Source organism: Marinicella litoralis (assembly GCF_002591915.1).
GTDB lineage: Bacteria > Pseudomonadota > Gammaproteobacteria > Xanthomonadales > Marinicellaceae > Marinicella > Marinicella litoralis.
The window spans coordinates 336,819-394,489 of record NZ_NIHB01000001.1; the positions used below are offsets into that span (position 1 = coordinate 336,819).

56 protein-coding genes (2 of these 56 cut by a window edge) are annotated in these 57,671 nt (G+C 43.8%); 25 read left to right on the forward strand and 31 right to left on the reverse strand.

Annotated features, from left to right (window positions below; translation table 11 throughout):
* The 5 genes in view from CCS90_RS01485 to CCS90_RS01505 are tightly spaced (at most 12 nt apart) and all read left to right on the forward strand, a layout consistent with a single transcriptional unit that may run on beyond the window.
* On the forward strand, positions 1 to 865 hold the 3' portion of the coding sequence (locus CCS90_RS01485) for a hypothetical protein (RefSeq protein ID WP_099017736.1). The gene continues 461 nt to the left of window position 1, outside the view; only the last 865 of its 1,326 coding nucleotides appear in the window; its start codon lies beyond the left edge, outside the window; it ends in the stop codon at positions 863 to 865.
* A gap of 12 nt (positions 866 to 877) precedes the next feature.
* On the forward strand, positions 878 to 1,840 hold the full coding sequence (locus CCS90_RS01490; protein ID WP_099017737.1) for a FecCD family ABC transporter permease: 963 nt from the start codon (positions 878 to 880) through the stop codon (positions 1,838 to 1,840).
* A complete protein-coding gene (locus tag CCS90_RS01495) occupies positions 1,840 to 2,550 on the forward strand; it encodes an ABC transporter ATP-binding protein (protein WP_099017738.1) in 711 nt (236 codons plus the stop codon). Before CCS90_RS01490 ends, CCS90_RS01495 begins: the two co-directional genes overlap by 1 nt.
* Entirely contained in the window at positions 2,528 to 4,297 is a 1,770-nt protein-coding gene (locus CCS90_RS01500) for a GspE/PulE family protein (RefSeq protein ID WP_099017739.1), read from the forward strand. Before CCS90_RS01495 ends, CCS90_RS01500 begins: the two co-directional genes overlap by 23 nt.
* On the forward strand, positions 4,298 to 5,029 hold the full coding sequence (locus CCS90_RS01505) for a glutamine amidotransferase (protein WP_099017740.1): 732 nt from the start codon (positions 4,298 to 4,300) through the stop codon (positions 5,027 to 5,029).
* A 4-nt stretch (positions 5,030 to 5,033) separates the two neighbouring features.
* On the opposite strand, the gene CCS90_RS01510 is transcribed toward CCS90_RS01505, so the two are convergent.
* Positions 5,034 to 5,750, reverse strand: coding sequence for a YebC/PmpR family DNA-binding transcriptional regulator (locus tag CCS90_RS01510; protein ID WP_099017741.1), 717 nt, complete (start codon positions 5,748 to 5,750; stop codon positions 5,034 to 5,036).
* A gap of 145 nt (positions 5,751 to 5,895) precedes the next feature.
* On the opposite strand from CCS90_RS01510, the gene CCS90_RS01515 reads away from it, so the two are divergent.
* Positions 5,896 to 6,417, forward strand: coding sequence for a DUF4124 domain-containing protein (locus CCS90_RS01515; protein ID WP_099017742.1), 522 nt, complete (start codon positions 5,896 to 5,898; stop codon positions 6,415 to 6,417).
* 24 nt (positions 6,418 to 6,441) lie between these two features.
* On the opposite strand, the gene CCS90_RS01520 is transcribed toward CCS90_RS01515, so the two are convergent.
* Genes CCS90_RS01520 through CCS90_RS01545 form a run of 6 tightly spaced genes read right to left on the reverse strand, consistent with a single transcriptional unit; the run spans position 6,442 to position 13,320 of the window.
* The gene (locus tag CCS90_RS01520; RefSeq protein ID WP_162846732.1) at positions 6,442 to 8,103 is read right to left on the reverse strand and encodes a BatD family protein; all 1,662 of its coding nucleotides are present in this window, start codon (positions 8,101 to 8,103) and stop codon (positions 6,442 to 6,444) included.
* Between the two features lie 4 nt (positions 8,104 to 8,107).
* The gene (locus CCS90_RS01525) at positions 8,108 to 9,898 is read right to left on the reverse strand and encodes a vWA domain-containing protein (protein WP_180236480.1); all 1,791 of its coding nucleotides are present in this window, start codon (positions 9,896 to 9,898) and stop codon (positions 8,108 to 8,110) included.
* Positions 9,898 to 10,866, reverse strand: coding sequence for a vWA domain-containing protein (locus CCS90_RS01530; RefSeq protein ID WP_099017745.1), 969 nt, complete (start codon positions 10,864 to 10,866; stop codon positions 9,898 to 9,900). The genes CCS90_RS01525 and CCS90_RS01530 overlap by 1 nt, the downstream gene beginning before the upstream one ends.
* The gene (locus CCS90_RS01535) at positions 10,859 to 11,374 is read right to left on the reverse strand and encodes a DUF4381 domain-containing protein (protein WP_099017746.1); all 516 of its coding nucleotides are present in this window, start codon (positions 11,372 to 11,374) and stop codon (positions 10,859 to 10,861) included. Before CCS90_RS01535 ends, CCS90_RS01530 begins: the two co-directional genes overlap by 8 nt.
* On the reverse strand, positions 11,374 to 12,330 hold the full coding sequence (locus tag CCS90_RS01540; protein WP_099017747.1) for a DUF58 domain-containing protein: 957 nt from the start codon (positions 12,328 to 12,330) through the stop codon (positions 11,374 to 11,376). The genes CCS90_RS01535 and CCS90_RS01540 overlap by 1 nt, the downstream gene beginning before the upstream one ends.
* A 6-nt stretch (positions 12,331 to 12,336) precedes the next feature.
* Positions 12,337 to 13,320 (reverse strand): AAA family ATPase, encoded by a 984-nt coding sequence (locus tag CCS90_RS01545; RefSeq protein WP_099017748.1) that lies wholly within the window; start codon positions 13,318 to 13,320, stop codon positions 12,337 to 12,339.
* 392 nt (positions 13,321 to 13,712) lie between these two features.
* Between CCS90_RS01545 and sufT the strand changes: the two genes are divergently transcribed.
* Together sufT and CCS90_RS01555 are read left to right on the forward strand one after the other, a co-directional pair.
* Positions 13,713 to 14,261: a putative Fe-S cluster assembly protein SufT gene (gene sufT, locus CCS90_RS01550; RefSeq protein ID WP_099017749.1), complete on the forward strand. Its 549-nt coding sequence runs from the start codon at positions 13,713 to 13,715 to the stop codon at positions 14,259 to 14,261.
* A gap of 12 nt (positions 14,262 to 14,273) precedes the next feature.
* On the forward strand, positions 14,274 to 15,083 hold the full coding sequence (locus tag CCS90_RS01555; protein WP_099017750.1) for a polysaccharide deacetylase family protein: 810 nt from the start codon (positions 14,274 to 14,276) through the stop codon (positions 15,081 to 15,083).
* Positions 15,084 to 15,211: 128 nt separating this feature from the next.
* Here CCS90_RS01555 and gorA read toward each other — a convergent pair whose 3' ends face one another.
* From gorA to CCS90_RS01590, 7 genes are all read right to left on the reverse strand, one after another.
* Positions 15,212 to 16,540, reverse strand: coding sequence for a glutathione-disulfide reductase (gene gorA, locus CCS90_RS01560; RefSeq protein WP_099017751.1), 1,329 nt, complete (start codon positions 16,538 to 16,540; stop codon positions 15,212 to 15,214).
* A gap of 59 nt (positions 16,541 to 16,599) precedes the next feature.
* A complete protein-coding gene (locus CCS90_RS01565; RefSeq protein WP_099017752.1) occupies positions 16,600 to 17,100 on the reverse strand; it encodes a hypothetical protein in 501 nt (166 codons plus the stop codon).
* Between the two features lie 521 nt (positions 17,101 to 17,621).
* The gene (locus CCS90_RS01570) at positions 17,622 to 19,076 is read right to left on the reverse strand and encodes an aldehyde dehydrogenase (protein WP_099017753.1); all 1,455 of its coding nucleotides are present in this window, start codon (positions 19,074 to 19,076) and stop codon (positions 17,622 to 17,624) included.
* Positions 19,067 to 19,855 carry an SDR family oxidoreductase gene (locus tag CCS90_RS01575; protein ID WP_099017754.1) on the reverse strand — a complete coding sequence of 263 codons (789 nt, stop codon included), beginning with the start codon at positions 19,853 to 19,855 and terminating at the stop codon, positions 19,067 to 19,069. The genes CCS90_RS01570 and CCS90_RS01575 overlap by 10 nt, the downstream gene beginning before the upstream one ends.
* A 1-nt stretch (position 19,856) precedes the next feature.
* Complete coding sequence (locus tag CCS90_RS01580) at positions 19,857 to 20,057, reverse strand: hypothetical protein (RefSeq protein WP_099017755.1); 201 nt, start codon at positions 20,055 to 20,057, stop codon at positions 19,857 to 19,859.
* Between the two features lie 139 nt (positions 20,058 to 20,196).
* Complete coding sequence (locus tag CCS90_RS01585; protein ID WP_099017756.1) at positions 20,197 to 20,583, reverse strand: DUF4389 domain-containing protein; 387 nt, start codon at positions 20,581 to 20,583, stop codon at positions 20,197 to 20,199.
* A gap of 106 nt (positions 20,584 to 20,689) precedes the next feature.
* Entirely contained in the window at positions 20,690 to 21,595 is a 906-nt protein-coding gene (locus tag CCS90_RS01590; RefSeq protein WP_099017757.1) for a DMT family transporter, read from the reverse strand.
* A gap of 183 nt (positions 21,596 to 21,778) precedes the next feature.
* Between CCS90_RS01590 and CCS90_RS01595 the strand changes: the two genes are divergently transcribed.
* The 7 genes from CCS90_RS01595 to CCS90_RS01625 all read left to right on the forward strand — a co-directional run bounded on the left by CCS90_RS01595 (position 21,779) and on the right by CCS90_RS01625 (position 31,750).
* Positions 21,779 to 23,017 carry a hypothetical protein gene (locus CCS90_RS01595; RefSeq protein WP_099017758.1) on the forward strand — a complete coding sequence of 413 codons (1,239 nt, stop codon included), beginning with the start codon at positions 21,779 to 21,781 and terminating at the stop codon, positions 23,015 to 23,017.
* A 135-nt stretch (positions 23,018 to 23,152) separates the two neighbouring features.
* Complete coding sequence (locus CCS90_RS01600; RefSeq protein WP_099017759.1) at positions 23,153 to 24,958, forward strand: M2 family metallopeptidase; 1,806 nt, start codon at positions 23,153 to 23,155, stop codon at positions 24,956 to 24,958.
* A 150-nt stretch (positions 24,959 to 25,108) separates the two neighbouring features.
* Positions 25,109 to 25,312: a dodecin family protein gene (locus CCS90_RS01605; protein ID WP_099017760.1), complete on the forward strand. Its 204-nt coding sequence runs from the start codon at positions 25,109 to 25,111 to the stop codon at positions 25,310 to 25,312.
* Between the two features lie 145 nt (positions 25,313 to 25,457).
* On the forward strand, positions 25,458 to 26,021 hold the full coding sequence (locus CCS90_RS01610) for a DUF1287 domain-containing protein (RefSeq protein WP_099017761.1): 564 nt from the start codon (positions 25,458 to 25,460) through the stop codon (positions 26,019 to 26,021).
* A 254-nt stretch (positions 26,022 to 26,275) separates the two neighbouring features.
* The gene (locus CCS90_RS01615; RefSeq protein ID WP_099017762.1) at positions 26,276 to 29,215 is read left to right on the forward strand and encodes a TonB-dependent receptor domain-containing protein; all 2,940 of its coding nucleotides are present in this window, start codon (positions 26,276 to 26,278) and stop codon (positions 29,213 to 29,215) included.
* 104 nt (positions 29,216 to 29,319) lie between these two features.
* The gene (locus CCS90_RS01620; protein WP_099017763.1) at positions 29,320 to 30,108 is read left to right on the forward strand and encodes a hypothetical protein; all 789 of its coding nucleotides are present in this window, start codon (positions 29,320 to 29,322) and stop codon (positions 30,106 to 30,108) included.
* Positions 30,109 to 30,112: 4 nt separating this feature from the next.
* Positions 30,113 to 31,750 carry a tryptophan halogenase family protein gene (locus CCS90_RS01625; protein WP_099017764.1) on the forward strand — a complete coding sequence of 546 codons (1,638 nt, stop codon included), beginning with the start codon at positions 30,113 to 30,115 and terminating at the stop codon, positions 31,748 to 31,750.
* A gap of 33 nt (positions 31,751 to 31,783) precedes the next feature.
* Here the strand turns inward: CCS90_RS01625 and CCS90_RS01630 are convergent, their stop codons facing one another.
* The 5 genes from CCS90_RS01630 to CCS90_RS01650 form a co-directional block, all read right to left on the reverse strand.
* Entirely contained in the window at positions 31,784 to 33,346 is a 1,563-nt protein-coding gene (locus CCS90_RS01630; protein ID WP_099017765.1) for a M56 family metallopeptidase, read from the reverse strand.
* The gene (locus CCS90_RS01635; protein WP_099017766.1) at positions 33,346 to 33,738 is read right to left on the reverse strand and encodes a BlaI/MecI/CopY family transcriptional regulator; all 393 of its coding nucleotides are present in this window, start codon (positions 33,736 to 33,738) and stop codon (positions 33,346 to 33,348) included. The genes CCS90_RS01630 and CCS90_RS01635 overlap by 1 nt, the downstream gene beginning before the upstream one ends.
* A 103-nt stretch (positions 33,739 to 33,841) precedes the next feature.
* Complete coding sequence (locus CCS90_RS01640; protein ID WP_099017767.1) at positions 33,842 to 34,981, reverse strand: trans-sulfuration enzyme family protein; 1,140 nt, start codon at positions 34,979 to 34,981, stop codon at positions 33,842 to 33,844.
* Between the two features lie 207 nt (positions 34,982 to 35,188).
* Complete coding sequence (locus CCS90_RS01645) at positions 35,189 to 35,530, reverse strand: putative signal transducing protein (protein ID WP_099017768.1); 342 nt, start codon at positions 35,528 to 35,530, stop codon at positions 35,189 to 35,191.
* 59 nt (positions 35,531 to 35,589) lie between these two features.
* A complete protein-coding gene (locus tag CCS90_RS01650) occupies positions 35,590 to 36,420 on the reverse strand; it encodes a LytR/AlgR family response regulator transcription factor (RefSeq protein WP_099018706.1) in 831 nt (276 codons plus the stop codon).
* Between the two features lie 104 nt (positions 36,421 to 36,524).
* Here CCS90_RS01650 and CCS90_RS01655 point away from each other — a divergent pair, with 104 nt between their 5' ends.
* Positions 36,525 to 37,703, forward strand: a complete 1,179-nt coding sequence (locus tag CCS90_RS01655) for an acyltransferase family protein (protein WP_162846731.1) — start codon at positions 36,525 to 36,527, stop codon at positions 37,701 to 37,703.
* A 2-nt stretch (positions 37,704 to 37,705) separates the two neighbouring features.
* On the opposite strand, the gene CCS90_RS01660 is transcribed toward CCS90_RS01655, so the two are convergent.
* Positions 37,706 to 38,506, reverse strand: coding sequence for a lipopolysaccharide kinase InaA family protein (locus tag CCS90_RS01660; protein ID WP_099017770.1), 801 nt, complete (start codon positions 38,504 to 38,506; stop codon positions 37,706 to 37,708).
* A gap of 166 nt (positions 38,507 to 38,672) precedes the next feature.
* Here CCS90_RS01660 and CCS90_RS01665 point away from each other — a divergent pair, with 166 nt between their 5' ends.
* The 4 genes from CCS90_RS01665 (at position 38,673) to CCS90_RS01680 (ending at position 41,412) form a co-directional block, all read left to right on the forward strand.
* Entirely contained in the window at positions 38,673 to 39,182 is a 510-nt protein-coding gene (locus CCS90_RS01665; protein ID WP_099017771.1) for a helix-turn-helix domain-containing protein, read from the forward strand.
* A gap of 98 nt (positions 39,183 to 39,280) precedes the next feature.
* A complete protein-coding gene (locus tag CCS90_RS01670; protein WP_099017772.1) occupies positions 39,281 to 39,523 on the forward strand; it encodes a DUF6868 family protein in 243 nt (80 codons plus the stop codon).
* A complete protein-coding gene (locus CCS90_RS01675; protein ID WP_099017773.1) occupies positions 39,520 to 40,416 on the forward strand; it encodes an FkbM family methyltransferase in 897 nt (298 codons plus the stop codon). Before CCS90_RS01670 ends, CCS90_RS01675 begins: the two co-directional genes overlap by 4 nt.
* An 81-nt stretch (positions 40,417 to 40,497) precedes the next feature.
* On the forward strand, positions 40,498 to 41,412 hold the full coding sequence (locus CCS90_RS01680) for an aldo/keto reductase (protein WP_099017774.1): 915 nt from the start codon (positions 40,498 to 40,500) through the stop codon (positions 41,410 to 41,412).
* On the opposite strand, the gene bioC is transcribed toward CCS90_RS01680, so the two are convergent.
* The 3 genes from bioC to CCS90_RS01695 all read right to left on the reverse strand — a co-directional run bounded on the left by bioC (position 41,405) and on the right by CCS90_RS01695 (position 43,696).
* Positions 41,405 to 42,217 (reverse strand): malonyl-ACP O-methyltransferase BioC, encoded by an 813-nt coding sequence (bioC, locus tag CCS90_RS01685; RefSeq protein ID WP_099017775.1) that lies wholly within the window; start codon positions 42,215 to 42,217, stop codon positions 41,405 to 41,407. The genes CCS90_RS01680 and bioC overlap by 8 nt on opposite strands.
* The gene (gene bioH, locus CCS90_RS01690; protein ID WP_133566428.1) at positions 42,214 to 42,978 is read right to left on the reverse strand and encodes a pimeloyl-ACP methyl ester esterase BioH; all 765 of its coding nucleotides are present in this window, start codon (positions 42,976 to 42,978) and stop codon (positions 42,214 to 42,216) included. Before bioH ends, bioC begins: the two co-directional genes overlap by 4 nt.
* A 151-nt stretch (positions 42,979 to 43,129) precedes the next feature.
* Positions 43,130 to 43,696: an ECF-type sigma factor gene (locus tag CCS90_RS01695; RefSeq protein WP_099017777.1), complete on the reverse strand. Its 567-nt coding sequence runs from the start codon at positions 43,694 to 43,696 to the stop codon at positions 43,130 to 43,132.
* A 51-nt stretch (positions 43,697 to 43,747) separates the two neighbouring features.
* On the opposite strand from CCS90_RS01695, the gene CCS90_RS01700 reads away from it, so the two are divergent.
* Positions 43,748 to 46,639 carry a serine/threonine-protein kinase gene (locus CCS90_RS01700; protein WP_099017778.1) on the forward strand — a complete coding sequence of 964 codons (2,892 nt, stop codon included), beginning with the start codon at positions 43,748 to 43,750 and terminating at the stop codon, positions 46,637 to 46,639.
* An 84-nt stretch (positions 46,640 to 46,723) separates the two neighbouring features.
* Here CCS90_RS01700 and CCS90_RS01705 read toward each other — a convergent pair whose 3' ends face one another.
* From CCS90_RS01705 to CCS90_RS01720, 4 genes are all read right to left on the reverse strand, one after another.
* The gene (locus tag CCS90_RS01705; RefSeq protein ID WP_099017779.1) at positions 46,724 to 47,953 is read right to left on the reverse strand and encodes a dipeptidase; all 1,230 of its coding nucleotides are present in this window, start codon (positions 47,951 to 47,953) and stop codon (positions 46,724 to 46,726) included.
* A gap of 25 nt (positions 47,954 to 47,978) precedes the next feature.
* Positions 47,979 to 48,434: a hypothetical protein gene (locus CCS90_RS01710; RefSeq protein WP_099017780.1), complete on the reverse strand. Its 456-nt coding sequence runs from the start codon at positions 48,432 to 48,434 to the stop codon at positions 47,979 to 47,981.
* 54 nt (positions 48,435 to 48,488) lie between these two features.
* Positions 48,489 to 48,791, reverse strand: coding sequence for a hypothetical protein (locus CCS90_RS01715; protein WP_099017781.1), 303 nt, complete (start codon positions 48,789 to 48,791; stop codon positions 48,489 to 48,491).
* A gap of 70 nt (positions 48,792 to 48,861) precedes the next feature.
* The gene (locus tag CCS90_RS01720; RefSeq protein WP_099017782.1) at positions 48,862 to 49,623 is read right to left on the reverse strand and encodes a dimethylarginine dimethylaminohydrolase family protein; all 762 of its coding nucleotides are present in this window, start codon (positions 49,621 to 49,623) and stop codon (positions 48,862 to 48,864) included.
* 94 nt (positions 49,624 to 49,717) lie between these two features.
* Here CCS90_RS01720 and CCS90_RS01725 point away from each other — a divergent pair, with 94 nt between their 5' ends.
* The 4 genes from CCS90_RS01725 (at position 49,718) to CCS90_RS01740 (ending at position 51,554) form a co-directional block, all read left to right on the forward strand.
* Entirely contained in the window at positions 49,718 to 50,071 is a 354-nt protein-coding gene (locus tag CCS90_RS01725) for a VOC family protein (RefSeq protein WP_099017783.1), read from the forward strand.
* 1 nt (position 50,072) lies between these two features.
* Positions 50,073 to 50,663, forward strand: a complete 591-nt coding sequence (locus tag CCS90_RS01730; RefSeq protein WP_099017784.1) for a GNAT family N-acetyltransferase — start codon at positions 50,073 to 50,075, stop codon at positions 50,661 to 50,663.
* Positions 50,660 to 51,136: a GNAT family N-acetyltransferase gene (locus CCS90_RS01735; RefSeq protein ID WP_246026984.1), complete on the forward strand. Its 477-nt coding sequence runs from the start codon at positions 50,660 to 50,662 to the stop codon at positions 51,134 to 51,136. Before CCS90_RS01730 ends, CCS90_RS01735 begins: the two co-directional genes overlap by 4 nt.
* Positions 51,137 to 51,293: 157 nt before the next feature.
* Positions 51,294 to 51,554 (forward strand): GlsB/YeaQ/YmgE family stress response membrane protein, encoded by a 261-nt coding sequence (locus tag CCS90_RS01740; protein ID WP_099017785.1) that lies wholly within the window; start codon positions 51,294 to 51,296, stop codon positions 51,552 to 51,554.
* 102 nt (positions 51,555 to 51,656) lie between these two features.
* On the opposite strand, the gene CCS90_RS01745 is transcribed toward CCS90_RS01740, so the two are convergent.
* The 4 genes from CCS90_RS01745 to CCS90_RS01760 all read right to left on the reverse strand — a co-directional run.
* Positions 51,657 to 53,387, reverse strand: a complete 1,731-nt coding sequence (locus CCS90_RS01745) for a sensor domain-containing protein (protein ID WP_162846730.1) — start codon at positions 53,385 to 53,387, stop codon at positions 51,657 to 51,659.
* 1 nt (position 53,388) lies between these two features.
* Positions 53,389 to 54,756, reverse strand: a complete 1,368-nt coding sequence (locus CCS90_RS01750; protein WP_246026983.1) for an FAD-dependent oxidoreductase — start codon at positions 54,754 to 54,756, stop codon at positions 53,389 to 53,391.
* Positions 54,753 to 56,042, reverse strand: coding sequence for a kynureninase (gene kynU, locus CCS90_RS01755; RefSeq protein ID WP_211336958.1), 1,290 nt, complete (start codon positions 56,040 to 56,042; stop codon positions 54,753 to 54,755). Before kynU ends, CCS90_RS01750 begins: the two co-directional genes overlap by 4 nt.
* 109 nt (positions 56,043 to 56,151) lie before the next feature.
* Positions 56,152 to 57,671: the end of an oligosaccharide repeat unit polymerase gene (locus CCS90_RS01760; RefSeq protein ID WP_099017787.1), read on the reverse strand. It continues 2,518 nt past the right edge of the window; 1,520 of the gene's 4,038 nt are visible here — the last part of the coding sequence; its start codon lies off the right edge, out of view — the gene reads right to left on this strand; it ends in the stop codon at positions 56,152 to 56,154.

Here is a 57,671-nt window from a genome sequence, read left to right on the forward strand (position 1 = left end):
GTGGGATCAAATTTTACCCACCTCACCACAATTCAATATGGAATTGAGCTATTCAATGGTTGATTCATATCACATGGATTTTAATTTAAACATCGACAACGTGGACAATTGGTTCATCGCTTGGTCAGGCACTTTGACCCGTCCCAGTGATGTACCCAGGATAACCTTCAACGACACCATTGTTGATAAATTATATTATTACCACGTGGATCAAGGGTTTAATAAAAAACGCAATGATTACTGCGCAACTCAGCACAACAACTCATTTTCAGCCTATCGTTTGAAAGGGGCTGAAGAAATTCAAGCTTACCTCAGGGTTTATGCTGGCAAGGAAATGACACAATTTTTCAGTAACCAGTACCAACGGTCTTTGGCAGAAAACATTGAGGTAAATACCATCTTCAAACTGAAAGAGCCTAAATACCTGTATGAATTTTTTTCACTGCCACAAAAAGAAGCATGGGCCACCATGGATATAGAAGCCGCCATTGGTGAAAATGAGTACCAAGCTGTTGAGTTGGCAGAAATAGACTTTTTGGAACTTGATATGGAAACCCTCAGGGCAGAAATGGAAGCCAAAGAGCAAGAAGCCATACGAGTTGAGAAAGCATCCAATCAGCCCAAAGAATTATTAAAAACCATCACCCACAACATAGGTGGTACCAAAAGTGAATATTTAATTGAAAACTGGACCCATGCAGTGGGACAAAATATAAAAGTAAGAACCAAACGTGGCCGGCCTATTTTTGGTAAATTACTTTCGGCCAATGGCACGCAATTAACCATATCCACCCGGTATATGCGTGGCAATGCCACCATCACAGTGGCAAAGAAAGACGTTGTTTCTATGACCGCCAACCGATAAGGGTTTCGGGACATGGGCGTTTTTCATAACGCAAGTAAGTTATGGCTGGTTTCAGTTTTGTTGATGCTGGGCTTGATTATTACTGCCCTGTTGGTGGGTTCGGTGACTACGCCCATCAATGCATTGTGGGATGCCAATTCACCTTATTATGAAGTCATTTGGCAGTTGCGGTTTCCTCGCATCATCAATGCTTTGATGGTGGGTGCCTGTTTGTCATTGGCTGGTTTGTTGATTCAAAATTTAGTAAAAAATCCATTGGCAGACCCTTACTTATTGGGTGTTTCAGGTGGTGCTGCAGCGGTTCAGTTGTTGGTGATAGTGACGGGTTTAAGTTTGGCCCCGTTGATGCTTTTCCTGTTTGGTTTTGTGGGCAGTTTGTTGGCTGCTTTGTTGTTATTAAAGCTCAGTTACCATGGCGAACTGAGGCCGAATAAAATCACATTGAATGGTGTTGTATTGGCTTTTGGGTTTGCTGCTTTCATCAGTTTTGTGTTGGCCACTGCCAGTGGACAACAGGTTAAATCGATGATGTTCTGGTTAATGGGTGACCTGTCTTTTGCACAATTTAATTGGTTGATGCCCATATTGTTGTTGATAATGATGTTGCTTTTAATGAAAAAAGCAAGGGCTTTGGATTTGTTGGCCAGGGGTGATTTGTTTGCCCAAAAATCAGGGGTGAACACCAAACAGTTGAACTTACAAAGTTTTGTGATGACAGCCTTGTTAACATCTATGGCAGTGGCTCAAGCCGGAACCATTGGATTTGTAGGCTTGATCATTCCGCACATGGTTCGCCTATTGGTTGGCTATCAACACAAACACTTGATTCCCATGAGCATGGTCGTTGGTGCTGGGTTTTTGTTGCTGGCTGACACTTTGGCCAGGACGGTGATGAACCCGATACAATTACCAGTGGGAATATTCACCGCAATGATTGGGGTGCCTGTTTTTCTTTGGTTGAACAGGAAGTTGTGATGATAAGTTTGAAAAAAGCATCCATATTTCAAGAAAGTGCTGTTTTAATTCGTAATCTTGACGTCGAATTTAACCCAGGTGAATTTTGGGGCATCATAGGTAAAAATGGGGTTGGTAAATCGACCTTGTTGAATGTGTTGGCTGGTATGTCGAATCATTATGAAGGTGAAATTCAGATAGATGGTCAACCCTTAAATCAAATCAACCACCGTGTCAGGGCGCAGAAAATAAGTTATTTGTTGCAAGAGCAAGAACCCTGCTTGGCGTTCTTGGTGGAAGAGGCCATCGGCATGGGAAGGTTTCCCTGGTTGACGACTAAGTCGGAAGACATTGACATCACTGGCGAAGTAATGAATCAATGTCAAATCAATCATTTGCAAGGACGTTCCATTTTAAAACTGTCAGGCGGTGAGCGAAGAAAGGTTGAGATTGGCACTTGTTTGGCGCAACAATCTGGTCACTTGCTACTGGATGAACCTTTGAATCACTTGGATGTGGTGTATCAAAAACACATCATGCAAGTTTTTAAACAATACAGCCAAAGAAATGCAGTGATTATGGTTTGTCATGACATCGAAGCCGTGAAAAAGTACTGCAGCCATGTTTTGATGCTGTTGGGTAATGATTGTTATCTCAGCGGTACATCAGCTACAATATTAACAGAGACCAACCTGAATAAACTATTTGATGACAGCAGCCAACTTAATTAAAAATAACTTCATGGCCACCATCGCCAAGCAATGGCTGGCGGCGAAACTCATCACCCAAAAAGATTTTGCCACCCTGTTGGAAAAATCCACCGTCATGTCGGCATCAGTACATCCCTATATTGCCATTGTGGATAACAAGTTAGCCAACATCAAAACAGGCAAACCCATCACCTTGGAATTTTTAACCCAGTGGGTGGCCAAAGCTCACAAAATTGATTATTTGAAAATTGACCCGACCAAAATTGATGTCAATCAAGTCACTCAAGTCATTTCTCAGGCCTATGCCCGACAGCATCAAATTCTACCTGTACATGTCGATGCCAATGAAATAGTGATTGCGGTGGCTGACCCCAAAAACACATCTTGGATCAATGACATCCAAAAAATTCACCGCCAAGCGATCAAAAGAGTCCATGCCAACCCCATAGATATTCAACGTTTGTTGTTTGAATTTTATGGCGTCAATCGACAGGTACAAAGTGCCAAAAAGATGCACAAAGGTGTTGCTCATGATCCGATTCTGAACTTAGAGCAATTGGTTAAACTTGGCAGTAATAAAGACATCAATGCCGATGACCAACATGTGATTGGCTTGGTTGATTGGTTATTACAATACGCCTTTGACCAAAGAGCCAGTGATATACACTTGGAGCCTAAAAGAGATAACGGCTTAGTCAGGTTTCGGATTGATGGTAAATTACTTAAAGTTTACGATTTACCACCGACTGTTATGGCAGCGGTAACCAGTCGGATCAAAATCCTTTCAAGAATAGATGTGGCTGAAAAACGCAGACCCCAAGATGGTCGGATCAAAACCTTATCACAGGGCAATCGAGAAATTGAATTAAGGGTTTCTACCATGCCCACCACCTTTGGTGAAAAATGTGTAATGCGGATATTTGATCCCGATGCGGTTACCGTGGATTATCGTGACTTGGGCTTCAATGAACGAGAAGCCGACATATGGCAACAACTAATTGACCGACCCAATGGCATTATTTTGGTGACTGGTCCAACCGGCTCAGGTAAGACCACCACTTTGTATTCAACCTTAAAAAAATTGGCCACACCTGAGGTCAATGTTTCAACGGTGGAAGATCCGATTGAAATGGTGGACCCTATTTTGAATCAAATGCAGGTTAACCCAAAAATCAATTTACATTTTGCTGATGGCGTCAGAACCTTGATGCGTCAAGATCCAGACATCATCATGATTGGTGAGATTCGCGATTTAGAAACGGCCCAAATGGCTGTACAGGCCTCATTGACCGGACATTTGGTGTTGTCCACCTTACACACCAATGATGCGCCATCAAGCATCAATCGACTGCTGGATTTGGGGGTACCTGATTATCTGTTGCGCAGTACTTTGGCTGGTGTTTTGGCACAAAGGTTGATTCGTTTGTTGTGCCAGCACTGTAAAACCGCAGAAAAAGTTGATGCGGAAAAATGGGTTTCAATGGTCCATCCCTTCGACATACAGCCACCGAAAGAGTTGTTCAAAGCGACCGGTTGTGATGAATGTAGAAACACCGGTTACCATGGACGTTCTGGGGTGTTTGAAATGATGCCAATTGATCAAGGCATCAGAAAATTAATTAAAAACAATGTGCCGTCTGAAAAAGTCAGCGCCGCTGCATATCAACAAGGAATGCTGCCTTTAAGGATCGCGATTGCACAGTTACTCAAGGACGGAAAAACGTCATTAGAAGAAGCCATCAGATTGGCGCCACCTGATTTACACTGAATGCTGTTTTTGATTATACAAACAGGAGACCCTGTCCCCAAGGCGAAAGCGGTTGGCAGTTTTGCTGATTGGTTCATGGCTGGGATGGGCTTGGCAACCAATCAAGTTCAAGTCGTCGATGTGCATAAAGGCGAGGAACTGCCGGCATTTGACAGCGAGGATTGGACTGCTGTGTTGGTGACAGGGTCGGCATCCATGGTCACCGAACAACTGGATTGGATGAAACAAACACAGCGTTGGTTGACTGAAGCTTTTGCAGCTGAGCTACCTACATTAGGGGTTTGTTTTGGGCATCAATTGATCGCGGATTTATTAGGCGGGCAAGTGGATTACAACCCACTTGGTCGGCACATGGGTTTAAGTGCGCTGACCTTGAATGATGCAGGGCGTCAGGATAAATTGTTAGGCAAATTGTCACCCAACAATGTTTTCAATACCTTTGTCTCTCACCAACAAAACGTGTTGCAATTACCTCAATGTGTCACCTTATTGGGCTCATGTGAGAACGACAGTAATCATGTTTTCAGGTACAAAGACCATGTTTGGGGTGTGCAGTTTCACCCTGAATGGGATCAAAGCATTATGAGGACCTACATTGAAGCCCGTGAAAAAGCGTTGCTTGAAGAAGGTTTCGATCCGGCTTCGATGGCCGCACAACTGACAGATTGTGACGAAGCCGAATCTTTGCTAAAACATTTCGCTGCATTTTCTCAGCAAAGAAAAAGCGCTTAAAAAATCACAGTTCTGCGTTGTGATATACGTTCTGAACGTCATCTAATTCATCCAACATATCAATAAATTTATTGAAGTTGGGTATGTCTTCTTCAGCAATAGGTGCTGTTGATTGCGGGATAAATTGAATTTCATCAACATCAAAATCTATATCAGGAAAGGCATCTTGCAGTGCTTGTTTGGCTTTGAAATATTCTATTTGTGGTGCAAACACAGTTAATTTACCGTCCTCAGATTCAATGTCTGTCACATCCACATCGGCGTCCATCAAAACTTCTAAGGCCGCATCTTCATCATCTCCTGCGAACACCAAAATAGCGGCATGGTCAAACATGTGTAATACCGTTCCTTGGGTGCCAATTTTGCAGTCGGTCTTGGTAAAACACAAACGCACATCACCAAATGTTCGGTTGGGGTTGTCAGTTAAGCAGTCAACAATAACCATACAGCCACCGGGTCCATAGCCTTCATACCTTGCGACGGCAAAATCTTCACCACCAGCGCCTTGCGATTTATCTAACGCATTTTTAATCACATGTGCTGGGACCTGTGATTTTTTGGCACGATCAAGCAAACTCCGCAAAGCCAAATTGGCATCCGGATCAGCGCCACCTGATTTGGCACAAACGTAAATTTCTCGACTGAATTTACTGTAAACACGTGCATTGGCATCCGAAGTTTTGGCCATCGACTCTTTGCGGTTTTGGTAGGCTCTTCCCATGATGATTCTCTGTTGATATGTAAAGTCGGCTATTTTACCGCGAACGGCGGTGATTGCAAAATCGATGGAGAAACTATTCCAAATCAGTTTAAAATAAGTTGAATGAGAAACTGTATATTAAATCCAATGGTTGTTATGTTGTGCTGTGAAAACAACTGAATTAAAAAACTTGATGATGGTGTGTTTTTTGTTGTGCTTGGCAGATGCGATGGCAACCGTATATAAATGTGTTGATGAAAATCAAACCATTCATTATCAAAACACCCAGTGCGATGCGCACCTAGATGCTACGGTGATGAACGTGACTGATGTGCCAGAAATTGTAGATTACAGTGCTCGGCAGAACAATCAATCCAATCAGCACGCTTCTTCATATAAGCATCGAGTCAACCAATCATCAGAGCAAAATGATCCAATGGTATGGCGTAAACAACTGTGTAACCGCCTGTGGTCACAATATAAAAAGGCACAAAAAGAAGTGGTTAGAAAGTGTAAAAAAGCCAGGGATATCTATTGTGATCAGGATGCCGATCAGATTGAACAGACCAATCTAAACCGAGACATCAGAAAGACGGCCCGCAGTTATCCCAGTCGAGGCAACCCACAACTTTATTTGCCTCAATTATTTCAGCTCAAAAATGAACTAAAAAACAACGGCTGTTGGTAACATCCGTATAGAGCAGATAACCGGTCAACCATATAACTCAGGCAATCCAGTGGCAACACCTATGGGTTGTTGTGCTGGTTTGAACTGATTTTTTTTGATTAATTGGACCCAGTCTATCTTGGTTACTTGGTTGCTACCGGCGTAAAGTTGTTTTTGTAAGTCGGTGATGGCTTGTTTCATGTCGCCATCGGCCAGTTGTTGTCTGATCTGGCCTAAGTTGGTGGTTTTTTGTTGGTACTGTTGGTTCCACCAAGCAATCAATTGAGCTTGAATATCGGCAGCGCTGGCTTGGTTTAAATGTTTTATAGAGAGGGTGTTTGTTGGTTTTTTGGCCTCGATAGTTTGCTGGGGTTTGTGCCTTAATTTAGACCAGAAAAAAACACTTGTGAGTAACCACAAGAAAGCGAATGTCAGGGTTAATATTTTCCATAAGCTTTGGTCAGCATTGCTGTTAATGTGATTAATGGCAGGAATTGCTTGGGTATCAGGAATATCAATCGGATTGAAGTTGATGGCTTTAGGTGCTTGGGTGGTGCTGGCATCAGCGGCTTCAATCGGTAATGTGGTGGCCGGTATTCTGGCTGTTTTGGCTGTTTGGCTGTTGGTATCAAACCACTCTAAAGTAAACTCAGGGATTTCCAATGAGCCTTGTTCGGTTGGAATGACCGCATATTTGATGACTTTTGAAGCAATCAATTGTTGTCCATCGGTGCGAGTTAAAGTGTCGGTTTTGTCCTGATAAATCTTGGCGCCTTTGATGTCATCGATAAGCAAATCGGGTAACTGGGTTTCTGACAAGCCTGTCACTGTTAAGTTGATGGTGCGGGTGATGGGTTCACCCACTTGATATGGTTTGTCCTGTGACCAGCTTTGTTGTAGTGCCACTTGTTTGGCCGGTATCCAGGGTTTTGCTACAAACTCTTGTGGAATTTGTTTGATTTCGAGTTCCAACATCTCTGACACTTGGCGGACCGGTCGCCCACGTTGAAACAGACCAAATGACTGGCGGCTGTTGTCAGTCACTTCACCATCAAATACCAAAGGATTCAAGGTGATAGTGCCACTGTTTTCGACAAATATGGCGTATTTTCTCTCTAAAACTTGATAGGTTTTGTTGTTTCTTTGGGTGGTGTAATTAGCGCCTTTGTTGATTTGTTGCACAATGACCCCATCGGCACTGGGTTCCGAAAGTGAACCTGTTTTGAGGCTAATGGCGTACAACAGTCGCACGGTGAGCAGAATTTCTTCTTGCACATAAGCACTGGTTTTGTCGGCTTCAATTTCGATAAATATATCGCCTTTGGCTTGGGCATTGGGGTCAGGTTTTTTGACCTCAATTTTAATGGTGTTGGTTCGTTCTCCATCGATTTCAAGTGGTGGTATAAGGTGTGAGCCCAGGCTTTTAGGCACCAACAAAACTTGCCAAGTCGTTTGTGTTGAAACACTGCCATTGATGATTTGAGTTGAAGAAGATTTGCCAGTTTGGCCCACATGAAACACCGCATCCAATAATGTGAAATCAGGCTGGCTGTTGGTGTTTTGATCAGAAGTGATGGTCAGGGTCAAAGACTCTCCAAAAAGCACGAGTTGACGATCGACAGTGGCTTTGAGTTCAGCATGTGCGACAGACATGCCAATCACCATAAGTAGTATGGCTATACAAGGTTTGCGCAGGGAATTTAACATGGTATTACCAATCCTCCGTGGTTTGTTGGTCATAACTTTCACCGTCTTGGTTGCGTTTGTGGTATTGATACAGAAACTTTCTGCGCATCAATCCGCCTGGGTCGTCCTTGATTCTTCTCAGCCATTGTTCCATGGCTTGTTTTTCTTCGGCGTCCAACGCTTTTTCCTCGGGCGTCAGTTCAATTTCTTCTTGGTCTTGTGGGTTTTCTTGCTGTTCAGCTTGTTGTTGCTCTTCACTTTGTTGTTCTTCATTTTCTTGTTGATCCGCCGCTTGAGCTTGTTGGTCTTTTTGTGCTTGTTGTTCTTGTTCTTGCTTTTCTTGCTCTGAGCTTTCCTGATTTTCTTGGCTTTGCTGCTCTTGTTGGTCTTGCTCGTTTTGTTCTGAGTCCTGGTTTTCTTGGTTTTCTTGGTTTTCTTGGTCTTGTTGTTGCTGCTGTTGATTCATGGCTTCTTCAACAATTTTTTTATTGTACAAGGTGTCCTCGTCATCAGGGTCATAGGTCAGGGCTTGCTCATAACTTTTGATGGCTGCTTCAAATTGACCAGATTGAGCCAAGGCATTGCCACGATTGTAGTAGTCAGCCAAGCTTTGACCTGATTCTGGATAAAGCTGGGTTGCGGTTTTGTAGTCCTCTTTTTTATAAGCTGCAGCGGCTTTGATTTGCTGATTTTTTGCTTGATTAAAGGCCTCAGATGGAGCTGATTCGAGTTGTTTAAAGGCTTGTTGATCCTGGTTTAACCACAAATCATTCCATGACAGGGCGTGGCTGGGTTGGGTATTGAGCATAAAACCCAAACACAACACCATTAAAATACCACGTCGATACAGCAAGGCCAGCATGGGTATGAGCAATATGGCCAACAAAGGGCCGTCATCAATAAAACTTTCGCCACCCAATTCATCTTTCATGTCATCGTCGTTGTTGTTTGGATTGGCTTCATACAATTGATCTTTTTCTGGGCTGTTGGACAATACACTGAAACGACCGTTACCTATCTTTGCGGCCTGTTGTAAGCTGGCAAAATCAACTTGCGGAATCACAATTTGGCCGCGCAAGTCTTTTAAGAAGCCTTGGCTGGTGGGTATGGGAGCGCCTTCAGCGGTGCCAACAGCTAAAACATGGATGGCAATGCCTTGGCTACTGACTCCTTCTAAACGGTCTTGTGTTTTGTACATATCAATGCTGTCGGTAACCATCAGAATTTGTCCCCTGTTGATGCCGGCTTGGCTCAGTAACTCAGTGGCTTTGTCCAATGCGGCCACTGTATTGGTGCCGCTCACAGGCATGATGCTTGGATCCAAAACATCCAGTAAGGACACGATGGTTTCGGTGTCATCGGTGAGGGGTGTAACCACAAAAGCATCGCCAGAATAGACCACCAAGGCCGTCTGTCCATCTTTTCTTGCCGCCAATAAATCTTGTATTTTAAATTTGGCCCTTTGTAACCGAGTGGGTTTCAAATCGTCAGACAACATGCTTTTTGAAACGTCCAGCGCTATGACCAATGCCGATTGATTTTTCACCATTGGGACTGGCAATTGTCTGACAGCGGGCCCAGCCAGGGCCAAAACAGTGATGAAAGTAATGGGCCAATACAACCAAGTCCATTGGGTTGATTTGCCTGCGGATTTGATTTGCATGGCTTGTAAAAGTTCAGGGTCACAACTTTGTTGCCAGCCATCTTGTCTGCTGGTGTTGTTTAACCATTTATACAACAACCAAGCGGCCGGAATCATTAGCCACAGCATGTGAGGTCTGAGAAAATGAAAAGCATTCCAAGTGATTTCAGACATCATTGCAAGCGCCTCAACCAAAGGGTTAAAAACAAGGCGATCAATGCTGCCAACAAAGGCCAAAAATACAATTCATCGGTGGGGCGGTAGAACTGTTCTTCGGCTGCCAACGGTTCCAATTCATCCAGAATGGCATAAATTTGTTCCAATTCACGCGTGTCTCGAGCCCGAAAATATTTACCTTCGGTGATTGCTGCAATGCGCCGCAATGAGGCTTCATCTAGGTCAGAGGATGGATTGATGCGTCGTTGTCCGCCAAAAAAACTATTAACCACCAATTCATCGGCGCCGACCCCAATGGTATAAATTTTTAATTTTTCAGCCCGAGCCAATTCTGCGGCCTTAAGTGGTTCAATGGCCCCTGCGGTGTTTTGTCCATCAGTCAAGACAATCAAAACACGATTGCCATCTTCTGTTTCGCGGGCTTTTTTAACAGCCAATCCGATGGAGTCACCGATGGCAGTTGATTTACCCGCCAAACCAATAGCTGCTTCAAACAACAAAGTGTTGACAGTTTTACGATCAAAAGTCAAAGGGGCTTGTAAATAGGCGTTTTCACCAAATAAAATCAGCCCAATGCGATCACCCACTCGACGATCAATAAACTCGCCTGCGACCTTTTTGACTGCAGTTAATCGGTCAACAGCTTGGCCATTTATTTGCATGTCCTTTTGTTCCATACTGCCCGAAATGTCTATGGCCAGCATCAAGTCGCGCCCTTCAATGGGCAAAGCCACTGGGTCGCCGATCCATTGTGGTCGACTCACTGCCAGCAGCAATAACAGCCAAGGCAACCAGTTTAACCAAGATGCCCGTTGCTGGTGTTCGCCCTTCTTTTGCCCAAACAAATCGTTCAAGAAAGGGGCTTCAATGGTGGTGATGCTGGCTTGTTTGACCCGGGGCAGTCGTTTGATTAACCATGGCAAAGGCAACAACACAAAAACCCACGGCCAGTAAAGGCTATACATTGGCCACCTCTTGGGTTTGCGGTTTAGCCGGTTTCATTACATGTTGTTTGATGAATTGGCGGGTGGTTTTCAATAATTCGGTGGCATCATAATCAAAGTTGTGCTGATAAACCCCGGTAGTTAATGCTTGTTCAAAGGGCAGAAAAGGCTGTTCTTGTTGTAATTGGTTGAGGTGATCAGTCCATTGTTGCCCTGCCAGGGTGGTGGCTTTTTTTTGTTGCAATTGGAATTTAACAAAACGTCTGAGAAAGACAGAAATCTCAGCCAATAAGTTTTGCTTGTTATTGCTTTGTTTGAATTGGAGTTCTATTTCAGCCAGTTGGTGCTCAATCTGTTGCCAACGACGTTTCTTTTGGACGTACCGATACCATTTGACGGCTAACCATGTCAGCAACAACAGTGACAACACCAACAGCAACCACCAACCAGGCGCCAACGGCCAAAACCCTGGTTCAGCTGGTAATTTAATATCGCGCAATGGCAATGCTGGTATTTCGTTCGCTTGCATCAACTGACTGCTCCCAACCAATGGTTGAATGCCAGGTTTGGGTTACCTAAGCCATTTTTCAAAACATTGACCCAAGCATCATTGGTTTGTATCGGAATCAGTGGAACCCCTGCTTTGATGACATTGTCTTTTAATGATTGGATGTGGCTTTGTTGCTTGGCCAGTAACCTTTGTTGGGTCTTGTTTTGTTTGGTGTCTAGCACCCTGGAACGTTGGCTGGTTTGTACCCCATACAGTGCCGGCATGGGCAGTTGGTTTTCAAAAGGGTCACTGATTTTTATGCCCAGTACGTCATTGTGCTTTCGCAGTTGGAGTAAGTGACGTTTGGCCTCGTCACCCAAGGTGTAAAAGTCACTGATTAAAACAACCATACTGCCAGGCCTGATGATGGTCCTGAGTTGTTTTAATGCCTGGTCTAAAGGATGGCTTTCAGTTTCACTTGGGTGACGTTCAAAGGCCTTGATGAGGTGTGAAATCATGCCCATCATCCCGCGTTTACCGGCGGTGGCTTTGACAATGTGGACGCCATTGACGCCGTAAGTCAGTACACCGATGCGATCACCATTTTGTACTGCAGACCAACCCAGTAGGGCGGCCACTTTACTGGCCAATACTGATTTAAACTGAGTTCGGGTGCCAAAATGTAAGCTGCTGTTGGTATCAACAATCAAATAAATGGGTCGCTCACGTTCTTCTTGAAATAATTTGGTGTGGGCGTCTCCAGTTCTGGCGGTCACACGCCAGTCCATGTTTCGGATGTCATCACCTGCTTGATAAATTCTGGATTCTTGGTAATCCATACCCCGGCCACGAAAGCGTGAATCATGGAGGCCAGATATCGCAGAAGAGGCTTTTTTGATGCTGGTCAGGTTCAACTGACGGGCATGATGACGGGTTTCTACCATGGTTTTGGCAGAAACTTGGGTGTTTGGGTTTGGCGCGTCTTGGCTTACCATCAATCGTTATGGCAAAGGGACCGTGCTCAATAACTGGTCAATCACTTGATCCACCGTTAAGCCTTCCGCCTCCGCTTCAAAGGACAAAATGATGCGGTGTCGCAAAACATCATGAATCACTTCATGGATGTCTTCAGGCAGCAAATGATCCCTGCCTGACAAAAAAGCATGGGCTCTGGCACAACGATCCAATGCAATGGTGGCTCGAGGTGAACCACCGAATTCAATTTGACTGGATAAAGTGGGGTCGTATTTGGCAGGGTCACGTGTCGCCAATATCAATTCGACCATGTATTTCTCAAGATTTTCAGCCACGAATAAATTAAGTATGTGTTTTTGTGCGGCGAAAATTTGTTGCTGAGTTAACAGCACTTTTTGGGTGGTTTTATGATTGAAATCAGCCAGGTCTCTTTTTTGAGCCAGTTTCAAAATATCCAGTTCGGTGTCAGCTTCTGGATAGCCAATGGTGACATGCATTAAAAATCGATCTAATTGAGCTTCAGGTAAAGGGTATGTACCCTCTTGTTCAATCGGATTTTGGGTCGCCATCACCAAAAACAACTGAGGCAGGTCATAGGTGGTTTTACCCACGGTAATTTGTTGTTCGCCCATGGCTTCAAGCAAGGCAGATTGTACTTTGGCTGGAGCCCTGTTGACTTCGTCGGCTAACACCAAATTATGAAACAACGGTCCTTTTTGAAATTCAAAGGTGGCCGATTGTGCATGATAAACATCGGTTCCGGTTAAGTCGGCTGGCAATAAATCAGGGGTGAATTGAATCCGATGAAAATCACCTTCAATACATTCAGACAGCACTTTAATGGCTGTGGTTTTGGCCAAACCAGGCGCACCTTCTACCAACAAATGACCGTGAGATAGTAAGGACATCAATAAGCGGTCAACCAATTTTTGTTGACCTAAAATTTGAGTTCCAATGGCTTCTCGTATGTTTTGAAAAGCTTGTGTTAATTCAATTGTGTTTTGTTCCATAAATAACCTGTCTCGTTTACACATCTACCGTTCTGGCGACATATTTAATTCCAAACTTGAAAAAATCAAGGTTTGACCCGTGAATGGATATCAGCAAGAGAGTGATTATACAAGATACCCAAGGCTTTGAATGTGTCAAAAGTAAGCATCGCTTAAAAGAGTTCAACGACACAGACTCTGGTCTTTGAATAAACAGGAGATTAAATGTTGAGTCATAAATTCATGTCAGGGAATCTCAAGCACAGTTAAACCGGCCCAGTACAGTTGAAATCACTCAGTTGCACGCAGTTTTCTGTGCTGTAGAAAGAAGCACCCAATTACTGGTTCATCATGTTAAAATCTGCTGCTCTTATTATATAGACAGCTTAGCGCATAAAAAGGTCGCATAACCCATGTACAGTTTAACCAGTGAACCATTCAAATTAGATCGAGATGTTGAGGCCATAGCCGTACCCACCGGCGAAACCATCGAATTGCCAGCGGGTGTTGTTGGTTATATCACCCAAGCTTTGGGTGGAAGTTTCACCATTTTTGTGGATGGCAGCATGTTCATGATTCTGGGTCACAACGCCGATGCACTGGGAAAAGAACCATTGCCCGCCCCCACCTTACCTGAAAACGCCACGCAACAAGATGTCGAAGAAGCCGTATGGGCTCAGTTAAAAACGGTCTATGATCCAGAAATTCCTGTGAGTATTGTGGAGCTGGGCTTGGTGTATGAATGTGTGGTTAAGTCGGGTGATAAGGGTTATGAAGTGGCCATAGACATGACCTTAACCGCGCCGGGTTGTGGCATGGGCGATGTGTTGGTGTCTGATGCTGCGGCCAAAATCAAGTTGATTCCAGAAATCCAATCAGTTCATTGTCAAATTGTATTTGACCCCCCATGGGATCAATCCATGATGTCAGAGGAAGCCAAATTAGAAACGGGCATGTTATAACCAGCGGTGGCCATGACTCAAGTCCCGATCCTCACATACCATGCAAATAACATCAATGGAATGGCCTACCAAAACAATGACCACGTGGCTTTGCAGGAAGATTTGCAGCTTATACATGACTTAGGGTTTCGCATCATTTCTTTGGATGAGTTGATGCAATGGAAGGCCGGGAATATGTCAGACAGTGAGTTTGAAAAAACCGTGGTTTTAACTTGTGATGACGGCACATGGTTTGATTATCACGATGTTGACCACCCCACTTATGGGAAACAAATCAGTTTTTTTAACATTTTGAAAAACCATCAACAGCAAACCCACACACCAGTTCATATGTCCAATTTTGTGATTGTGTCGCCGGCTGCAAGGGTAATCCTCGATGAAAAATGCTTGGTTGGTCGTGGCTGGTGGACTGATGATTGGTGGCTTGCGGCACAAAAATCTGGCCTGATGGCCATCGAAAATCACAGTTGGGATCACAACCACGGGGTGCTAGACAATAAAAACGCCGATGATGATTCATTCAAAGCCATAGACAACCAGGCCGATTGTGATCGTCAGCTCAAACAATCTCAAGAATTTTTAAGTCGTTTCTTTGCCGGTCAACACCCAGTAAAATATTTTGCCTATCCCTATGGCAACTTCAGTGATTTTTTACGGTATGAATATTTGCCTACTCAGGGTACTCAATTGGGCTTGGTGGCGGCTTTCACCACAGAACCGAAACATGTGACGTCGAAAAGTCACCTGTGGGCGATGCCCAGGTATGTTTGTAACAATGATTGGAATAACACGGAACAACTGAAAAACCTCTTGTTGGCTTGATAGTAACTCAATGATTCTGTTTGATTTTGCTGCTCCCAATGAGAACAGGTCTTAACCGATTCAAGGTATGTTGAACACCATGCAATAACATGACAGAATCGTGTTGAGAATTTGAAAACACTGAATGTTTACATGGTGACAAACTCTTCTGCTGAGGTTGGGTGGATGCCTATGGTGCTGTTGAGTTGGGTTTTACTCAGGCCTTGTTTAAGCGCAACGCCAAAGCCTTGAATCATTTCGCCGCCATCTGCCCCGACCACATGAATGCCCAACACTTGGTCAGTGTCGGCATTGACTACCAGCTTCATAAAAGTTTTTTCAGTCACTTCACTCATCGCATATTTCATTGCTCTGAAGGTGCTGGTGCTGCATTGCACGTTGGGGTATTGGCGCTTTGCTTCGGCTTCGGTTAAACCGCAGGTACCGATTTCTGGTTGTGAAAACACGGTGGTAGGGATGAAATCATAATCGGGGTATTGGTCACCGCCATTGAACAGGCGATTGACCAAATAATGACCCTCTCTGATGGCCACAGGGGTTAAGTTATCAGCGTTGCAAACATCACCCACGGCATAAACATGAGCCAAGCTGGTTTGTTGTTCTCGGTTGACTTCAATTTGGCCATTGGGTTTGGTTTTGATGCCAACTTGGTCGAGATTAAGTGAGGTGGTATTGGCTTGTCTGCCAGTGGCAAAAAACACCTGTTCTGAACGAATGTCGCCTTGCTTGGATTTGCAAATATATCCATCCACATCCTGTTCAACAGCAGTAACCTCAGTCATGGTCATGACATTGATGCCTGCATCTATAAATGATTGTTGAGCAAACTGCGCCACTTCATCATCAAATCCACGCAGTATTTGTGGGCCGCGATAAACCAGGTTGACCTTGACCCCAAGGGCATTGAAAATACCTGCAAATTCGACCGCGATGTAGCCGCCACCATTGATGGTAATGGAGCCAGGCAGTTCAGTCAGATCCAATGCTTCATTGGATGTTATCACGTGTTCACGTCCAGGAATATCGGGTATGGTTGGTGTGCCGCCAGTGGCAATCAAAATTTTATCGGCGGTGTATTGATGACCGCTGATATCGACGGTGTGTGCATTCACAAAAGAGCCATGCCCTTTGATCAGTTCAACACCGGCATTGGACAATAATTTTAAATAAATGCCATTGAGGCGGTTGATTTCATCGTTTTTATTATTCAGCAGTGTAGACCAATTGAACTGGCTTTGGATGTCCCAACCGAAGGCTTTGGCTGCTTTAAACATTTTGTTGTATTGTGAGGCGTAAACAAATAACTTTTTAGGGACGCAACCTCTGATGACGCAAGTGCCACCGACTTTATCAGACTCACAAATGGCCACTTTTTTTCCATAACCAGCGGCAATTCTTGCGGCCCGAACACCACCAGAACCAGCCCCTATAACCAATAAATCAAAATCGTACTTCATGTTTTCTCTCTGCTGAACTGGGTGAATAGACCGTGTAGTTACTGACGGCTTGCAAAATTTTAAAAAGGGCCTTGTTGGTGTGCCAACTCGATGAGTTCTTTTTGAGTGGATTCATCAAGTTGTTTTTTCCAATAGACAATTAAATGATCGTATTGGGTTTGTATAAAACCCACAGCCAAATCAATTTTATAAGCGGCTCGGTGACCTACATAAGCAAATACAGCATCACAATCATCCAATGAATTAACAATCTTGGAAACCAAAGTGAAAGCCACGCCGCCTTGTTGGCTCAAATCTTGTCGCACCGGTTTGGGTAAATGCTTAAGCGCGCGGCTGTTTACACACATGCCACCACCTAAATAGATGTTGTGAAGTTTGGTGACGTGTCCATATCCCAAGGTGACAGTCAATTCTGACCCATCTGTGGCCAGCAATAAAAAGTGTTTGGGAAAGTCAGGGATGTTGGCATTGAAGGCCTTCTTGAACAAGGCGCCGGCCATGGGTTCTGCATCATCCACTTCAATCAAGTCAATACGAATATTTTCGGAGTTTTTAAACATAAATATTAAGTTAGAAAAAAGTTAAAAAACAAGTTGAGTTGTTATGAGGTTTTCAGTATATAATAAAAAGCACAGGGACGGTTAATAAGTGATTTTGTTGAGTTGGAAAAAATAATAAGAGGAGGCTCGATAACAAAAAATCATTTATCAACCATTGACATTGAAGATTTCATCAGTCATTAGAAGAGCACAGTGCGCCTTAATTATTAAGGCCGCATTCCCTCGTTCAAAAAAATATAAAAAGAGGGTGGAGTTACAGAAATCAGAGAGTTAAAAAGCGTTAGGGGAGAAATTTCTGTAACTCCAAAGCTTGTGTCGTTTCATTACAACTAATTGAATTCAACGACTTGTTGTAATCACTATACTACTAAGTCTTACGTACGTCAATCACTTTGTAAGTGTTTTCGCAGTACGTTAGATTATATTATTCATTTCACTGCTGGTTTTTATGTGCCATAAGTCCCTTTGTTTTACAGCGATCACTTAATAAGACCTTGGGTTAACGAAAAGCTTACAATTTTTTAAGGGTTGAATTGAATACAGACGTTTTTCGGTTCTGTAAAAAACCGCATGGCTTCCAACCCGCCTTCACGTCCAGAACCGGATGCTTTCATGCCACCAAAAGGTGTTCGCAAATCCCTGAGTAACCAACAGTTAACCCAAACAATACCGCAGTTCACCTTTTTCGCCAAGCGGTGACAACGACTGATGTCTTGGCTCCAAATACTGCAAGCCAAGCCATAAGCTGAATCATTGGCCATGGACACGGCTTGGTCATCGGTATCAAAGGCCTGCACGGTACAAACAGGACCAAAAATTTCTTCTTGATTGGTTCGACAACTGTTGCTTAAGCCGGCGACGATGGTGGGTTGTACGAAATAACCACCTGCACACCTACCTTGCATTTCAAGCTGTGATCCACCGGTTAAAAGCTGGCCACCTTCCTGTTGTGCCAGTTCGATATAGCCCAGGACTTTTTCCATGTGAGGTTGAGAAACCAAAGCCCCAAACTGGGTCTCTGCTAACAAAGGGTCACCAATGGTTAATTGATTCACTTCGGCAACCAATGCTTGGGTGAATCGCTGATAAATGGAGCGTTCTATATAAATGCGAGAACCGCACAAACAGATTTGTCCTTGGTTGGCAAATGCAGCCCGCGCCACTTCCTTGACTGTTCGTTCAAAGTCACAATCTGCAAATACCAGGGTTGGGTTTTTGCCGCCCAGTTCCAATGACAGCTTTTTATGCTGATTGGCAGTGGCTTGTTTGATTGATGTGCCCGTATTCGAACCGCCAGTGAAACTGATTGCTTTGATTTTTGGGTGAATGGTTAATGGTGCGCCAATGGATTGTCCTGTGCCGTGGATGATATTAAGTACGCCAGCTGGCAAGCCAGCCTCAATGCACAGCTTAGCAAACAAATAAGCGCTCATGGGAGTGATTTCCGAAGGTTTGGCCACCACGGTGTTGCCGGTGGCCAATGCAGGTGCAATTTTCCATGTAAATAAATACAGTGGTAAATTCCATGGAGATATACACGCCACCACGCCCAAGGGGTCTCGCAAGGTGTAGTTGATGGCCACGTTTTCCATGGAATGAGATTCGCTGCTGTATTGAGTACAGGCTTGGGCAAAAAACCTGATGTTGGCCGCGGCGCGGTATATGTCAACATTCTTGGCCAGCGTAATGGGCTTGCCATTATCAATGGCTTCGGCCTTTGCTAAATCATTTTGATGGACTTCAATCAAATCGGCCAAACGGTTCAACACTTTGGCTTTGTGCTCAGCGGGCGTATTGGACCAAGCTGGAAAGGCTTGTTCAGCGGCATCGACTGCCAGCTTCAAATCTTGTTCATTGGATTCTGGCGTGAGGGCATAAACCAAACCTGTGGCCGGCTCATGGTTGTCTAGATAATGGCCATCAATTGGATCTGTCAAAACGCCGTTGATGTAATTTTGAATTTTTTTTAGAGACATGCTGTTCTGCCACCATCCACCGGAATGTTGACACCATTGATGTATGCCGCTGCAGGTGATGCCAAAAAGCCCACCACATTGGCAAACTCTTGAGGTGTTCCAAAGCGACGCATTGGGATGATGGCCTTTTCATGCTCAATCACTTTTTCAACCGTTAAGCCTGTTTTATTTGCTTTGTTCTCAAAGATGGCAGACAGGCGGTTGGTTTCAGTGGCCCCAGGCAATACATTGTTCACGGTGATGTTAAATGGCCCAAGTTCATTGGCCAATGTTTTGGCCCAACTGGCCACGGCACCACGAACGGTGTTTGACACGCCCAGATTGGGTAAAGGTTGTTTAACCGAAGTGGAAATGACATTGATGATGCGGCCAAATTGCGCTTGCTGCATCGATGGAATGGCTGCCTGGGCCAGTACTTGGTTACAGATTAAATGTTGGTTGAATGCGGCTTGAAAAGCCGAGACATCGGCATCTTTAGCCAACCCAGGGGCCGGCCCACCGGTGTTGTTCACCAGAATGTGTACTTCAGGAAAGGATGCCAAATGATTTTCAACCGCTGATTTCAAATCTTCCGGATGCGCAAAGTCTGCTGTGATGGTTTGGTGTGACTGACCTGCTGATGCTGACAAGGTCTTAACCACAGTGGCCAGTTTGTCCGCATTGCGTGCCAACAGCACTACAGTGGCACCTTGTTCAGCCAGTTGTTGTGCTATGGCTAATCCCATGCCTTGTGTCGAGCCACAAACCCAAGCAGTTTTTCCAACTAAATTCAAATCCATATCAAGCCTCCTTCATTGCTTTAACTAATAATTGTCTGGCCAAGACAGCATCTTCATGGGTTGGGAATTTAAATTTCAACATGTCTCCAACCATGCGCACATTGAATTGTTTGCCTTCTTCATGGTCGGCGGTAAAGACGGCACTGATGAAGACAATTTTTTCTAACACCAAGGTGTATCCTTTTAATTCATAAGTTTTCATGCTGTAGCAGAACCAATAGAGAGTGAACATCTTACAAGGATTGTGAATTGTCGGCCAGTTGAGATGATAAATTGTCGGCAAAAAAAACGCCAAGACTGGCTTGGCGTAAGTAATTCAGAGAGGAATGAAATGAAAAAAATTATTTAGCGGGTTCACCGTTTTTGCTGGCCTTGTCATCGTCGTAATGCCAAGACTGAAATGGAAATGGCTTCTCTTCCTTTTGAAAAGACACGTAACCGATGATGTCAGCAAGGTAGTCGCCCAACTCACCATTGAATGCTTTGAGGTTTTTATTCAATTCGCCGGTAATCAATAAAAAGCCAAACTGAACCAACACCACTGCGCCAAATACCCACAATGAAATCCAGCCAATTAAGGCAAAAAGTAAAGTCACAAAAATTCGGGTTAAGACTTCACTGTTGATGGTGGATTCTTTTTTAGCAACGGTTTCTTCTGGTTTGGCTTCGTTGTTGTTTTCAACGGTTTCGCCTTCGATGATGACATCTTTGTTTTCTTTATCTGACATGTGTTTTACCTCTTATGTTGTCGTTTTATAATTACTATACAGAAGGGCATGAGCTTTTAACAGTGCCATTGGTAACTGCCAAATTCATTTTTTTGATGCTGCTTATTTATTTTTTTAAGCTGGCTAACATGGATCCAGAAACAATGAAGAGCATACCCAGATAGCCGATGATTTGGATGGACTCGGCAGCCAACAACTGGGGGAAAACAGAAGCAAAGGCATTGATAAACAACAAGGTAAAAACTGGAGTCAAAGCCAAAATCATGCCGACTCTTGAGGCATTCCAATGGTTCAAAGCTTCAGCAAATGCGCCATAAGCAATGACGGTGTTTAAACAGGCATAGGCTATGGCCCACCATTGTAAACTGTTGATTGATTTGAGTGAACCCAAGTCTGACCAATAAAACATCACCAAACTGGCGAAACAATAAATAAAAAACAAGATGCTTTGAGAGGACAGTTTGGTGGCCAACTTTTTTTGGATCAATGCATAGATGGCCCAGGTCAAAGCCGCCGCAAACATCACCCAGATACCTGTGGTGTAATCGTTGGCTATGATTTGCTTGATTTGATCTTGAAAAAATAATACCAGACCGATAAGAATAGCAACCACCCCCAACATTTGCATGCGATTGAATGACTCTTTATAAATCAGTACGCCACCCAAGGTCATCAACAAAGGCGCCAACTGGATAAAAACTTGTGCATTGGCGGGAGAAGTCATGTCCATGCCGATTAAAAACAACACATAATTGCCAATTAACATCATCGCTGCCAGTCCAAGCCACAGCCAATCTGACTGAGAGAGTGATTTGAATTCTTTGAGTTTGTTTTTACTTAATAGGAAGAAAAATGTGACCAATCCTGCTGTGAGAAATCGAAACCAAGTTAAGGTCATGGCGTCGGTAGCAGATAAACTTATTTTTAAAGACACCGGTAAAGTACTCCAGCACACTACCGTCAGTAATGACAGAAACAAGCCTTTTTTCCATGAATTCAATTGGGTTGCCATAGATTTTTTCCTAACAATCAAGTTTAAAATGCTGGCGCCTGGTTGAACCTAAATCGCAAGCGGTTGGTATTTAAAAGTATTTCAATGGGTACCCATGAATTGATATACCACAATAAGCACATTCAGCTTTAATTCAGTCTGAGGCTTGTAGTATAGTGATATTAGTCAACCAATGTTTGGATCATGAAAATATTATTACCATTTTTGACCTTGTTTTTAGCTTCTTGTGGGGTTCACCACCACAGGTATGACGCGGAGCAAGACACCTATTACCAAGATGATTATTATGCATACGATAACTACGACCCTTATTATGGGTATGGTTCAGCAGAATATTCGTCAGCAGGTGACGGTGTTTATTATAATAATTACAACTACTACCCAGATCGTTGGGGTGTGAATTACAGCAATGTGTATTACAGCCCTTATAGGTATCCCAGGGTGGGTTTTTATTATTCTTCAATCAACAATTGTGGTTATTCTTATTGGTCAACTTGGTGTTCGCCAGGCGCATGGCCATCAAGTTATTATTCCAATGGGTGGTGGCCTTCTTTTGGATTTGGTTTAAGTTACAGTGTAGGCTACAGTGGTTATTATGACAATTATTGGTGGTACAACCATTACCGTCATCGCAATTACAATCACAACCGACCCACACAGCGCGGTTACTATTCTGCGCGCAATGAAACCAGAAGGTTGGCCAATAGCCGGTATCACAACCAATCCAAAAAACCGAATCACAACCGTTATGGTAACAAGCCGCAAGCAGTGAATCGAGCAAGAAACAGCAGCAACAGGCCGGTCAATCGAGCACCCAATCGATCGAATTCAAATTCGAGACAACGATCTTCAACGGTTAACAACAGAGCCAGGCAAGAAGCAGCCGTGATCAATCACAGCAATCAAAACAGGGTGCAAAACAATGACTATCAATCTGCCAGGTCGCAGGTGGTTTATCGTTCGAGCAGCAGCCAGTTATTGCAGCAAAACAGTCAAAACAACGTCCAGCGTATACAACAGAACCATGAACCAAGTACGCAAATGCGACGCAACCGATACCAAAGCGCTGCCAGCTCAACGGACAGCATTTCAGTCAATCAAAATATCCGGGTTAAGCCGATGAACAGCCAAAGTCCGGTGTATCATACCAATACGATTCGTCGTCAAACAACCACGCTGCAAAGACCGCAAATAAATCAAAGACAGGTGTATCAAAACACACAACCTTCGGTGAACCATCAGTCTGGTTCGAGAGTTCAGCTTATCAACCGTTCCGTGCCAAGCAGACCACAAGTCCAGACAAGTAAGCCGGTCCAAAAACCAAAGCCTCAGCGCAGTAAACAAGAAAAATCTGCAAAAAACAGTTCGAAAAACAAGCCAAGTAGAGCGGTTAGATCGAACGATCGAGGGCGGAGAAATTAAAACGAGTGCTGATGGCTCTATAATCCTTTCAAAAAACCCAGCGATGCTGGGTTTTTTGATTTATGGCAAGTACACAAACACTGGGTTTGATGTAGAATAACAGCGTTTTAATCAATCGGGACAGGAAAAGAAACCATGAAAAATATATTTATATTGTGTTTGCTACTGATGTTAATGGCATGTCAACAACAAGGCATGAACAAACCAGTCACAACTCAAGTCACTGTTGAAGATGCCCAAGCATTTCTTGATCGAGTCGAAGAAACTTATATCAAGGAAGGCGAATATGCTGCCAGAGTGGCATGGGTACAAGCCAACTTTATTACTGAAGACACCATTTGGTTGGGTGCAAAAAGCATCGAAAAAATGGGTGCCTTGTCGGTTAAATTTGCCAATGAAGCGAAACAGTTTGATGCTTTGGATTTATCCGATGACATGCGTCGACGTTTAAATATCATCAAAGGCAGCCTTACTTTAGCCGCACCAGATGATGCGGAAAAAAATGCAGAATTGGCACAAATCATGGCGAAATTAGAAGCCATGTATGGTGCTGGTAAATACTGTGTGGATGGCGAATGTCAAAATTTAGGCGAATTGTCAAAAACCATAGCAGAATCCAGAGACCACAAAGCCTTACTTGAAGCTTGGCAAGGTTGGCGCACCATTTCTCCTGCCATGAGAGAGAAATATAAACGCATGGTTGAACTTGCGAATGAAGGTGCCCGTGACTTAGGGTATGATGATACCGGTGCCATGTGGCGAGCTGGCTACGACATGCCTGCCAGTGAATTTCCGGTAGAGCTGGATCGTTTGTGGTCACAAGTTAAGCCCTTGTATGATTCATTACAATGTCATGTTAAAACCAAATTGACTGAACATTATGGCGATGAAATCATGGGTGATGATGGCATGATTCCAGCACACCTGTTAGGCAATATGTGGGCTCAGGATTGGACTGGTGTATATGATTTGGTTAAACCAGCGGATGCGGGTTCAACCTTGGACGTCACGGCCTTGTTGGCTGAGCATGAGTATGATGCAGAAAAAATGGTTAAAACTGCGGAAGGGTTTTTTACTTCTTTGGGACTGGAGCCACTGCCTGAAACATTCTGGCAGCGTTCATTGTTCACCAAACCACAAGACAGGGATGTGGTTTGTCACGCCAGTGCATGGGACATCGATAACTTGGAAGACATCAGAATCAAGATGTGTATCAAAGAAGATTACGAAGATTTTGTGACCATCCATCACGAATTGGGGCACAATTTTTACCAACGCGCTTATAAAGACAAAAGCATCCTTTATCGCAATGGCGCCAATGACGGTTTTCATGAAGCCATTGGTGATACGGTTGCCTTGTCAATCACGCCACAATATTTCAAAGAAATTGGCTTGATTGATGAAGTCCCTGCTTCCTCTAACGACCTGGGCATGTTGATGCAAAAAGCATTAGAAAAAATCGCTTTCGTACCATTTGGTTTGATGATTGATCAGTGGCGTTGGAAAGTGTTCAATGGTGAAATCAGTCCAGAAGAATACAATGCTGGCTGGTGGTCGTTGAGAAACCAATACCAAGGGGTTAAATCTCCAGTGGCTCGAACAGAAGATCATTTTGATCCAGGTGCTAAATACCACATTCCAGGTAACACGCCATACACCCGCTATTTCTTGGCGCACATATTACAATTTCAATTCCATCGTGAATTGTGTAAAACGGCCGGCTATGAAGGTGATTTACACCGCTGTTCAATCTACAACAACCAAGCGGCCGGTGAAAAGTTGATCAAAGTGTTGGAAATGGGTGCTGAAAAGCCATGGCAAGATGCGATGGAAATTGTTGCCAATTCTCGTGAGATGGACGCCACAGCAGTGGTTGATTATTTCGCGCCATTGAAAGTATGGTTGGATGAGCAAAACCAAGGCCGCGATTGCGGTTGGTAATAACTCGACAATGCACAACAAAGGCTGGTTTGATACCGGCCTTTTTATTGGCAAATCAAAACAAAAGTCACAACTTTAGGGGATTGATGGTAAGTCGACACGCACTTTGCTACCCTATATTTTCATTTCTATTAAACAGAGGAAAATACCATGAGTGTAGCCAAAGTAACCGAAATCATCGCCAGCTCTAACAAAAGTTTTGATGATGCCATTGAAAATGGCATAGAAAGGGCCTCACAAACATTAAAAAATGTTTCGGGTGCCTGGGTGGAAAGCCAAAAAGTGGTGGTCAATGATGGCAAAGTAACCGAATACCGCGTGGCAATGAAAGTCACATTCATCTTAAAAGACTGACCCCCAATGTCTGAGTGAATACTAACCAGCTCAAGTGGCTGGTTTTTTTATGTGCGTAATCCTTAAACAGCTGATTGGGTAGGTCAGATAAAAAAGTTGAGCTCGAACGATTGAATTATTTAAGCCATCTACAGTCAGATCTTATATGAAAATTATTATTTTGCTGTTATGCAGCCTTCAACTCCATGCCAATGATTTGGTGGCAGCGGCCAAAGAGCGACTTAATCACTGGGTTGTCTACGATGGTGCATATCAAAAAATTGATTACCCCAATGGTGATGTTGATCAGACCAAAGGGGTATGTACCGATGTGATCATTCGATCCTACCGGGCTTTGGGTGTTGATCTACAACAACTGGTTCATGAAGACATGCGGCAGCATTTCACTTTGTATCCAAAAATTTGGGGGTTGACCAAGCCGGACAGCAACATAGATCACCGCCGCGTGCCCAACTTGGAAACATTTTTTGCTCGATTTGGCACCGTTTTATCCATATCTGACCAAGGTGATGACTACCAGCCGGGTGACCTGGTTAGCTGGCGTTTGACTGGTTCTGGCTTACCGCACATTGGCATTGTTTCTGACCAAAAGGCCGCCTCTGGAAATTACAAGATCATCCACAACATTGGGTTTGGGCCGCAAATCAACGACATGCTTTTTGCCCACCCAATCAAAGGCCATTTCCGGTTTGCCGCCAATACAGACTGATCAATTCAAAAACTAAAATGGCTGGATATCCTCGCCTTCCATCAATGCAAAAAAATGTTTAATCAATAGACCGTCTATTGGTGAATCCGTAATAGACCTGTTTAGAATCTGTTATTCATTTATTATTTATGTATAATCATGGTGTGTATTAACACAATTTTAATGTTGCATTGACTTACGATATGTGATGTACTAAAAAAGACGTAGATTACTTTGATGGTCTGCGCATCTACATGAAACACTAATAACTATAAATGATAAGAGGTGCTAAGTTGAAAAACGACAGTGAAAAAAATTGGAAAATAAATCCGCTGAGTAAAGCGGTTGCCTTGGCATTAGCAGTCACGTCTGTGAATGTCCAAGCGCAGGATGATTCAGATGATGGAGATGACGTGGTTGACAGCGGTAAGATCGTGGTCACCGGTTCTCGCATTCGTCGTGATGAATTGAATGATACCGTCCCTATTGAAGTGATCATAGCCGATGATGCGATTGATCGTGGGTTAACCACAGTGGGTCAATTGTTGCGTGAAAGCACATTGGCTTCGGGTTCAGCCCAAATTACTTCAGCCATCTCAACGGCTTTTGTTACCAACGGCGGTCAAGGTGCTGAAACCCTGTCTTTACGTGGCTTGGGTGCCAACAGAACATTGGTGCTGTTGAACGGTCGTCGTGCAGGACCTGCAGGTACACGTGGCGGCGTGTCGTCATTTGATTTTAATACCATCCCCTTGTCTGGGGTTGAACGTGTTGAGATATTGAAAGACGGTGCCTCATCATTGTACGGTTCAGACGCTGTGGCCGGTGTGGTGAATATCATCACCAAAGAGGGTGACGGCGCTGGTATTGAGTTTTTCACTTCTCAGCCTGCTGAAAGCGGTGGAGAACGTTCTAGATTCAGTGCAACCTGGGGTAAGACCTTTTCAAAAGGTAACATCAGAATTACGGCTGACTACGACAAGCAGTCTGAGTTGGCTCAAGGCGATCGCGATTATTTTGCTTGTGGTGAAAGGTATTATTTTGATGCGTCATCCAATGCCCGAGCTGACATCATTGATCCCCGAACCGGCAATCCTCATTGTACCGATTTACTGTGGGGCCATGTGTGGTTGTATGATTACGGCGGCGCCAATGTGACAGGCAACTTGGCACAATTTGACTACGATGGTGATTTGGGTCAATACATAGATCCTGTGGCACCAGCGGTCAATCCAGAAGACATCACCATGCCACCAGGCTTTTTCTTGGTCACTGGTACTTCACCGGTGGTTAATGCCGACCATCCCTTCCAAGATTTACAGAGTTTAATCCCTGAATCAAGTCGTGCGACGGTGTTGGCAACAGGTTCTTTCCAGTTTTCTGATCGAGTTGAAGGTTATGCCGAAGTTTTACTGAATCGTCGCAAGACCACCAGTAATTCATACCGTCAATTTTGGGGTTATATTTACAATGAAAACTTTTTCGCTGGCAACCCATTAAGCGCTGGTTGGACCGGTGCACAATGGTTGTCACCTACACCGATTACTGACCATTCAGGTCAAGTGACCGAAGTGGATTACACCCGTTTTGTGGCAGGTTTAAGTGGTGAAATGGGCGACAATGGCTGGTATTGGGATGTGTCCTTGCAACACTCTGAAAGTGACGGTGATTACACCAACAAGATCATCTTTAACGATGCCATTACGGATCAAAATTGGTTGTCTGGTTCTTGTGTAGGCTCAGTCACATCAGTTAATGGAGTGCCTTGTATCGACATCCCATGGCTGGATCCACAATTCTTGGCGGGTAACATTTCTCCAGAGGTTCGTGCCTTCTTATTTGGCATTGACAAAGGCAATACCGAATATGAACAAACCACCATTGAAGCTTCAATGACCGGTGATTTGTTTGAAATGCCAGGTGGATATGCCGCTACGGCATTTGGTATTCAGTACCAACATGATGGTATCAAAGACACCCCTGGCCCACAAACTTTGGCTGGGAATCTATGGGGATCTACCTCTGCTGGCATCACCAAAGGTGCGACAGAAACTTATGCCGTATTCGGTGAGTTACAATTACCTTTGTTGGCTGATTTGCCGGCTGTTGAAGAGCTCAATCTGACCTTGTCAGCACGTTATACTGATGTGCCTGATGCGGGTCAAGACACCACATACAAAGCCGGCTTGGCTTGGCACATAGGTGGTGGTGTAACGGTCAGGGGTTCTTTTGGCACATCATTCCGCGCTCCGGCATTGTATGAATTGTTCTTGGCAGACCAAACTTCATTTGTGGGTTCAAGAACGATTGATCCATGTGTGAACTATGGTACTAACTATGTCCCTGGTGACAACATTTATGACAACTGTGCAGCGGATGGTTTTGCGCCTGATTATGCGGGTGGCGCCATTTCTGCCACAGTGCAAACAGGTGGTGGTTTCGGTATTTTGGAATCAGAAACTTCTGAATCACAGACTTGGGGTGTTGTTTGGCGACCTGAGAACATCGATTTAAGTGTATCATTGGATTACTTTGACTTCTTGATTGAAGATGAGGTGACTCAATTGGGTGCAGCAAACATTGTGGGTCAATGTTATAACTCAAATAACTTTGGCACAGACCCATTGTGTGACCAATTTGATCGAGATCCATTAGATAACCGAATTACTTTGGTCAGAGACAGCTTCATTAATATTGCTGAGCAAAGCAACAAAGGTTATGACTTCAGAATTGATTATGCCACTGAAATTCCATGGGGTGAATTAGCCATTTCGACTCAACACACCTATCAGAAAGAATCAAGACGTGGTTTGTTTGAAGATACAGTTGAAGAATTCAATGGTACGGTCGGAGAACCTAAGCATACAGCCAACTTAAATGTTCGCTTCAATCGCAATGATTGGTATGTTAACTGGTTCACCAACTACATCGGCGATTCTGACAACTCAGAGTTCAATGCTGAATTTACTACTTTCTTGGGCCAAGATATCAGACGAGTTGTGCGCACCCCCAGTGTTGCATACCACTCACTTTCATATGGCTATAAGCATACTGAAAGTGGTTGGTCTACAACGGTCGGTGTCAGAAACTTGATGGATAAAGAGCCACCAAGACTTTCTCGCGGTGGTGGTACCAGAGTGGGTAATTCGGCTTTCTACAGTCAGTATGATTGGTTAGGCAGAAGTTACTTTGTTAACTTGAAGTATGACTTTTAAGTCTTGCATCTGTAGTAATGAAAAGCCGGCGCAAGCCGGCTTTTTTTATTCCATAGCCCATGGAAAATTAGGTAAAATCAAATGACCAAGCAAAACAAAAACACATGCCTAGAATAATAGCCAAAGCCGATAACCTCAATGAAATCAATAAAAGCTTCGAACAGCAGCCATTGAAGTCACCCGTATTTTTAAACTCTGTTCCCAAGTGTGGTACCCATTTGATCAGAAACATCTTCAGGATGTTTGTACCTGTAGAACAGCAATACCATGACATGTTCATTCAAATTCCGGTGTTGCATCAGCACTTAAAAGCGTTCAATCACAATAACCCCAAATTAAGTTGGGGTCATTTGTTGTTTTCTGATGAGTCTGCCTATGCCGTTCACCAAGTCAAACAAATCATTGTAGTGAGAGACCCTTATGACTGGGTGTTGGCGCGCGCCAGGTTTTTCCTTTCAGATTCATTTGAAGGTGATTTAGAACACCTAAAAGGGCCTGAATTTTCAACAGAACACATACTGAATATGATGATCTTTGGTATTTACCAAAAAGCGCCAACGATGAATGAAATATTTACCCACAATGCCATTTCTTGGATGGGTACAGGCGCAAAAATCATCAAATTTGAAGACTTGATCAGCCATTTAAAAAACCTCAATTCGACTGAATCTGCCGTGTATTTTAAGGATTTGTTTGCACATGCTGGGATCGAACAGCTGCCTGATGATTGGCGCAAGCGCATCGAATTGGGCTCAGATCGAAAACAAAGTGGCACCGCCAGGGAAAATTTATATGGCAACAAAGTGCAACTGCCTGAAGAATTGCCCGAGGTACAAAAAAGATTGGTAGACTATGCTGCACCAGGTTTAAGAGCCATTTTGGGTTACGAGTAAATAGATGAAAAATCAAATCAGAAAAGTGTTGATTGTTGGTGGTGGTTCGGCCGGTTGGATGACCGCTGCCTATTTGCACCAAGCTTTGAACAGAGAAGGCATGCCGCCAAGAGTGGAAGTCACATTGGTTGAGTCTCCTGACATCCCCAGAATTTCTGTGGGCGAAGCCACCATACCATCCATGCGCCATTTGTTGGCAGTGATCGGTATCGATGAGTTGGATTTCATGAAGGCCACCGATGCCACGTTTAAACAATCGATCAAATACGTGAATTGGGAACATAATAACAACACCTTTTATCACCATCCATTTGGTAGAAATCGCCGTCAACCCATAGATTATGCGGGTTTGGAGTGGTTGGCCAGTGATCGCAAAATTCCTTTTATGGAGACCTGCTCGCCACAGCCCATCATTTGTGAAATGGGTAAGTCTCCATTGATGATGGGAAAATGGGATATGGGAGCGCCAATTAATTATGCCTATCATATGAATGCGCAAAAATTTGCTGATTATTTACGCGATTTCATAGTCCCCAAAGGGGTAAATCATATCTATGCCAACGTCACTGACATTGATATGCGAGACAATGGTTGGATTAAAACGGTGCACACCGACCAAGCGCACCAATTAGAAGCAGATTTATTTGTTGATTGCACGGGGTTCAGGGCCAAACTGATAGAAGAGAAAATGGGTGTGGGTTTTGAAGATTGTTCACAGTGGTTACTGTGTGATCGTGCCATTGCCATGCATGTTCCTTATGATGAACATTATCCAGGCATGGTGAGGCCATACACCACCGCCACGGCCTTGTCCAATGGCTGGGTGTGGGACATTCCGATGCAGTCAAGACGTTCTTTGGGTTATGTGCATTCCAGCCAATACATTTCAGAGGAAGATGCGCTGAAAGAACTGTTGGCCTATCAGGGCCCAGGCAGTGAAGCACTGGAAGCCAGAACCGTCCATTTTAAAGTGGGCAGGCGTGAGGCCAATTGGAAAGGCAATTGTATTGCCATTGGTTTGTCTGGTGGTTTTATTGAGCCATTAGAATCAACGGGTTTATATCTGAGTGATTTAGGCGCGGTGATGCTGGCGGAACATTTCCCACAAACCGATGAATATATGGATGCCATGGCATTTCGTTACAACAGAATTTTAAGCAATCGATTTTATGAAGTATTGGATTTCATCAACTTACATTACTGCCTGACCAAAAGAACCGACACAGCCTTCTGGCGGGAAGTTCAAAAACCAGAACGCATCACCGAGCGGCTCAAAGCCAAGTTTGAATATTGGAAAATGAAACCACCCAGTCAAACAGATTTTGAAGACCAGTTGTACCCTGGTCAAAACCAACAGAACAGCAATCCCAGCGTCCACATGGGTGATAAAAGGGTGCCGATAGATACTGCTGGACTGTGGAATCATGAGAGCTATGAGTGCATCATGTATGGTATGCATTTTGACTGCCAAGCCTATCAAGATCGGTTTGGAGAAGACCGGCCTAAACTCAATGTACATCCACAGATATTGCACCGACTACAACAAGCACATGCCAAGTTACCTCCGCACCATGTTTGGTTACAACAGTTTGTAGGGATGAAGAATTACCCCGGCAACAAAACACCCAAAGGCTGGGTGTGATGGTTTTTTTGTTGTCTTAAAAGCAAGAAAAAGTCATTGCAATTCGGCTGCTTTTAATTCAGTCAGCTTCACCTCAGCACGGATCAAAGGTTGTTGTGACCGTTTGACTTCATCCAGCGATTTAAGCGAATGTAAAGCCGCTAAGCGCAGGTTTTTTTCTGCCGACATTTGTTGCAAACGCGCCGTCTTGTTTTCGGTACTGATAGTTTGTAAGCGTTGCATTTTTTCTGATTTGACTTTTTCTAATCGTTTCAAGTTTTGCGCCAATTCAAGCCGTTTCTGGCTATTGATCTGTGGGAGTTTTTGCGTCAACAATACAAGTTTTTGATCATTGATCTGCTTGAGGGTGGGTGCTTTGGGCACAGGGTTGTTTGGTTGATTATCTTGCGGAATTGCTGGCACAGCAGGTGTTTGGGGTGTGGTGATTGTCGGCCTAACTAAGCTAAGTGGTGGCGTGGGAAGGGTTTCTGCCTGCCTATCTGGAACAGCAGAAGGCGCAGCCGGTGCAGTTTCAGCCTTTGGTGCTTCTGGCGCTGCTGGGGATTCAGGCGAATTGGGTGCTTTGTCAGCCTGAGGCGCCGCCATGGCTTGTGGAGCAGATGGCACGAGGTTGGCTTTTTCTGTGTTGTTTGCTTGGGCAAAGGTCAGCTGTGAAACGGTAATCAGTGAAAGCACCGTTGCTGCTGTGGTTAACAGAATCTTTTGTTTTGATGGTTGCATGTGGTGTCTCCTATTTTGCGGGGTTAAAATGTTTTGTAATCGAACAAACATGGCGTTGGCTTGTGCCATTGCAGTTGTTATGGTGGCAACATTTCCATGATTCAGTTGGTGGAAATGCAGCAGTGTTTCAACATAATGACTGGGTTTGATGTCATGTCCAAGGACCAAATCATCACAGGCTGACTCAAAGCTATTGATCAGTTTGTGATGAATGAACCACAGCAATGGATTGCACCAAAACAGTGCGCTGGCGATTTTACTGGCCATCATCCAGAGCCAATCATTTCTTTTGATGTGTGCCATTTCATGCAGCAGAATAATGCGCAGTTGTTGATCATTTTGGATGTTGATGGGTAATAAAATGACTGGTTGCTTGTGGCCCCAGGTACAAGGTGATTGAATTTTTGTGGATTGAATGATTTTAGGCATTCGTTGTAAGCCTAGCAATGAAACCGATTCCAGTGCTATTTTCAGCCATGGTTTAAATTCAATCGGATTGCCTTGGTCGCTCAGTGATTTAATTTTATTTAATTGAGCCGTGATGCGAATGATCAAAAAGACACTGATGATTGAGACCAATACAATCAATGGCAGCCAATTGTAGGGTGTAAGATCGTTGGTTTGAGCCACTGTTGTTTTTGCTGCTGTGTCAATGAATGCCGCTGAATCAAAAGCCGGTAGCAAGGGAATCTTGATAACAGAGATTTGGCTGTTTAACCAAGGCAATGTAAGCAGTAAAACCAAACCCATGCGCCACATATATGCCTGATTGGTGGCGGTCAGTTTGGGTTGAAATCCAATGAGCAATCCAGCAACCAACAGCATTTTAAGCATCAATATAAACAGTGGTGATAGGATCATTGCTGGGATATCCATTATAAGCCCTGCTTTTTCGCCGCTTTGATCTGTTGCATGATTTGATCCAATTCGGTATCAGATAAACGATCTTTTTCCATGCCAATCAAAGCACTGACAGCAGCGGTAGGAGAGCCATTGAAAAATGTTTTCATTAGGTTCTTCATGGCGGATTGTTTGGCATCACTGGTGTTCATAACAGCTTGGTAAATGTATTTTGGTCCTTGCTGATGGAAGGACAAACATTCTTTTTTGACCAAACGACTAAGCATGGCTCGAACGGCTGAATAACTGGGCGGGTCAGGTAATTGGCTCAAAACTTGCTGAGCTGTGGCTTGACCTTGAGCGAAAACGATGTCCATGATTTGGCGTTCTCGGCGGCTGAGTTGGTTGTATGGTTCTGAATATTGCATTGTGTTAATTTTGTAGCAGTGTGCTAATATTGTAGCACCAAATGCAAAAATGCAAGCGTTTTATGAGAATTTTATGGCTGGATGGGTGTTTGAGATCAATTCATCAAGACAATGCATGCATCCAGTCATCGATTAAATCATCAATGTGCTCAATACCCACTGAAATGCGAATCAGGTTTACCGGGGTTAAACTGGCTTTGCCTTCAACTGATCTGCGATGTTCAACCAAACTTTCAACCCCACCCAGTGAAGTGGCACGAGTAAATAAATGGAGTCTCGCGATCACTGCCATGGCTTGTTGCTGTGTTTCACCGATTTGAATAGACAGCATCGCACCACTGCCTTGTGGCATTTGGGTTTTCGCTAATTGATGCTGTGGGTGGCTGGGTAAATCTGGAAAATGAACGGTTTTAACCTTTGGGTGTTGTTGTAAAAAGGCTGCTAATTTGTTGGCATTGTGTACTTGTTGCATGATCCGCAGCTTCATGGTTTTGATGCCGCGAGTGATTAACCAACAATCAAAAGCAGAGGGCACCGCACCGCTGAGGTTTTGGATGTTGGCCAGATTATCAACGAACTCTTTTGGTGCATTGCTGTTGATGACCAAGGCACCACTGAGTGAATCAGAATGACCTCCAAAGTATTTGGTGGTTGAGTACATCACCGCATCAGCTCCCAACTCCAACGGTCTTTGTAAAACCGGTGTACACCAGGTGTTGTCGACCACGCACAACGCATTATTTTCATGTGCAATGGCAGCAACCTGACGAATGTCGGTCACTTTAAGTAATGGGTTAGAAGGTGATTCAATCCAAATCAGGCGGGTGTTGGGTTGCAAGGCTGACTTGATGGCTGCCGTGTCAGTCATGTCCACTTGGGTGTGTGATAAATGCCAGTTGGCAAATAATTCTGCCAGCGTTCGCCGCAATTCGTAATAAGCATCATCAGGCACGATCACATGATTTCCTGCTTTCAATGATTGCAACACGGTGTTGATGGCTGCCATGCCAGAGGCGAACGCAAAAGCACAGTGACCGCCTTCTATTTTGGCCAAGGCGTTTTCCAGCAGTTTGCGATTGGGATTGTGTTTACGAGAATAAATAAAACCACTGGCAAAACTGCCGTCATCTTCACGTCTGAAGGTGGTGGATGGGTAAATGGCATTGGCGACAGAACCCGTTTCATCCCCATGGGGTTCAGTGGCTTGAATGGCTTCGGTTTCAAAGTGGCGTTTTTTTGACATGCTGGGTATCTATAGAGTTTAAAGTCATTGTATTCGACTGTTGTGCCAATACAAAAGCTAAATTGATAACAATTTCATATGATCTGCCACCAATAATACCAAGTACAAATCGACCAGCTAAAAAGTGGACATTGACTTCGGTCTGACCAGTGATGAAAGGGCTGGTTGTGGATTTTTGATGGCGAGCAAACTATGAATAAAGTGATGTCATTCTGTAACGGTGTCGAGCAAGCGGCCACAAGACCAACACAGTGCAAAATGACCCTCATTGGTTTCCCCACATTGTGAACAGGTCCAATCAATCAGTTGCTCGGCATTTTCTGGTTGAGATTTCCGGCTTTCCCTCAAGGGCTGAACCAGCTCCAAAGCACGCTCCCAATCGGCATCCCGATGGATCCATAATTCCGGCCAGGTTTCAAAAAAAGGCACTTCACCTGCAGCACTGGTAGAGAATTCATTTTTTATAAAACAGGGGATGTTGGCCTCTTCCAGTGTGTTTTTGGCTTGAATCACCCAGGTTAGCAGTTCATCTACGAATATCTTTTTCATCACTCCAGTTTACCACCGTTGCATGAAAATACATGGATCGGTTGTAAGCCATTGATGAATTACATGGCCACCAAGCTGATAACTTCTTTGCGGTATTTTCGGGAAACCGGCACTTCCTTGCCATTGGTTAACAACAAAGTACAAGGGTCTTTGCCCTGATCTTTCAATCCATTGATCATTTTTAAATTTACAATATACGATCGATGAATCCGTAAAAATTGGGCGGGGCTTAATTGGTCTTGCATTTGTGTCATGGTTTTTCGATGCAAAAGCACGTTGCCGTTGGTGTCATGAATGTAGACATAATTACCGCCTGATTCTACGGAGATGATGTCATTGGGGTCCAATAAAGTAATGCCTTGTTGGGTTTTGATTTTCAATTGGGTGATTGGACCCTGAAGGCCAGTATCGGACTGTGTTCTTAAGCTGAGTTTTAAGTAAAAATACAGTTCAATCAGTAGCAACAAGGTAAAGTAGGTCACCACATCTTTGCGGTATTCGTACCACCACTCTGCGGTCCAATCACCAAAATCATAATGACTGCCCACCCATTGGTAGACCAGTTTCCTGATTAACACCATCAGCAACACATGCAACAAGGAGAAAACCATGGAACCCATGAAATGCCAGCCCAAACTTTTCAACCATTGGGGGGTAAACAAGGGCTGTTTTTTAACCCAGTAAGCCACTGCAAAGACCAAAGACAACATCACCAAGGTACTTGAATACTCCCATACATAAGGTTCCCAAGACAGGAAATTGACTTGATTTCTGGTTAAATCATCGGCCACTGTGACCGATCTGAGGTGGGCTTTGATCATGCCGATGGTGGCCAAACCCAACCAAAACCAAATAAAAGAGGCCCAAAATTTATCAGCTTTGAATGCCATCAATGTTGTCCCATGTTGTTGGTCACATTTGCAGCGACATTCGTCCCACAGAGGCTGTTTTGTTGACCCAGCTTCGTTATTATCATGGTTTTGGGTTCCAAATAATGACGGCAAGAAGGTATGATTTAGATTGGTTGAGGGTGATGGTTTTCGGTCTGCTCATTTTTTATCACATAGGTATGGTTTATGTTGCCGATTGGGGTTTTCATTATAAATCAGAACATCAGGCTCAATGGCTAAAAAGTATAATGATATTAATTAACCAATGGCGCTTGCCTTTGTTGTTTTTAATTTCAGGCATCGCCATGCGATTTTTATTGAATAAAGTTGAGCTGCTGCGTTTTATTGGACTCAGGACTTTGCGCTTGTGGTTGCCGTTGTTGTTTGGTATCTGGGTGGTTGTGCCACCACAGTTGTATGTAGAAATGACGGTCAATGGTGATTTGCCAGACATCAGTTACTGGACATTTTATCGCGCGTTCTTCGACTTATCTCATCCGTATTTTGAAAAATATCCTTCAGGTATTTTCCCTCATGTTGATGTCAACCACCTCTGGTATATTCGAGAACTGTGGTATTTTTCAATGTACTTGCTGATGATTTATTTGCCATTGAAGCTGACGGGTCTATTTGATTATTTGACAGCATTTTTGGCACAACACAACAGGTGGTCATTGTTGTTGGTTCCTGCGTTGATCATGTCCTTGTTGTCATTGACCGTTTTCCCTGATGACAGTGAAGGCATTCGCAAGGCAGTCGGTTTCAGTTTCCTGTGTTGGGGTTTCTTGATGGGTTGGGATCGAAAATTTTGGCAGACTGTCAAACACTCACGAGCCTTGTTTTTGATTTTGGCCATTGGTTCATTTGCGGTGCTAATTGGGTATTATCATGTGGTGTTTTCAGTTCGAGCAGAAGCTGCCGATGGTTGGGTCAGGGTGGCAGAAGTGGTGTTGGTCAACGTCAATCGCTGGTTGTGGATTTTAATGATATTAGGTTATGCCACTCATTACCTCAATCACAATCACCAGTGGTTAAATTACCTGAACCAAGCGGTTTACCCTTATTATATTTTGCATCAAAGCATCATTGTGGTGAGTGCCTTTTACTTGGCCTCTTTCGACTTGGGACCCATTTGGGAACCGTTGTTGGTTATTATAGCCACCTTTGTGGGTTGTGCCCTGGGGTTTGAAGTGATTCGTCGTTTTGCGCCACTTCGTTTGTTGTTCGGTTTAAAAGTTGGGGTTTCATCTGAGGGTCATAAGCAGGAACAGAAAAAGCCTTAAAATCAGATGTTTTTTAAGGCCAAAATACCCACTTTTAGCTTTTTGTAATCATGACCAAAAAGCGTTTGCATGGGAATTTGTGTGATCCATTGCATTCGATTGGTGGTGGTTCGCAAAGCATCAATCATCGCTGGATCATGGTCTGATATGAAGTGTTGAATGGCGTTGTTGAAGAAAGTTTGGTCATGGACAAAAAACCGAGCGGTGGAATTGACCAACAACAACAGATCCCTAGCTTGAGCGTGCGCAATACCCATGACTTCCAAGGGGTCATCTTCAAAATCAATAAAGGTAACGGTTTGTGTGCTTTCATTCAATAACATGTTGCGGATAAACCCTTGGCTGAGGTACAGGTTTTTTTGGTGCAGTTGTTTGATGGCATTGAGACATGTTTGTAGCAGTTTTTGTTTGACGGCTTGTTGGGTGTTTTCCTGTTTCATGATTTTGACGATGGATTGACCACCATCTTTGAGCAACAACCAGTCATCATCGTGGGCCAAAAGCTCAGCAACGTTCACCCCAGCTTTGGTCAACTGTTGGATGCGATGTACCTCGTTGGCAATGGCTTGTTTGCCACCTGGCTGAGGCACTGCTTTTAACAAGGGCAAACGCATCAACCAACTGAAAAGATTCAATGCGTGGTAACGAAATACGCCTCTGGCTGGAGCGGTTTTTTTTAACCAGAATATGCCTTGGTCGGTTGAAATTTTTTCAACCCGCTCAACGGAATCCATGGCGCTTTGCCATTGTTTTTCTGAACAATTCAATTGAGTCAATAAAAGCTTTAAGTCAACTTCAATCATGTCGCATATTGTACTTTTAAATGCAGAAAACACCAAATTTGTTACCTGTCAGGTGGTTTGTCAGGTCAATGGCATATAATAGTCAGGGTGGTGACATGGTCATTCTTTTGAAAATTAATAAAAATATCAACACTTGGAAAATCAGCGAAAAAGCAAAGGTATCATTATGATTTTAAGAAAACTCAGATTACAACATGGTTGGTCACAAGAACAGGTGGCAGAATTCACAGACTTGAGTGTCAGGACCATTCAACGCATTGAGCGTGGTGGTCAAGCCAGTTTAGAGTCAGCCAATGCTTTGGCCGCTGTTTTTCAAGTTGATGTATCAACCTTTATGAATCAATCAGGAGAAAACAGTATGCTTAAAGATCAAGAAGTACCGCAAGGGAATCAACCATCAGTCGAACAAAATCCGCAAGTTTCGGCTGAAGAAAAATCCGCAATCAACTACGTCAAAGGGATCAAAGAATTTTATGGTCATTTGGTTATGTTTGTAATTTTTATGGCGGCCTTTTTAATCACCGGAAAATTCGTACACCCACAATTGAAGTGGTTGGTTTTGGGATGGGTGGCCGGATTAATCATTCATGCCTTGGTGGCCTTCGAAGTGTTTGGTTCTTTTGGTACCCAATGGGAGAAAAAACAAATCGATAAAAAGCTGGGACGTAAACTATAATAGTTAATCAAGCTTTGAGCTCAATGAAGCTCATCATGACATTTTACCTGGCCACATGGCTTGTTCATGTGGCCAAATTTTAAATACGGAGAGGGTCAGTGAACATCGAAACCATACAAACATTCTTGGCTTGGAACCTACTTATTCATGCAGGCATTTTGTTGTTCATTGTTTTGCTGTTAAGTTTGGGACGAAATTGGGTGGTCAAAATTCACCTGTCGATATTCGCTTTGTCGAAGGACCAGCTGTTGCGAGTTTATTTTAATTTCATAGCGGCCTATAAAATATTGGTCATGGTTTTTGTGTTGGTACCTTATGTGGTGATTAGATTTTTGTTGTGAGTAATACATCCCAACCTTTTGGTGTTTATAAACCGACACCCAGGATTCAACGCAAGATTAATTGGTGCCATCAATTACCGGCCAACTGGCTGGGTAAACAAGTGGCGCAGTTGTTACGCAAACAAGTGATGGCAAAAACCACTTTGCCGCTTGATTTAGAATTTGATCAGGTTCGATTGCGTTGTCAACTCAATGACAATGTTTCTGAACGCGGTTATGTGTTCATGCCATGGCGCTGGGATGCCATCGAACGTCAAGTGATGTTAAAGGCGTTGCCTGCTGAAGGGGTGTTTATTGACATCGGAGCCAATGTAGGGATTTATTCAGCGATTGCAGCCACTGTACTTAATCGCATGGGTTGCGTGGTGGCAATTGAACCCAACCCGCCTGTTTTTGAACGCTTAAAATTCAATTTATCGGCCACCTGTGAAGGTAAAAAGGAAAAACCAAGAATTGAAGTTTTACAGCAAGGGATCAGTGATCAATCTGGTGAGTTTGAACTGTTTTTGGATGCCGAGAACTTGGGGGCCAGTTCATTGTTGGGCACAAACCCTGAACAAGCGTCCATTCAAGTGATGTGTTCGACTTTACTTGAGGTGATCGATGCGCAAAAGTTATCACGGGTGGATGTGATTAAATGTGACATTGAGGGTGCAGAAGATCGGGCATTGATGCCATTCATAATTGACGCACCTCGCCATTTATTACCCCATTGCTTTATCTTTGAAAACAACCATGGTCAATGGGAGGGCGAATTGCTTGAAGTTTTGTTACAAAGGAATTATGTGCAAACCCATCGAACTCGAATGAATTATGTTTTTCAATTGAGACAACCCATACATTTTGCCAGTAAAGAAAGAAAATACCAGCAAACAGTACCCGTTACTTCATAAGGTATGAGGCAATCCTTACTTTCGCATTGAGGGAACTATTGGAACTGGCATAAGTCAGAATCTTTAATTTTTGGTGATTTTATGCTTTCTCGCAGAACCCTGAATACCCTGTTGTTGACTTGGGCTGGCCTGAATGTGACCCAAAATTTCGCAAATGGATCGCAAGTCATCAACAAGACCATCCCTTCATCTCATACCACGATCCCAGCCATCGGCATGGGCACTTGGATCACTTTTGATGTGAATCAAGCCAACAAACAGCAACTGGATCACTTGATCGCTGTATTGCATGCTTTCTTTAAAGGCGGTGGTCGGATGATTGATTCATCGCCGATGTATGGTTTTGCTCAACAAGTGTTGGGACAAATCTTGCCTCTGGTTCAGGGCAAAGAACAACTGTTCTCAGCCACCAAAGTTTGGACCATGGGTCAACAAAATGGCATCGCGCAAATGCATGAATCGATGAAGCTTTGGGGCTTGGATCAAATTGATTTAATGTATGTCCACAATATGCTTGATTGGCAAACCCAAATAAAAACCTTGAATGACTGGAAACAACAAGGCTTGATTAAATATACGGGAATAACCACTTCACATGGTCGTCGGCATCAAGCATTGATTGCCATGTTGAAAAGTACACCGGTGGATTTTGTACAGTTCAGTTACAACATCAGTGACCGAGAAGCTGAAAATTATTTATTGCCTTTGGCACAGGATTTAGGTGTTGCTGTCGTGATCAATCGGCCATTTCAAACCGGTGGCTTATTTACCAGGGTTAGAAATCAGCCATTACCAGAATGGTCCAAAGACATCCAGTGTGAAAATTGGGCCCAGTTCTTTCTTAAATTTGTGATATCGCATCCAGCGGTGACTTGTGCCATTCCGGCCACCAGTCAAGTTCAGCACATGCAACAAAACATGCAGGCATTACAAGGTGATTTGCCAGATCAGGCGATGCGTTTGGAAATGATTAAATACCATGAATCAGTTACTTGATCTTTAACGGTAAGCCTTTGTCCTCAGCAGTCTTACGAGCACGTAAATACACCAATTCATAAGTCGCTGGATACAGTCCGTCTGCAGTACGAAATTCCTCGAAATTCTTGGTCAGTTGTTTGATGACTTTGGGTGAGGTTAATCCTTTTGGGCGGTTGTTATCGACATTGTGCGCGCCGATGTTTTTTAAATCACGCATCATGTCAATCACATTGGCATAAGTCATGGTGATGAATTCCGAGTCAGCAATCACATCAGCAAAACCCAATTGCATGGTCAGGTCTGCCATTTTAGCGGCCGGTACAAATTCATTCACATGGGGTTGGTCATCAATCGCTTGCCATGCCAACTTTAATTCATGCAGGGTGTGTTCACCCATGGTGGTTAAGTGTAAATGACCACCCGGCTTCAAGGCCCTTTTGATTTCTTGTAACACAGTGGACTCATCACACCATTGAATCATCAAGTTAGAAAACACCAAATCACAGCTTTGTGCATGCACATCAATCGCATGGGCGTCAGAGACCCGGGCAGACACTTGTGGGTGTTGGGGTACTTGATCAATCATCGATTGGGCAAAATCAGCCGCAATCACATGGCTTTGCGGATACAGTTTAAGCAGTTCTGGAACAGCCCAGCCGGTGCCACAGCCCAAATCAAGGATTTGCTTGGGTGCGGTTTTGAGGTCATCACCCAATCTTTCCAGCAATCGTGACAATGACTCTTTCTGCAACACTGCATGTTGTTCATATTGTTTGGCCGCTTTATCAAAAGACGCTTGGATCAAGTGGTGTTGTAAACTCATAAATTTCCGTTGATGAACTTGCTTTGAATTAATTCAGTTAATGCTTCGGCTTGTCTGATGAAAGGCGCATGTCCAGAACCTCTGAGCATGTGGTATTCGCCGTGACAAACTTCTGCGGCTTGTTGCATGGCTTGTGGCAGAACCAAACGATCTCTGCGGCCACTGATCCATAATGAGGGTATTTTTAGATTTTTCAATTGTGCGGTCAAATCAACTTGGCGCAACAGGGTTAAGCCAGCAGTTAACGCTTGTTGGTTGGGTAAGGGCCGTTCAAACACTTTTTGTTTCAAAACCCGCAACTGAGATCGTTCGTCATCTACGCCCATGACTTCAAGGGCTAAAAAAGTCTGTATGGTTTGTTTGACATCCTGTTGCAAATTGTTGGCAAACTGTTCCAATACCTTGACGTCGGTACCATGTGGCCAGTGCGCTCTCGCAACAAAACAAGGCGTGGCACAGAGCATGATCAAGGCATCCATTTGGTTTGGTTTTTTTAAGGCAAAATTCAAGGCCAACATCCCACCCATAGACCAGCCCAACCAGATACCTTTAGGCACTTTGCTGGCTTCATCAGCCAACTGATCCAAGTCTAATGACAAGGGTTCCTGATGATTCAGTCCATGACCAGGCAAATCAATTAAGTTGACCTGAAAAGACTGTGCCAATTGTGTCGACCAATCATCAAATAAATGCGCATTCATGCCCCAGCCGTGGACGACATTAAGCACTGGCCCTTGGCCTTTGGAATCAACAATTTTCAAAAGTGATGAGGTCTATAGTCAGAAAGCGCACATTATACAAAAACCAAGGTCTAATCACAGCACAGGGTTGGGTTAATTCATGTTCGCATTGGGTTAATCTCAAAAGGGCCCATTGCGGGTTTGCTGATAAATTGATCTCAATGCCAATGAGTTATTGCATTTGGGTTATCAACCAAGCCCGAGCGGCGGTCCAATGCCGGTTAACAGTTCTTGGCGACAGCTCTAATGCCATGGCGGTTTGTTCTACATTGAGACCGGAAAAAAATCGTAATTTAACTACATCTGACATCACTGTGTCTTTGCTTTCCAGCTGGGTTAACGCACGATCCAAAGCCAGCATTTCAAAGCCAAGGGAGTCATCTGTAGACAGGTTTAAATTGTTGGTATGTTGGGCATTGGCTCCACGTTTCAAACTGGCTTTGGCACGAGCAGATTCAATCAATATTCGTCGCATCGATTCGGCCACTGCAGCGAAAAAGTGACGTTTGGAATCCCAATTCAAACCGGTCTGGTTGACCAAGCGCAAATAAGCTTCGTGAACCAGTGCCGTGGCACTTAATGTGTGGTCTTTGCGTTCGGTATTCATTTTCCTTTGCGCCATTGACCGCAACTCAAAATAGATTAAATTCAACAATTGATTCTGGCGCTCTTCATCACTCAAATCATTTCGAGTTAACAAGGCGGTCACTTGAGACCGAGTTTGATTGAGCGCATCCATAGTTAATATTGTAACTCAGACAACGGTGAATTTTATGCGATAATCTAAACAATGAATGAGAATGAGCACTGCAACACAAATAACTACGATGAGCACTGGGACTTATTGTGGCGCAGTTTCGAGCAAATTATTCAATCGCCCAAAGAGCAACAAACCAAGCGCATTGAGCAAATTAAACAGCAACATCCTCAACTTTTTCCAGAACTGGAAAACCTCATTCAGTCCCACCAAACAGACTCCAGCGTGTTGGATCGGGAGGCTTCTGACCCTGACTTTCAAATGGCCTTCAAACCACCGAAAAGCATAGGGGGGTTTGAAATCCTGGAACCGTTGGGCTCCGGTGGGCTGGGAGATGTCTACAAAGCCAGAAAACAAGAAGATGGTTTTTCTCGCACCGTGGCGATTAAATTTGCCCCTGCCGGGAAGTATTCACCGATGGTTTTGGACAGTTTCAACAATGAGTTAAAAATCTTACTGAGCTTGAACCATCCGCACATTGAACGTTTGTTTGAAGGAGGGGTGTCATCAGACAACATTCCATACTTGGTGGTTGAGTTTATTGATGGCGAGCACATCGACAGTTATTGTGATCGCAAGCAGTTGAATGTGAAACAAAGGATTAAGTTGTTCTTACAAGTTTGCCAGGCCGTGGCTGTCATGCACCAATCGCTGATCATTCACCGCGACATCAAAGCCAGCAACATCATGGTTGATCAAAATGGCGTAACCAAGTTGCTTGATTTTGGACTGGCTAAATTAACCGATAGCAAACAATCTGAGGAACTCAATGAGTCCACAGTTTCTGGTTTTATGATGACCTTGGCTTATGCCAGCCCAGAACAAATTCGTGGCCAAAACATCACCACAGCCAGTGATGTGTATTCACTTGGCATGTTGCTGTATTACTTGCTGACAGGCAGGTTGCCCTATTCTGTTGAAGGACATGATTTGGTGGCAATCAGTCAACAAATCACCGGAAAAATACCGCCTTTGGCCAGCCAAAATATAAAAACAGATGCGCCGATAAATGCTTCACAGACCGCATTGCAGAAAAAACTCAAAGGTGAATTGGATGCCATCTTAGCCAAAGCCATCAGTAAAAATCCCCAACGACGCTATGTTTCAGCTCAACAATTGGCTGATGACTTGGCTCGGCACCTGAGTCACGAACCGGTTTTGGCAAAACCCGATACGGTCATCTATAGAATGCGTAAATTCATCCAGCGTCACCCTGTGGGCGTTGTGATGACCACCCTGGTGATGCTGTCGTTGATGTTGTTGTCTGCGATGTTGTTTCAACGCAGTCAGGAGTTACAAAGTGCTTTGGTGGCCACTGAAGCAGAAAAACAACGGGTGACCCATGTCACTGAATTTTTGATAGATGTGTTTAAAGTGTCAGACCCCATACAGAATCAATCTGATATTGTCGATGTGAAGGATTTGTTGGATTACTCGAGCCAACAATTGGCCAATCAATTCAATCAAGAGCCGGCCACCAAAGCGAAACTTTACCAAACATTGGGTTCGGTGTATTTGAACATGAGTGACATTGACTCAGCTGAGCGTTTATTGCATCAATCCACACAATTTGAATTGGATTTACCTCCTTCAGAACAATTAACAGCGACTTTGATTCAAGCAGAATTGTTACAGAAAAAAGGCCAGTTGAAAGCGGCTTTGCAGCTGTTGACCCAGTATGAAAAAAACCATGCTGATTTCAAACTTCCGGTGGTTGCTGACTTGAAAATGTCGCTGAACAAAGGACAATTGCTCTATCAACTGGGCGCGTTGGATTTGGCCAGTGAAACACTCAGGGTGGCCAGTGAAAAATTGTTACAGCACAGTAACAGCAATGAAAAAATCAAAGGGGAACAATTACAGGCAGACATCCATCAGCTGTTGGGCAATGTTTATTGGAAAAAAGGTGATTTAAAACAGGTTGAAATTCATTATCAACGGAGTTTTGACAGCAACTCTTCAAGGTTAGGGCCTCAACACCATGCCACCCTCAAAAGCCTTTCGGCTCTGGGTGTATTGGCTTATACGCAAGGACATTATGAGTTGGCAAGAAGCCGGTTTGAACAAGTGCTTAACAGTCGAATTGAACATTTGGGCAGCAAACACTTCCTTACGGCCGACGCCCACAATCGATTGGGAGCCACTGAATATGAATTGGGTCAGTTAACTGCAGCAGAAATTCATTACAACCAAGCATTGGATGGCTTGGCTGCCAGTGGGTTGCGTGAGTCCATCAAATTCACCCGAGTATTGAATAATTTGGGACTGATTAAAAGGCAACAAACTCAATACCAAGCCGCCGAACAACTGTTTCTACAAGCTTTGGAAATTCAAGCCCAATTGCTTGGCCAGGACAATCCTGACTTGGCAGCCATGCAAAACAATTTGGGTTTAACCGCCTATGACCAAGGAAACTTTCAACAGGCATTGGAATGGTTTGAGCAAGCGTACCAGGTACAGTTTCATGCCAATGGATTAAAAAATGCCAAAATCGCTTTTGCCATGACTAATATGGGCCGCATGTACTTAAAATTGAATCAGCCGGATCAATCCAGGGTTTGGATCAATCAGGCCCTGCAATTGCGTGCCGAACAATTAGGCACGGATCATTTGCTTTATGCGGCCACATTGATGGCTGAGGCTGAATGGGCTTTTGCAGTTAACAGCTACGAAAAAGCAGTTAAAAGTGTCGAAAATGCACTTAAAATAAGGGAGTCTCAGTTGGATCAAGATGACTGGAGGTTGGCTGACAGTCGACATTTGTGGCATAGTTTAAGTGAACAAAAAGACATGACAACCCATCAACAACTGTGTGCGGATGCTGAAATCATCAAACTACGCTTTGGCCAATCCCATCCAAGAACACAAGCCATTTATCATCGCATGTCAGAACATACAGTAACGAACTGTTCTCATCCAGAGTGAACACCGCTGGGCCCTCAGTCAGTTAATGACTTGCCCAGCCGTTGAAAAATTGAAGTGAATGTCGTCTGACAGGTATGTGGCTGTTTATTTTTCGGCAGCAAAAGCTTCAATCTGTTGCCATACCCTGAGTAAGTTGCCTGATAAAATTTTAGCGATGTCAGTTTCTGAATAACCTCGGTTCAACAAACCTTCGATTAAATTTGGGTAGGTAGACACATCTTTTAAACCAGTGGGTAAGGAGTCGCCCACACCGTCATAATCAGAACCGATTCCCACATGATCAATGCCAGCAATTTTGACCACATGGTCAAAGTGATCCAATACATCATTTAAGTCTGCAAACGGAAATGGGTTTTCATTGTTGTAAGATTCAGTGAATGCTTTGACTTCATGACTGTCTTCTGCAACACCGTGCTGATTTATAAATGCTTCTCTGGCTGCTTTAAAGGCATTCCAGTGTTCAATGGAAGTTTGCGAAATAAAAGTAGAACCAAAATTAATAAATATGACACCCCCTTTTTCGGCCATGGTTTTGATCATTTCATCGTTCATGTTGCGCTCAAAACCTGGGGTGAAATGACGTGCTGAGGAGTGGGACGCTATCACGGGTACTTGACTGTGTTCCATCACATCGTAAAAAGCCAGGTCGGAAATGTGTGAAACATCAACCATCACACCAATCTGATTCATCGCCACCACCAACTCTTTACCAAAATCTGTCAGCCCTTGTGCCGGTCGTGCTTGGTCATAAGAAGAGTCTGAAATGTGGTTACTTAAAGAATGAGACAGGGTGATGTAACGAATACCGCGGTCATAAAAATGTTTTAAATTATTTAAGTCGCCAGCGATTGGTGAACCATTCTCCATTCCCATGGGTAAAGAAACCAGGCCCTTGTTGAAATTATCCTTTAATTGTTGGCTTGAGTATGCCAAAGCAAATCGCTCAGGTGCCTGTTTAACAATGGCTTCAACCGAATCTATCAATCGGTTGGCTACAGCGGTACTGTCACCACCTTCGGCTTCAATGTTGGCGGGAATATAGATTGACATAAAGGGTGCGTCTAAACCGCCAGCCCTTGCTCTGGGGTAGTCGAAATCACCGCCATCTGTGGCCTTGCTAACGTCAGCATAGTGTTCTTCCAAACGGTAAGGCACATCGACATGCAAATCTGCAATGATGTATTTTTTACTGATTTGTTGAGCCGTTGTGGTTTGATTGTTTGGCTGTTCTGGTTTACTTGGGGTGTTTTGACACGCTGACAAAACAAGCAACAAAAGCAGAATACTGAAGTTTTTTAGCTTACTTTTTTTCATGGTGAGGTCTCATAAAATGACAGATTTATAGAACGGTGATTTGGTTTAAATCACTGACGACGATGTGGGTTTGATAATAATATTTTTGAGTCCGTTTTCCTTGCGCGTAGAACCACACTTTCATGCGCTTGGCTTCTCCTTTGACCCGGATAGTTTTGTCTTCATAGTAGCTTCTGATGTCGACATTAAATTTGGCTTTGAAAGCTTGTTGAAATGAAGGCAGTACAGTCACAGTAATATTTCTGCGGTCGCGGTAATCCTCTTGGGTGTTTAAAAAGATTCTTGAGGATTGTTTCCCACTGTTTTTGATGGTCAGTAAAAACTCACCTTTCAATCCCTTGGGTGCCATGGCTTCGGTTTTTTCGATGATGTCCCATGTAGAGTACATGGAAGGGGTGGTTTGATTGACCTGATGGTTGCTACAACCAATAATGAGGATAAAAACAACAGAAATGAAAAAGTATTTGATGGCAGATCCCATGAATTTTAATCAACAAAAAAACACAACAGTATAATTCATATGATCACCAGCCAGTTACTTTTTCATGGCTTTTGCCATGCGCTCAACAGCTTCTTTTGATGCCCTTAAACTGGTGCCAAATTGATCGCGATAATGTTTAATCGCCAATATTTTATTACCAGACTTGATGGCGTCTGTGACATCAAAGGGCATGGTTTGTTGGAATTCAGCATCGCTTGTTTCGGTATACAAGAAGGCCCTTTCTTCAGCAGATAAGTGCTGTTGGTTGTCATCTTTTTGCTTGAATATTTTAGGTGCAAACGCCATAAAAATAATAATCAGCATGACAATTGAGGCAATGATTTGAAATTGGTCCATGGGGTACTCTAAAAACCAGTCTTAACATGATACTTCATTTATCCAATGCGCATGCACATTAATTGATAAACTAAAATCGCAACGACAAACAGCTCAATCCACCGTCCAATTTTTGAAATTCTGAAACATCAACAGGCAGCACATCAAACCCAGCTTGACGCAGTTTCTTTTGTGTTTTAGCAAAGCCAGCTGGCATGATTACGGTGCCATTGACCCAGATACAATTGGCAGCATAACTTTCATCAGGATCCACCGCCAAAACATTGAATTTTTCAAAAGCCGCATGCTGTAAAAACGCCCCACTGGCCACCAAGTGATTGTTTTCGAGGTAACTCAATCCGGTTTTCAGATGCAACATTTCTGACATCGCTACACAGGATCCACTCATGCCATGGGATTCAAGTATGGCAATCAGTTGATTGGCGCCGTTTGAATTGCTGCGGTCTGACAAACCGATGAAAAAATGATTGTTCACCATCATTACATCACCACCATCCAAGGTGCCGGGAGGTTGGATGCGTTCCACTTTGGGGTAAAACGCTTTAACGGCCTTTTCTATCGCGTCAGTTTCTCCCTTCCGACTGGAGGCCCCTGGGTTGGTGATGATGGCACAAGCTTTGGTAAGAATGGCAGGGTCTTCAACAAAACAAGAATCAGGAAAATTTTCATCTGCGGGCAAAACAGTGACCGCAACACCGCATTGTTTTAATGCTTGTATGTAATTTTGATGTTGTTGTAGCGCCAATGCATAATGAGGAGCACCTAATTGGGCTTCAGTGATGCCATTGATCATGGCATGGCAAGGGGTTTTGACAATGGCGTGTTTGAACATGGCAGCTGTGATGGGCTTGGTTAATTTAAAGAGTATATTGTTGAACGAATGGGATTGAATTACAATCTTTGAATCTCAATCACCAGGATGCAAAATGAGCCAAACTGCAAAAATCAACTATTTAGAGCTGCCGGCCAAAGACCTGACCACCACCAAAACGTTCTTCACCACAGTTTTTGATTGGCAGTTTACTGATTATGGTCCTGAATATTGTGCCTTCAATGAATCGGCAGGCTTAGCGGGTGGCTTTTATTTGTCTGGGCAAAACGCACGCGTTGAATCGGGCAGTGTGCTGGTGGTATTTTACAGTGATGATTTGCTTGATACCCAAACCAAAGTGGAACAAGCGGGTGGTCAAATCAACCAGGCAGTGTTTGCCTTTCCTGGTGGCAGGCGTTTTCATTTTTTAGACCCCAATGGCAATGAGTTTGCAGTGTGGTCAGAATAACATGGCGTTTATTGATAAAACATTGCTTGGTCAAAAGGTTCGACTGGAACCAATTGAAGAAAGGCATTTGCTTGGTTTGAGTTTGGCCATTGAAGATGGCAAGTTGTGGCAACTGATGGTTACCAGTGTGCCACACCCTGATCAGTTGTCCACTTTTTTAGCTCAAGCACAACGTGAGTTACAAGGCGGGCTTTCTCAAACCTATGTCATCATTAATCCAGCCAATGAGCAAGTGGTTGGTTCAACGCGATTTTTGAATACCAGTTGGCAACATGCCCGCACTGAAATTGGCTTTACCTTTATTGCCAAAAGCAGTCAGCGGACTGCCATTAACACCGCGGCCAAATTTTTGTTGTTAAGCCATGCTTTTGAAGATTTGGGTTTTAATCGAGTGGGATTTGTTACTGACTATTTAAATCAACCCTCTCGCACGGCCATTTTACGCTTGGGGGCCAAACAGGAAGGCATTTTACGCAATCACATGGTGATGACTGATGGCAGAATCAGGGACTCGGTGTTTTTCAGTGTTGCCATTCACGAGTGGCCTGGAATCAAAAAATTCCTGTTGGAGAAGTTAGGTGGTGAGGTATGAAAACAATGAATGACAGCACCTTGCAATACCGGGCAGCCACAACCAAAGATTTACCGACTTTGGTTGCCATGTTGGCTGATGATGCTTTGGGTGCGTTGAGAGAAAATCCAGCCTTGCCATTGTCAAAAGAATACCTGATGGCTTTTGCGTCTATTGATGAGGATCCAAACAATGAACTGATTGTGGTTGAACTGGAAGCACAAATCATTGGCATGTTACAGCTGACATTCATTCCTTATTTAACCCATCAAGGTACTTGGCGGTGTTTGATAGAAGGGGTGCGGATTCATCGCCAACATCGAGGTCAGGGAGTGGGCCAAGCTTTATTCCAGTGGGCGATCGATCGAGCCAAACACCGGGGATGTCAGTTGGCGCAATTGACTTCAGATAAACAAAGGCCAGATGCAATCAGGTTCTATGAATCTTTGGGGTTTGTGGCCAGCCATGAAGGATTTAAGTTAAAACTCAATTGATTGCAACGGAATGAATTGACTGAAACATTGGAAATAATGATTGATGTATTCAGCGTTATCAATTGGTTTAAATACAAAACTGTGTTATTTTAATACTGGTTCAAAAAGCCAGCATCTGCGGTTTTTTGATATAAAAAAATTTTAGGAGGATTGAATTATGACATTAGAAGGTTTGTTGATTGTATTGTTGATTGGTGCCATCGCAGGTTGGATTGCGGGTGTTTTGGTTAAAGGTTTCGGTTTTGGTCTTTTGGCCAACATCGTCATTGGTATCATTGGCGCATTTGTAGGTGGTTACATATTCAGTGCGTTGGGTATATCTGTGGCTTCAGGTATCTTGGGCAGTATTATAGTTGCGACCATTGGCGCGGTGGTGTTGTTGCTGATCATAGGTGTGATCAGAAAAGCCACCAAATAGTACTGAGTCATTAATACACAGTAAAACCCAGCTTGATGCTGGGTTTTTTTTGACAAAGATGGCAGCCAGTTTACTGTGCTTTGATCGGCATTAAAAATCATATCATTGACGTTTTGCTTTGGCCGGTCGACCCAGTAAAAATCCCTGTATATACTGACACCCCAGTTCAGCAAGACATGCCATCTGTTGTTGGGTTTCAACCCCTTCTGCTATCACTTCTAAATTCAGTTCCTTGGCCATCAACACCATGACTTTGACCAATGAAATATCGGTTTTAGAATGGGGTAATTCTTTAACAAAACTCCGGTCAATTTTTAAGGCATTGAATTGGATTTTTTTCAATTGTGACAGGTTTGAATAACCAGTGCCAAAATCATCGACAAAAAATCGAATGCCTTGCAATTCATCTTGTTGGATCAATTGTGTGATGTATTCATTCATCTTAACCATTACATTTTCTGTGACTTCTATGGCCAATTGTTTGGGGTCCATTGAGGTGTGTTTGAGCTGTTTGATTAAATAAGACTTGAACGAAGGATGCATCAATTGTTTGGGTGACACATTGATGGAAACGTATTCACCCTTTTGACATTGTTGTTCAATGAATTGGACAGCGTGATCTATCACCAACTCTCCCAATGGTAAAATCAAATCAGATTCTTCTGCAATCGCAATGAATTCAGTGGGGCTGACTGAGCCAAAGATTTTATCGTTCCAGCGAGCCAAGGCTTCGTAACCAATGATTGATTGGTCTTGCGCCTTGAAAATGGGCTGGAAATGAACTTCCAATTCTTTTGACTTGATGGCATCTCGCAAATAAACATCCATTTCTAACTTGCGTTTGATGGTCATGGTGTAGGCTTCTTGGTAAAATTGATGCCCACCGCGATTGTTCTTTTTGGCCACATACATGGCTGCATCTGCATGTTGCGCTAAAGTAATCACATCAGACCCATCTTCTGGGTAACTGGCGATGCCAATGCTGGCATTGATGAACACACGGTGTTGATTCGAATCGAACGGTTCTTTTAATATGCGAATGATGTTTTTGGTTATACTTTCAATTTCGGCTTTGTCTTGATAACTCACCAACAACATGAATTCATCGCCACCAACGCGTGCCACTTCACCCCGTTCTTTGATGACTTTGACCAAGCGATTGCCAACGGCTTTGATCAAAGCATCTCCAACGGGGTGGCCGTAGCTTTCGTTGATGAATTTGAAATCATCCAAATCAAGAAAGACCATGGCAAATTTACCGCCCGAACTGTCGGCACGCTGGATGTAGCTCAATGCCGCTTCGGTTAAGGCCGATTTATTCATTAACTCAGTGACTGGGTCGAAATTCGCCATCCACAGTAACTTCTCATTGACGTTGGCCAATTCATGGGTCCTGTCTGCCAAAATCAGTTTGAGTTTTTCATTGGCATCGTTGAGCTGTAACTCATAATGTTTCAACTCTGTGATGTCAGTGATCACACCACACAAAACACTGCCTAAATTATCATCTTGGAACACCATTTTTCTGACTTGTAAAGTGAGGTTAACCCCATCACTGGTGGTGAAAGCTTCCTGATTAACGATGGCTTCATGGGAAGCAAAAGCCTCTTCATCTTTGAGCCGACACACTTCAGCCGCTTCGTGATTTAACAAATGGTAATCTATCTGCCCTAACAATTCACCACGTTTTCTTTCCATCAACTCACAAAAAGCATCATTAACCAACAACAGGCGGTGTTTTTTGTCTTTGACAAAAACCGGAGTGGGTAATGAATTGATGATGCTTTCGAATAAAGCGGCTATTTTCAAGCCCTGTTGTAGTAGATCAGCCATATCAGAACCTGGGAAGCTTTTGTTTGACCAAACGCTCAGCACGTGCAAAATCAACCTGCGCCAAATCATCAATCCCTTCGCTCAATTCAGTCAAAATTTTGGCTTGAATTTTGCCACGCGCAAATGCCAGTGCATAAGGTATCAAGTGAAACATCACCATTGAGTAGCGAGGAATGAAATATTCAGAGAGGCGTTTCTCCAATTCAAAAGCAATGGCTTTTTTCAAATGAAATTTGGGGTCATTCACGGTAGAACGCATCTCCACATAATTTTCTAAAGCCATGTCTGCGATGGCGTTGCTGTTGTTCATGCGGCTTTCCACAAAAGCAGGCATGGCCTGCTGCCAATTATCTTTGTAGGTATCCAAGGCTTGGTCCATGGCCACACAATCCTCAAATCCTGCATTCATGCCCTGGCCATGAAACGGCACGATGGCATGGGCAGCATCCCCTGTCAGCACGGCGTTTTTATATTGCCAATCATCACAGCGAATGGTGCCAAGATAGCCAGTTGGGTTGTTGAAAAAATCAGTTTCCAAATCTGGAATCAAACCTTTGGCATCCGCAAAATACTGGTCAAAAACGGTGTGCAAAGTCTCGACATCAGTGATGGATGCAAAGCTGACTGGACCTTCGTTGGGCATAAACAAGGTTAAGGTGAAACTGGCATCTGGGTTCGGCAAGCCAATCATCATGTAATCACCGCGCGGCCAGATATGTAATGCTTCTTTTTCCATCAGAAACTCGCCGTTGGGACCTGCTGGAATGTTCAATTCTTTGTACGAGTGATCCAACAGCTCAGCTGAAAACGTTGTTTCTTTGATCGCTTGCATCGAGGTCCTGACCTGACTGCCTCCTCCGTCAGCACCGATCAAATAATCATAATCAATGGTGGTGGTTGTTTGCTTCAGTTTGTTGCTAATTTCACATTGGTTGAGGTCAAAATTAATTGACAGACATTCATGTTTGAAAAAGAACTCGACCTGGCCAGTGGCTTCTGCTGCATCACGTAAGAGGCTGACCAAACCAGCTCTGGAGACCGAATAAATCACTTCTTCTGGTTTTTGTCCATAACTTTGTAATTTCAGCTGTCCTTGTTCATCGTGCAACATGCGGCCTTGCATTGGAATCAACAAGGGTTTGACTTGATTCATTAAGCCCAAACGATCCAAGGCATCAATGCCTCGGTTGGCAAGTGCCAAATTGATCGACCTGCCTGCAGAGATGGCTTCTTTTCTGATGTCAGGCAGTTGTTCATAAACTGAAACTTGGTAGCCGCGTCTGGCCAGATAAATGGCATGCATGGAGCCTACCAATCCAGCCCCCATAATTACAATGTGCTTGGGGCGGTTGTTTGCGGGTTGACTCACAGTGCAGCCTCCAAAATATCAACAAAGTGAATACAATCTGCAAATGAGTTGTACAAGGGTGTCGGTGCCACACGAATGACATTGGGTTCGCGCCAATCACAGGTAACGCCGGCGGCTTCAATGGCATCAAAAACGGCTTTGCCATGTTTGTCTTCACTGTTGATACAAATCGACAGTTGACTGCCACTTAAAGCTTCATCAGGGGTAATGATGTCGACTTGATTGGCCAAGCGATTTTGTAGTAAAAAACGTAAATAAGCGGTTAATTGCTTCGATTTGTTGCGAAGTGTGGATATTCCGCCTGCTTGTTTAATGGTGTCTAAAGAGGCTCGAATCGCTGCCAATGATAGAATGGGCGGGTTAGATAATTGCCAGCCTTCGGCCGATTGGATGGGCATAAATTGGTTTTCCATTTTGAAACGGGTGGATTTGTCATGCCCCCACCAACCTGCAAAACGTGGTAAATCTGGGTTGTCATGGTGCTTTTCATGGACAAAACAACCGGCCACTGAACCTGGGCCTGAGTTTAAATATTTGTAGGTACACCAAGCCGCAAAATCAACCCCCCAATCATGCAGCTGCATTTCAATGTTACCGGCTGCGTGGGCCAAATCAAAACCAACCACAATGTCATGGTGTTGGGCGGCATCTGTGATGGCCTGCATATCGAACACTTGTCCAGTGTAGTATTGAACGCCAGGTAGCATAATCAAAGCCAGTTCATCGGCATGTTCATCAATGGTCGCCAGTATGTCATCCAATTGTAAACAGGTTTCACCTTCACGTGGTTTCAGTAAAACCATGGCATCAGCTGGATCATGACCATGAAATTTTACTTGTGATTCAACCGCATAATGATCCGAAGGAAAGGCGTGGTCTTCTATCAGCACTTTGTATTTTTTATTGCTTGGGCGATAAAAGCTGACCATTAAAAAATGTAAATTGGCGGTCAAAGAGTTCATACAAACCACTTCAGAAGCTTTGGCGCCGACCAGTTTGGCAGATTCTTCAGCTAAAAATTCATGGTATGGCATCCATGGAAACTCACAATCAAAGTGGCCTTTGACCCCCAGTTTTTGCCATTTATTTAATTCATCATTCAGGTATTGTGAAGTCAGTTTTGGCTGTAAACCCAAGGAGTTACCACAAAAGTAAATTTCATCTTGTTCAGTGCCTTTTATTTTTGGAATGTGAAATTCGCCTCGCATATTTGACAATGGATCCTGTTGGTCCAATTGCTGGGCGAACTCTAAATTGTCTTCAAATACCATGTCTGTCAGATTCATCGAAAACGAATTATTATAAAGCAATCGAGCCGCAAAATGCAGGCAAGCCAACTAAGCCTCTTCTTTTCTTACATGCTTGGTCTGTTAAATATGTGTTTGGGTGCTTATTTTATTTAGTTTCCACCTCTTTAGCTGCTTGTTTTTTGCGGTTAAATTTTGGCCACCAATCTTCTTTGTTTAAACTTAAGAATAAACACTTGAGCCAATTAATCACAGCAAAGCTGATCCAAATTGACCACAAGAGGATCAACAATTTATACCACCACAGGTGAACACTCAGTAAGGTGATGTTTGGCAATACATCAAGTCCCGAATCCAGATACCAGTACAATGTGGATGAAGAGGCGTTTTGTCCTGCGACACCCATATCAGGATATGACAGCAAGCCATAGGCCACTGTGGCGATCAAAACACCAATGGTGCCGATGGTGAAAAACACACTGAACCATTGCAACAGAATGCGCTTGGCTCTTGAATCGAAGCCATTGAAATCTTGTTTCCAACCAACAAAAAATAGCCAACTGGCCACCACCGAAAAAGCCAGCCAAGAGAACGTTCCAAAGGCACAACCCAGTACCAACCATTGCCAAAACTTCAAAGGAGAATACTTGATGCGTGCCAAGAAGAAGGCCAGGACCGCAAACACCAATAATTCGCCCCAATACAGAAAGGCCGGGCCAACGCCTGCTGAATGACCCCATAGCAACCAACGATCACGCGGTACCTGTATGGTTTGGCTTAAATTACTGAAATGGCTGTTCAGGTTGATGCTGGGCGTATGGTGCAAACTGCCTAATTCTTGGTTCACATGCCATTCAATACTGACCCGATGTGCGCCGGGTAAATAACTCACTGCAACCACGCCGTCTTCATTGATTAAATTAGATTCAATGCCATCAAAAGTCACTTTTTTAACTTGAGCTTCAGGGTCCAGATTAATATCAAAGTGCCCGCCTTGAGTGGCACGGTACCTGATGTTGGTTTCCACTTTGGTGGTTCTTTTGCCCAGAGTATAGACGTTGCTGCTTGAATCAATGGACAGCACATCGCCAGCGACCGCCTTGGGTCTGGTGATGTCCAGCTCTAAGGTCTCACCTGGTCTGGGCATATAGACGTGAACGAAATAATCATCGGCATCATCAACCATGTTTTCCGAAGCCACCAATGGTACACCTGCTATGTTGACATGCCATTGTGGGGAGGTAATCACTTCCCAGGTTTCAATGTATTGTTCACTTTCACTGGCAATGAGTTGTAAATGAGGCACCCGCTCCAAACGTGAGCGCCAGTAAAATTCGAACTGATTGGGCCCCATGCTGACCATCACCGCGCCATGGTCGTCCAACTGCACTTTTTCAGTTGGAAATTCTTGGTTCACCAAGGGCACGGTGACATTAATGACCCCTTGTTGGGGCGCCACTCGGCTCACCTGGGTTTGTATGTACCATTGGTCATCAAAAGTAAGGCTGCGTTTGACTTTGACAAATGGTTTGATGTCAGTGGCATTGGCTTGTTCATTGGACTCTGCTTGGATGGTGGCAATCAATTGTAAAGTGTCACTGCTGAGTTGTTGTCCATCCAGTCCAGCAAATTGCCAATTTTCAGATTGTACTTTGACCTGCCCTGGTT

Bases quoted from the DNA above. Each gene is read 5' to 3' on its own strand.
- CCS90_RS01490 (WP_099017737.1), top strand. From the start codon at position 878: ATGGGCGTTTTTCATAACGCAAGTAAGTTATGGCTGGTTTCAGTTTTG.
- CCS90_RS01495 (WP_099017738.1), top strand. From the start codon at position 1,840: ATGATAAGTTTGAAAAAAGCATCCATATTTCAAGAAAGTGCTGTTTTA.
- CCS90_RS01500 (WP_099017739.1), top strand. From the start codon at position 2,528: ATGACAGCAGCCAACTTAATTAAAAATAACTTCATGGCCACCATCGCC.
- CCS90_RS01505 (WP_099017740.1), top strand. From the start codon at position 4,298: ATGCTGTTTTTGATTATACAAACAGGAGACCCTGTCCCCAAGGCGAAA.
- CCS90_RS01510 (WP_099017741.1), bottom strand. From the start codon at position 5,750: ATGGGAAGAGCCTACCAAAACCGCAAAGAGTCGATGGCCAAAACTTCG.
- CCS90_RS01520 (WP_162846732.1), bottom strand. From the start codon at position 8,103: ATGTTAAATTCCCTGCGCAAACCTTGTATAGCCATACTACTTATGGTG.
- CCS90_RS01525 (WP_180236480.1), bottom strand. From the start codon at position 9,898: ATGTCTGAAATCACTTGGAATGCTTTTCATTTTCTCAGACCTCACATG.
- CCS90_RS01530 (WP_099017745.1), bottom strand. From the start codon at position 10,866: ATGTATAGCCTTTACTGGCCGTGGGTTTTTGTGTTGTTGCCTTTGCCA.
- CCS90_RS01535 (WP_099017746.1), bottom strand. From the start codon at position 11,374: ATGCAAGCGAACGAAATACCAGCATTGCCATTGCGCGATATTAAATTA.
- CCS90_RS01540 (WP_099017747.1), bottom strand. From the start codon at position 12,330: ATGGTAAGCCAAGACGCGCCAAACCCAAACACCCAAGTTTCTGCCAAA.
- CCS90_RS01545 (WP_099017748.1), bottom strand. From the start codon at position 13,320: ATGGAACAAAACACAATTGAATTAACACAAGCTTTTCAAAACATACGA.
- sufT (WP_099017749.1), top strand. From the start codon at position 13,713: ATGTACAGTTTAACCAGTGAACCATTCAAATTAGATCGAGATGTTGAG.
- CCS90_RS01555 (WP_099017750.1), top strand. From the start codon at position 14,274: ATGACTCAAGTCCCGATCCTCACATACCATGCAAATAACATCAATGGA.
- gorA (WP_099017751.1), bottom strand. From the start codon at position 16,540: ATGAAGTACGATTTTGATTTATTGGTTATAGGGGCTGGTTCTGGTGGT.
- CCS90_RS01565 (WP_099017752.1), bottom strand. From the start codon at position 17,100: ATGTTTAAAAACTCCGAAAATATTCGTATTGACTTGATTGAAGTGGAT.
- CCS90_RS01570 (WP_099017753.1), bottom strand. From the start codon at position 19,076: ATGTCTCTAAAAAAAATTCAAAATTACATCAACGGCGTTTTGACAGAT.
- CCS90_RS01575 (WP_099017754.1), bottom strand. From the start codon at position 19,855: ATGGATTTGAATTTAGTTGGAAAAACTGCTTGGGTTTGTGGCTCGACA.
- CCS90_RS01580 (WP_099017755.1), bottom strand. From the start codon at position 20,057: ATGAAAACTTATGAATTAAAAGGATACACCTTGGTGTTAGAAAAAATT.
- CCS90_RS01585 (WP_099017756.1), bottom strand. From the start codon at position 20,583: ATGTCAGATAAAGAAAACAAAGATGTCATCATCGAAGGCGAAACCGTT.
- CCS90_RS01590 (WP_099017757.1), bottom strand. From the start codon at position 21,595: ATGGCAACCCAATTGAATTCATGGAAAAAAGGCTTGTTTCTGTCATTA.
- CCS90_RS01595 (WP_099017758.1), top strand. From the start codon at position 21,779: ATGAAAATATTATTACCATTTTTGACCTTGTTTTTAGCTTCTTGTGGG.
- CCS90_RS01600 (WP_099017759.1), top strand. From the start codon at position 23,153: ATGAAAAATATATTTATATTGTGTTTGCTACTGATGTTAATGGCATGT.
- CCS90_RS01605 (WP_099017760.1), top strand. From the start codon at position 25,109: ATGAGTGTAGCCAAAGTAACCGAAATCATCGCCAGCTCTAACAAAAGT.
- CCS90_RS01610 (WP_099017761.1), top strand. From the start codon at position 25,458: ATGAAAATTATTATTTTGCTGTTATGCAGCCTTCAACTCCATGCCAAT.
- CCS90_RS01615 (WP_099017762.1), top strand. From the start codon at position 26,276: ATGATAAGAGGTGCTAAGTTGAAAAACGACAGTGAAAAAAATTGGAAA.
- CCS90_RS01620 (WP_099017763.1), top strand. From the start codon at position 29,320: ATGCCTAGAATAATAGCCAAAGCCGATAACCTCAATGAAATCAATAAA.
- CCS90_RS01625 (WP_099017764.1), top strand. From the start codon at position 30,113: ATGAAAAATCAAATCAGAAAAGTGTTGATTGTTGGTGGTGGTTCGGCC.
- CCS90_RS01630 (WP_099017765.1), bottom strand. From the start codon at position 33,346: ATGGATATCCCAGCAATGATCCTATCACCACTGTTTATATTGATGCTT.
- CCS90_RS01635 (WP_099017766.1), bottom strand. From the start codon at position 33,738: ATGCAATATTCAGAACCATACAACCAACTCAGCCGCCGAGAACGCCAA.
- CCS90_RS01640 (WP_099017767.1), bottom strand. From the start codon at position 34,981: ATGTCAAAAAAACGCCACTTTGAAACCGAAGCCATTCAAGCCACTGAA.
- CCS90_RS01645 (WP_099017768.1), bottom strand. From the start codon at position 35,530: ATGAAAAAGATATTCGTAGATGAACTGCTAACCTGGGTGATTCAAGCC.
- CCS90_RS01650 (WP_099018706.1), bottom strand. From the start codon at position 36,420: ATGGCATTCAAAGCTGATAAATTTTGGGCCTCTTTTATTTGGTTTTGG.
- CCS90_RS01655 (WP_162846731.1), top strand. From the start codon at position 36,525: ATGACGGCAAGAAGGTATGATTTAGATTGGTTGAGGGTGATGGTTTTC.
- CCS90_RS01660 (WP_099017770.1), bottom strand. From the start codon at position 38,506: ATGATTGAAGTTGACTTAAAGCTTTTATTGACTCAATTGAATTGTTCA.
- CCS90_RS01665 (WP_099017771.1), top strand. From the start codon at position 38,673: ATGATTTTAAGAAAACTCAGATTACAACATGGTTGGTCACAAGAACAG.
- CCS90_RS01680 (WP_099017774.1), top strand. From the start codon at position 40,498: ATGCTTTCTCGCAGAACCCTGAATACCCTGTTGTTGACTTGGGCTGGC.
- bioC (WP_099017775.1), bottom strand. From the start codon at position 42,217: ATGAGTTTACAACACCACTTGATCCAAGCGTCTTTTGATAAAGCGGCC.
- CCS90_RS01695 (WP_099017777.1), bottom strand. From the start codon at position 43,696: ATGGATGCGCTCAATCAAACTCGGTCTCAAGTGACCGCCTTGTTAACT.
- CCS90_RS01700 (WP_099017778.1), top strand. From the start codon at position 43,748: ATGAATGAGAATGAGCACTGCAACACAAATAACTACGATGAGCACTGG.
- CCS90_RS01705 (WP_099017779.1), bottom strand. From the start codon at position 47,953: ATGAAAAAAAGTAAGCTAAAAAACTTCAGTATTCTGCTTTTGTTGCTT.
- CCS90_RS01710 (WP_099017780.1), bottom strand. From the start codon at position 48,434: ATGGGATCTGCCATCAAATACTTTTTCATTTCTGTTGTTTTTATCCTC.
- CCS90_RS01715 (WP_099017781.1), bottom strand. From the start codon at position 48,791: ATGGACCAATTTCAAATCATTGCCTCAATTGTCATGCTGATTATTATT.
- CCS90_RS01720 (WP_099017782.1), bottom strand. From the start codon at position 49,623: ATGTTCAAACACGCCATTGTCAAAACCCCTTGCCATGCCATGATCAAT.
- CCS90_RS01725 (WP_099017783.1), top strand. From the start codon at position 49,718: ATGAGCCAAACTGCAAAAATCAACTATTTAGAGCTGCCGGCCAAAGAC.
- CCS90_RS01730 (WP_099017784.1), top strand. From the start codon at position 50,073: ATGGCGTTTATTGATAAAACATTGCTTGGTCAAAAGGTTCGACTGGAA.
- CCS90_RS01735 (WP_246026984.1), top strand. From the start codon at position 50,660: ATGAAAACAATGAATGACAGCACCTTGCAATACCGGGCAGCCACAACC.
- CCS90_RS01740 (WP_099017785.1), top strand. From the start codon at position 51,294: ATGACATTAGAAGGTTTGTTGATTGTATTGTTGATTGGTGCCATCGCA.
- CCS90_RS01745 (WP_162846730.1), bottom strand. From the start codon at position 53,387: ATGGCTGATCTACTACAACAGGGCTTGAAAATAGCCGCTTTATTCGAA.
- kynU (WP_211336958.1), bottom strand. From the start codon at position 56,042: ATGAATCTGACAGACATGGTATTTGAAGACAATTTAGAGTTCGCCCAG.